Source organism: Cohnella sp. GCM10012308, from assembly GCF_042649185.1.
Classification (GTDB): Bacteria; Bacillota; Bacilli; order Paenibacillales; family Paenibacillaceae; genus Cohnella.
The window spans coordinates 1-57671 of record NZ_JBHRYU010000004.1 but is presented as its reverse complement, the minus strand read 5'-3'; the positions used below and the strand labels follow the sequence as shown (position 1 = coordinate 57671).

The following is a 57671-nucleotide window of genomic DNA, read 5'->3' as shown; positions in this document are numbered from 1 at the left end:
GATGCCCGGCTCCGAGCATCCGTCGATGCGCGCGCATTCCAGCAAGTCGTTAGGGATCGAGTCGCGGATGAACTGGACCATGAAAAACGCGCCGAACGGAAACGCCGCCCACACGAGAATGACCGGCCACAGCGTATTGCCGACGCCGAGGTTGCGCATTTCGATGATATAGCCGATCAGGCCGACCTGCGTCGGGACCATCATCGTCAGGATGACGAACGTCTGCAGCGCCTTCCGCCCGCGGAATTCGAACTTCGCGAGCGCGTAGCCGATGAGCGTGCTCGTCAGCGTCGCCAGGACGACGGATACGACGGACACGATCAGGCTGTTGAGGTAGACGCCCATGAAGTCGGCGGACATGACCGTTTTCAGATTATCCGCGAAGTAATTGCCGGGCAGGATCGGAATGCCTTTGAACAAGTCCTCGTTGTAGTGCGTGCCCATCACGATCATGATGTAGAACGGAAACAAAGACAGCAGCGAGATCGCGACCAGGCAGATCCACATGAGCGATTTCGTTGTTTTTGCCGCGTTCATCGCTTGTCCTCCTTTGGTGCCGTCAGCCTGTAGCTCAAGATAGAGAAGAACACGATAATGATAAACAGCGAGTAGGCGATCGAGGAGGCGTACCCGAAGCGCGTATTGGAAATGAACGATTCGTCCACGAATTTCCAAATGACGGTAAGCGCCGTGTTGTCCGGTCCGCCGACCTGCGCGGAGCCCGACCAGCCGCCGTACAGCAGCTTCGGTTCGTCGAACAGCTGCAGTCCGCCGATGACGGACGTTACGACGAGGAACACGGTGATGTTGCGCAGCAGCGGCATCGTAATCTTGCGAAACGTGTGCAGGCCCGTGGAACCGTCCATTTTGGCCGCCTCGTATACGTCCTGCGGAATGACCGTCATGCCGGCCATGAAGATGATCATGAAGTAGCCGAGATTGCGCCAGATGACCATCAAGGCGATGATCGCGCGCGAGCCCCAGGGATCCTGCAGCCAGTAGAAGCCTTCTTGCAGCCAGCCGAACTTGGTCAACAGCAGGTTGACGAGCCCGGTCTGCCAGTCGAACAGGTAGGAGAAGATGAAGCCGATCGCGACGGGCGTCGTGATGTAAGGCAGCACGTTGATCGTCTGGAAAAGGCGCTTGCCCCGCGTTAACTGGAACGTCCAGTACGCAAGCACGAGGCCGAGGATCAGCGTGAGGGGGATGAACATGAGCATCATGATCAGCGTGTTCCACAGCGACTTGATGAACAAGGGGTCGTTGGTCCACAGCTGAACGTAGTTTTTAAAGCCGATATACGTTTTCTCGCCGATGCCGTTCCAGTCATGCAGGCTCAGCACGAAGGAGTAGAGGACCGGGTACAGTTGAAAAGCCGCATAAGTCAGCACAAACGGCAGCGCGAAAAGATAGGGCCACAAATGTGGCCCCCATCTGCGTTTGCGGGATGCGGCGGAGGTGGCGGCGGCCGGTGCGAGGCTTTGTTCCGCGTTCACGTTCATCCCTCTATTCTGTAGGTTACTTGACGGTCGCGTCCGACGCCTTGTTTTTCGTTTCGGAGATGAATTTCTGCAGCGCGGCGTCAGCGGTGACCGACGTATCCTTCGTCCAGAGCGGATACAGCGCGTTGAACACGCCGTCCACGACCGAGTCGTACTTCGACTGCGGCTCGCCCTTCATGTCGGGCACGATCTTTTCCATAAAGTACTTCGCCAGGTTCTGGCCGCCGAAGAACTCATCATACGGTCCGGGCGTCTCGATCAGATCCTTGTGCGTCTCGTAGAACGACTTGGAGCCGGTCATGTTGCCGAACGTCTTGAAGTTGTAAGCGGAGCCTTCGTCTGACAGGTAGGCGTACTGCACGAACGCCCAGGCGGCTTCCTTGTTTTTGCTGTCCTTGTAAATGCCGACGGCAGTACCGCCGCGGGTGAAGCCGCCCTCCGGCGCCTTGACGAGACCCCAGCGTCCGGAGCCGTCCGGATCGTTGGCCGAGATATGCCACTTCGGACCCCACGGCGCCATCGGGTAGAACATGAACTCTCCCTTGGCCATCGAGGCCGACCAGGCAGGCGTCCATAGCTCGTTCTTGCCGAGGATGCCCGCGTCGCGCATTTCGAACAGGCGGTTCAGCGGTTCCTTGACCTTGGCGGTCAGGTCGACTTCGTTGCCGTTCACGTACGGCGCGAAGTTTTGGCCTTTGAGCGGGATGAAGGCGTCGCCGAGGCCTGGGAGCATGAGCACCTTGCCGCCGCTCTTGTCCTTCAGCTCCTTGCCCTTCGCGATGAAGTCGTCCCAAGTGGAGATCAGCTTCTCCAGCTCGGCGGGATCGTCGGTGCCCCAATATTCCTTGGCGAGGTCGCGGCGGTACGCGAACCCGGCCGGCGTAATCGCCTGATCGACCGCGATAACCTCGCCCTTGCCGTTCGAGATATACGGGATGGTGAAGTCGAGGACCGTACTCTTGTCAAAGTTGTACGGCGCGCCTTCGAGATTGTCCAATACGCCCAGGTCGAAAAGCTTGCCGCGGTAAGCGGATTCGCCGAGGATGACGTCCGGTACGTCCGAGCCGGAGGCGATGCCGCTCTGCAGCTTCTGCAGGTAGTCGTTCGGATTGACGACGGTCACTTCGACCTTGATGTTCGGGTAGGTTTTGTTAAATTCGGCGATCATGCCTTTCTGAAAAGCTTCGTCCCAATCCCACACCTTGACCGTGCCGCTGAGCTGCGTCGGATCGGCGCTTGCGGCGGGTGCGGAGGACGAGGCGCCTGCGCTGCTGGCCGCGGGAGACGAAGCGGAAGGCGATGAGGCGTTATTGTCTTTGCCGTTGCCGCCGCAGGCCGCGAGCGCGCCGGAGAGCAGGAGCAGCGAGAGCGCGCCGGCTGCGCGGCTTTTCGTGAGCAAGTGATTCACTTTGGATAGACCCCCTATAGAACTTCGTTGTAAGTGCTTGCATGAATATCGTAACCCGGGGGAGCCCGTGCGGATAATGCGGGAAACCGGCGATTTTGTATAAAATCCGGAGGTTCGGGGGATAAGGCAGCCAAGCTACGGGCGACACCGCACCTCGTCAGCCCGTCCCGGTCCAGGGCAGCCGGATGCGGGCGAGCGTGCCGCGCCCCGGTTCGCTCTCGACTTCCAGCCGCGCGGCGGCGCCGAAGTGCGAGCGCAGCCGCTCCTGGATGTTGGACAGGCCGATGCCGCGCGTACGCTCGTGTCCGGTACCGCCGCGGGGCAGCCAGCCCGTCGCGGGCAATGTCATGCCGAGGCCGTCGTCCTCCACCTCCAGGCAGAGATCGGGTCCGTCCCTGTAGGCGCGCAGCGCGATCGTGCCGGTGTCCGCGTCGGAGGGGACGATGCCGTGCAAAATCGCGTTTTCTACGAGCGGCTGCAGCGCCATGCGGGGGACGGAGCGGGAGAGCAGCGATTCGTCAACCTCCCAGATCAGGCGGAAGCGGCCGGGATAGCGGGTCTGCTGGATGACCGCGTACTTATCCACGATGCGCTTCTCGTCGGCGAGCGGCGCCCGCACCGCGCCCTCGCCCGTCTTGATCGTATCCTGCAAAATGGCGATGAGCGCCTGGGTCACCTCGGCGGCTTCGGCGCTGCGGCCGGCATGGGACAGGTAAATGACCGTGTTGAGCGCATTGTACAAAAAATGGGGATTGATCTGCGCCATGAGCAGATCGATCTGCATCTGCCGTTTGTCCGCTTCGCTGCGGACCGATGCCTGGATCGTCTCCTTCAGGTCGCCGACCATCCGGTTGAAGCCGCCGCCCAGAATCTCCAACTCGTCCCCGCTGCGGATGTCGACCGTCGTGCCCAGATCGCCCACGGCTACGCGCTTCATCGCGTTCGTCAGGCGGATGAGCGGGCGGGTAAGGCCCACGATGATCGGCAGCATGACGACCGTCGACGCGACGATGCCGCACAGGATGATGAGCACGTAAAAGTAGAAAATGCGGTTGATCTTCTCGAACAGCGCATGCTTGGAGATGAGCGCCGTCTGGCGCCAGCCGTAGTTCATGCCGTCGTCGGCGAGCGCGATGCGGCTGTCGTCTTCGGCATAGTCCGCGTTCGGGCCGAGCGCGCTCGCCATGAATTCGCGGTCCGCCGCCGGCAGCTCCTCGTTCGCCGCGTACAGCAGCGCGCCTTGACCGGAATACAGCTCGATCTGCTCGAAATCCCGCGCGGTCTGAAGGAAGACGTTGGACAGCTCCGAATAGGCGACATCGATGACGAGAAAGCTGTCCGCCGACGAGCTGATGCCGATCGGCCGGTACTTGAGCACGTAGCTGACGACCTGCCGCTGCCCGCTGATGTAGAAAAACGAATGCGGCTCGCTGTAGGCGCTTCGTTCGCGCGACAGCTTGGCGAACCAGTCTTGCTTGAGATAGTCCGCAAAATAGTCTTCGTAGCCGCTGAAGTTGGAATACGTCTCTCCGCCGGGCGGCACGATCAGCACGTTCAGGATAAAGTTGCCGAGGGCGACGAACCGGCCCAGCTTCTCCTGAACCGCTTGCTTGCGGAAGTATTCGGTTTCGATGCTGTCGCCCGGCTGCGCGTAGACCTGGCTCGTGATTTCCTCGTCGGACACGATGTACTCGGCCGTCTTGGCGACCTGCTCCTGAATTTTGCCGAGCTGAAAAGAGATTTGCGCAAGCTTCGTCCGGCTGTCCTTGATCGATTGATCGCGGATGATATTCCGGGCGTAGTCGTAAATAAAGAAGCCGCTCACGGCGAGCGACAACGAGACGACAAGCGCGGCGCTCGCCATGATCTTGGTGCGGATCTTCATGCGCATGTCGCGCTCACCTGCGTTTCTCCGTATATTCGTTCGGATTCATGCCCGTCTGCTTGCGGAATACCTGGCTGAAATATTGGCCGTTGCGGTAGCCGACGCGCTCCGCGATCTCGTAGATCTTGAGCGCGCCGTCCGCGAGCAGCCGCTTGGCCTGCTCCATGCGGATCTCGGTCAGGCGGTCCAGCACGGTATGGCCCGTCTCCTCCTTGAAGACGTGGCGCAGATGATCGCGGCTGATGCCCAGATGGGCGGCCACGGCGTCGGCGCCGATATCCGGATCGGCGTAGTGCCGCTCCAGATAAGCGATAGCCGCGCGAACCTTGCGCGAGCCGGCCGGGGCGCCCGCGGCCGCCTCGAGCGCGGCGATCCGGCCGGCGAACGCGGCCTCGATCGCCGTCAGCGACGTCCAGCCCGCGGCATCCTGCGGCTCGGCCGGATTGGACAGGCCGAGCTGCGCGCGGCTGCGGGCGATCGAAGCGGCGAGCTGACGGCACAGCTCGGTCAAGCCCGGGATGTCCATCGCCGCGCGCGCCTGCGCGAATAAGCCGGGCAGACCGAGCGCAGCCTCCGCGTAGCGGCCCTCTTGCAGCATTCCGCGCACCGAGGCGAGCCCCGCGCTCCAGTCGAAGTGCCCGGCCGAGACCGCAGCCGCCTCGGGCAGCGGCTCGTTCAGCCTGAACAGCTGGCGCGGCCCGTAATAGACGGCGAGTCCGAGCCGCCTGAGGCCCTCGGCGAGCCGGCCGGGCACGGCGCCGCGATCCGCCAGCCCGTAGGCGCTGGCGGCCGATACCGTGCCGCCCGTCAGCCGCTCCAGCGCGGCCGCCGCCTCGGAAGCCCTCGCCTCGGCCGTCTCGCGCAGCCGGCCTTCGCCGCGGGCGCCGGCGTCTCCGTAGAGGAGCACGAAGTACTCCTCCAAGAAGGGGAGCGCCGCCAGCAGGCCGGCGTCGTCCGAGGCGGGCCAGGCGGCCGGCAGCGGCGAAGGCGCCGGCATGCCAGGCGGCAAAAACGGCGGCCTGTCGGGCCGGAGGACGACGAGCTGCCAGCGGTCGAAGCCTTCGCAGCGCCCGTCCGTCGCCGTCCGCCAGCCGGCATCCGACAGCTCCCGTCCGCCGAGCCAGTCGACCAGCAGCCGGTCCCGCCCGCTCCTCAGCGCTCTGCGGGCTTGTACGATCTCTTCGCGCAGGCCGCCGAGCTCGCGGCTGAACGTATCGGCGTCCATCTCGTGCTTCACCCAATAGCTGGCGACGCCGAGCCGGACGGCCTCCTTCGCGTACTCGAACTCCTTGTACGAGGTCAGCAGCACGATTTTCAGCGCCGTGCCTTCCGCAAGCAGCGTCTTGCTGAGCGCCAGGCCGTCTTGACCGGGCATGACGATGTCCATGAGGACGAGGTCGGGGCGATGCTTGCGGGCAAGCTCGGGCACTTGCGCGGGGCGCGTCGCCGTGCAGACGATCTCGTAGCCGAGCGCTTCCCAGGAGACGAGACGCTTCAGATGCTCGATCGCCAGCACTTCGTCGTCCACGATCATGACTTTGACGGGATTCATTCCTGTCGGCTCCTTCCCTGCCCTTCGGGCATCCGAATCGATTAATAGCAGTATCATCCGTTAACGGAGGCCGGTTCGTCAATCGGGTCTATTTGGGCATGCTTCGGGCGAAGCATCCCCAGCCGCTGCAAGACACGCAAAAAAGACGAACGGAGGCGTTCCTCCGTTCGTCTGCGCGATGCTGCATTGCTGCGTTATTTCCTTCTGCCGGAAAAAAGGCGGCGCACGCGCCAGGATGACACGTTGCGAACGTTCGCCGATCGCCTGTATTTACCGGGGCAGCGGATCGCGCGAGGCGAGCAGCGTGAAGCGGAAGCGGGAGCCGGCCCCTTCCTCGCTATGGGCTTCGATCCGGCCGCCCATCAGCTCGACGAGACGCTTGCAGATGGCGAGCCCGAGGCCCGTGCCGCCGTACTTGCGGTTGAAGGCCGGGTGGAGCTGCGAAAACGAATGGAACAGGCGGTCGAGCTTGTCCGCCGGAATGCCGATTCCCGTATCCGCCACCTCGAATTCGAGCATGTCCGCCGCGAGCTCATCGCTCCGCGCGTGACGCAGCCTGACGGTGACGCTGCCCGCCTCGGTGAACTTGATCGCGTTGCCGACGAGATTGACCAGTACCTGCCGGATGCGGGCGGCATCGCCGTCGAAGGTCGCCGGGGTGCCGTCTTCAATGCGCATGTCCAGCGCGATTCCCTTCGCGTCGGCTCTGACCTCGAACAGCTCGCGGACCGACTCGAGCAGCTCGGCGGGGATGACGGTCTCGCATTCGAGATCGAGCTTGCCGGCCTCGATCTTGCTGAAATCCAGAATGTCGTTCAGGATGCGAAGCAGGCTGCGGCTGCTCTTCATGACGATCTCCGCGTACTCGCGCTGCGAATCCGAGAGCGGCGTATCCAGCAGCAGGTCGGTCATGCCCATGATGCCGTTCATCGGGGTCCGCAGCTCATGGCTCATGATCGCGAGAAACTCGGACTTGGCATGGTCCGCGCGCTCGGCGGATTCCTTGGCTTTCAGCACCTCGACTTCGCTCGTGATATCCCGCCACACGACGACGGCGCCCCGGATCTCGCCCCTGTCCGTGATCGGCGTCACGCGATAGTCGGCGAGGAAGCTCGAACCGTCCGTGCGCCAGAAAATATCCTCCCGCGCCGCGCGCGGCTGGCCGTCCCGAATGGTCTGATGGACGGGAGACTTGCCCTCGGCATAGCGGCTGCCGTCCGCGCGGGTATGGTGGACCGACTCCTGGTAAGGGCGGCCTGCGAACAGCTCCGCCTCGCAACCGAGCATGCGGGCGCCGGGCGGATTGAGGAAGATGCCCCGGCCTTCCCGGTCGACGCCGAAGATGCCTTCGGACACCGAGCTCAGGATGAGCGCATGCTCGTAGCTAAGCTTCTCGATCTGCTCCATGTGGCGCTTGCGATCGGTAATATCGGAAGCGATGCCGAATACGCCGACTACGCGGTCGTCTACGAAGATCGGCACGTTCGTGACGGTCAGGTCGAGCAAGGAGCCGTCCTTGTGAAGAACGACGGCTTCGTAGTTGTGCGGCTCGCCCTGCGCGGCCCGGTTGAAGTTGGCTTGCGTGCGCGGCAGGTCCGGCGGGTATACGAGGTGGACGAACGAGCCCGGCATCAGCTCCTCGCGCGTGAACCCGAGCATTTTCTCCAGGCTCGCGTTGAGCGAGGTGAAGTTGCCCTCCAGGTCGAACGAATACACGCCCGACGGATTGTAGTCGAACAGCGATTTGTAGCGCTGCTCGCTCTCCCGGAGCTGCGTTTCCATCAGCCTGCTGTCGGTAATATCCTGCAGCGTACCGAGAAGCCGACTGACTTTTTCGCTGCCGGGCATGCAAATCGTCTTGATCCGTGCATGGATCAGCCTTGTTTCTCCGCCGAGGGTCACGATACGAAAATCCGTTTCATGAAAGCCGCCTTTAAACGCTTCCTGCAGATTCGTTTGGATGCGATTCTTGTCGCCTGGATGCAGGCAGTCGAAAAACGCTTCGAGATCGCTCCGATGCCGGTCGATCCGCGCGTCGAACATACGGTGCATCTCGTCGGAGCAGGAGAATTTGCCGGTGTCGAGATCCCATTCCCACGAGCCGATGCGGGCCAGCCGCTGCGCCTCGGCAAGATTGTCCTCGAACTTCTTGCGGGCCGTGATGTCCCGTCCGATACCGACGATTTTGTCGAATTGGCCGTCAGAGGTCCGCAGAATCTCAAACGCCGTCTCGAACCAGAGATAATGGCCGTCCCGGTGGCGAACCCGGCATTCGAATACGCCGACGTCGCGAAAAGCTTGCGCCTGCAGCTGCTTGACGTCGTCGGGATGGTACAGCGCCGTGTTGTTGCGGCCGATGAGCTCGTCCGGTTCGTAGCCCAATATCGAATGGATGGCCGGCGAAACGTAACGGGTGATGCCGTCGGGCGTAGACACGGTAATCAGGTCTTGCGCATGATCGAGCACGAGCCGCAGGATCGTCTCCTCGGACAGCGTATCCGGCGACGCAGTCGGGAGAATCTCCGTCACCTGGACCGCAATGCCCCGGACGATGCCTGCGCTGTGAACCGGGAACAGGCAAAGGCGGACGCTGACGGCCGATCCGTCCTTGCGCGACAAGGATTCGTTTAATATTAAGCTGGTCAACCTGCCGTCCAACAGAGGCGCAAGAAGCTCAGCGCGCTCGTCGGGTGCACGAACCGCCACTTGCGCATAGGGAATATCCCGCAGCTCTTCTTCGGAATAACCGAGCATTTCGCAAAACGACGGGTTGGCGCCGATCCACACTGCCGCATCGGGGGAGAGGAAAGCCGTGCCGACCGGTGAATGATAATAAAGTTGTTCGTAAGGCAACGATTGGTTCGCGAATACGTGCTCCAACTAAGCTCCTCCTCCCGCTATATACTGAGTTTATCAGGAACTGCGGCGAAGGCCTAGCCGTATCGGAGACATCAAATCAGGCCTCGCGAAACTTCGGGGGATTCGTCGTCCCTCGTCACCGCGGCGAGTCATATGTCGTCTCATTTACCCATATATATAGTATACTGACTGCAATGGACGAAAGTCCGAGCAAGATTAGAGGAGGTTGTGTCCATGGGATTTCTGGATAAAGTCAAATCCGGGCTGAACGATGCGGGCAACAAGGCCAAGGTTCTGGTCGACGTGAATCGCCTCAAGCTTCAGAACAGCTCGAAAAGAAAAGAGATCGAAGAAATACAGCAGCAGATCGGCCAGCTGGTATTCGAGACTGCCGTCGGCCGTCGCGTCGAGGCCGGGATTCATGAGCTGCAGCCCAAGTACGACCGCATTCTCTTGCTCGAGCAGGAGATCCAGGAGAACAAGGCGCAGATTAACGCACTCTCCGACGAAAAGGAATGCGCATGCGGCAAGACGGCCCCGCTTGAGGCTAAATTTTGCTCCTCCTGCGGCAGGACATTCGATGTGACGCCGGGCTTATAAGCGAATAACCGATATAAAAAACCTGGCGATAAGAGAGGCATCCCTTTCTTCGCCAGGCTTTTAAATGGGCTGTTGACCAAAACTAATGAAATTAGTTATATTAAAACTAATGACATTAGTTTTTTGGGAGGCTCTTAAACGATGATGGAAACGATAAAGGCTGCGAACCTGGCGCTCCGGTTTGCCCTTGAGTTGGCGATGCTTGCGGCGTTAGGTTACTGGGGCTTCAAGACGGATCTGGCGCCCGCGTTTAGCTGGATGCTCGGCATCGGCGCTCCGGTTTTGGCCGCCGTCGTCTGGGGCGCATTTCTATCGCCCAAGGCGTCGATCCCTTTGGGCGGCGGCTTGAAGCTGGCGATCGAGCTTGCGGTATTTGTCGTGGCCGCAGCCGCCTTATACGCTGCAGGACGCCAGGCAAGCGCGTCTGCGCTGCTTGCCGTCTGGGCCGTCAACCGCATCCTGATGGCCGTATGGGACCAATAGGCATGGCGTCCTAAGCGGCATCAATTGAATAGCAAAGCGAGTATCAGGACGTCCATGAATTGCCTGGTCGCCTCATGCATCAAATAATGCTTCAGGAGACCTTCTTCCTTAAAGCCCAGTTTTTTCAGCACTTTCAGCGATGCGGCGTTGTCCGGATGCACCTCGGCCTGAATCCGGTGCGGACCGATGAACGTGCAGCTGAAGTCGAGCACGGCGCGCACCGCCTCCGACGCGATGCCGCGGTTCCAGAAGTTCGGCTTCAGATCGTAGCCCAGCGCCAGCGGAAACCGCGGCAGGTCCTCGAAGCTGCCGCGCGTCGGCATCAAGGTCACCGTGCCGATCAGCGGACGGGTTCCCCGCAGCGTCACGCCCCAGGCGACTACGCGCTTGTCCGCATAGCCCTGGCGCCAGCTCTCGATAATCGCCTCGGTGTCCGCTACGGAAGCCGGGCCGTGCCAGTCCTGCAGGTTGTTGACTTGCGGGTCCGTGCACAAGGCATACAGATCATCGGCGTCCTCGGCCGTTACCTGGCGCAGCAGCAAGCGCTCCGTGAGGAGCGGAGGGAATTGCGAATACCAGCTCATGATGTCACTAACCTTCGATTGTCGGATGATGCGGTCATTATAAGCCGCCAGCCTTAAAATAACATGAATGACGCGTCCGGCCTTCCGGCAGCCAAGCATTGCGGCAGCTGTATCCGACGTCTATTGTAAGGAGTAGAAGGGAGGCGGCGCGCCATGCAACGAATAGCGCACGAGAAGGGCCGGCACGGGGAAATGAGCGTCTTCGATACGACGGAGCTGTACGGCGAGCTCGGCAGATTCCGCGTCTTGCAGTTCGCGGACGGCGCCGTTCAAGGAGCGATCGATCTGAGGAATCCTTCGCGTGTCCTGCTGGCCTATCAGCGCGCGCTTATCAACCTCATGGATGCGATCCATCCGCAATTCGGACGGGCATTCGTCATCGGGCACGGGGCGGGGACGATCGCGAGGCATTACGGGAGCGAACGGATCGATACGGCGGAGATCGATGCCACGGTCGTCGAGTGGAGCCGCAACTATTTCGGCTGCAGGCAGGACGGCGTCGCGATCGGCGACGGGCGCGCGCTGCTCTCCGGGACGGAGCCCGGCAGCTTTGACTACATCGTCGTCGATGCTTTTACCGCTGACGGGACGCCGCCGCATCTGGCGACGCTGGAGTTTTACAGCCTGGCGCGGGAGCGGCTGCGGGACGGCGGCGCAATGCTGCTCAATGTCATCGCGCGCGGCAAGGGAGACAAGCGGATCGCTTCGATGCTGGCGACGCTTCAAGCGGTATTTCCTTATGCGGCTGCCATATCGGTGGCCGGTCCCGGCGGAGAAGCGGGGGACAATCTGATTCTGGTGGCTGGCCCTCGGGAGACGGCGTACGTAGACATGCCGCCCGACTGCAAGCCGATCGTCATCGAGCCGGGTTATGTGCGCAGGGATCGCTATTTCTAAAATTTGTGAACGGGATTACAGAATTTCATGCTTCCGTACGGTATGATAAAAGCATTGAACGCCCCCACGATCCGCTATGCCGGCAGACGCGAATACGGAAGATGGGTGCCATACATATTGGAGGCCTCTTCATGAAAACCGTACAAGCCGAATCGGAAATCGCCCGAGAGATCGCGAACGTATTCGCGGAAGCCGCTGCGGGAGCGGACGCATACCCGGAGCCGCTGAGCGCCGCGATTCGCGGGCTCGTCCAACGGGCCGACCCGACGGGCCGGGACCGCAAATCCAACTATATCGCCTTTTTGCTCCCGTCCTGGATCGGCGCGCGGACGGGAGCCGATCCGGCGCTGTGCCGGGATCTGGCGGTAGGCAACGTATACGCGATGCTGCACTTTTTTGTGCTCGACGATATGATGGACGGCAGCGATGCCGGCATGGAGGGCAAGCGGGCCCTTGCGGTCGGCCAGCTGCTGAACGCGCTTTTCATAGCGCGTTACGGCCGGTACTACCCGCCCGAATCTCCGCTTTGGACCTACTACCGGACTTATCTGGGCGAATGGGCGACCGCCGTCTCCGGCGAAGGCTTGCGGCGTGCGGACCCGCGCGATCCTCGCGCGCTCGCGCGCAAGTCGGCCCCGGTGAAGCTTGGCGCCGTCGCGGTCCTGCTGGACGCGGGACTTTCGGAGCAGATTGCCGACATGGAGGCGGCAGTCGAGCTGGCGCTTGCGTCTTTGCAGCTGGCGGACGATTGGGCCGACTGGCGGGAGGATCTGCCGGCAGAGGAACGAAGCAACGCTTTTCTGACGCTGGTCAGACGCGAGAGCCTGGCCATGCCCGAGGATCAGCCCCTGCAGGAACGGCTGGTCCTGCAGGCGATTTACCGCAAAGGGGCGCTGGAGCAGCTGGCCTCCATCGTGCTCGGCCACGGCGAGCGGCTCGCCGCGCTGCCCGGCGCGGCGCCTGGACTGGTCCGATTCCAGCAGGAGATCGTGGCCGGGATTTTGAACGACGTTCAGGCGACCCGGGATACAACGGATAAATTGGCTAGCGGTGGCGGTTTTTCATATTTTTTATCAAAAATGAAAGAATTATAGGGACGAGAAGCCTAATCATATGGTAGGATATGGGTTGATAGGCCCAATCATATGAAAAGGTTGTGAATCGAATGTCCCTCGAATCGCTCAAAGTCCAGGTCATCAAAAAAGCATGGGAAGATCCCGCATTCAAGCAACAACTGCTGGCCGATCCCAAGGCTGCGGTCAAAGAGGCGTTCGGCGTAGACTTGCCGCAAGAAATTCAAGTGACGACCGTCGAAGAGAGCGCTTCGCACTACTATCTGGTCATCCCGCCGAATCCCGAGGACCTCGGCAACGGCGACTCAAACGTCGAAGTTGTTTGGTAAGACGCCTGCCGCAGCGACCGCGGCCTCTTCGCGGGCTGCATCGCTGGCTATCGGGAGCCGAATTAACACTTCGGTTCCCTGCCCCTTGCGGCTTTTAAAATCGATCGTGCCCTTCATCACCTCGATGATGCGGAAGGTCACCATCGTCCCGAGTCCGGTACCTTTGGACTTGGTCGAGAAATAAGGCACGCCGAGCTTGGCGATCTGCGCTTCGTCCATTCCTTCCCCGTTATCCTTGATCCATATGGTCGCTTCGCCGTCTTCCTCATAAGCGTTGATCTCGATATAGCCGTCTTCCTTGAACGCCTCGATGCTGTTCTTCAACAGATTGATAAGCGCCTGCTTGAACTTGGACGAGCTGCCGATTACGGTCAGTCCCGGATCCGCGTTAATGTGCAGCCTGCCGCCGTACATGGCCGCATGCGGAGCGATAATGACTTCGAGCTGCGCCAGCTCCTCCGCCAGATTCAAGGGAGAGACCGTCTCGAGCTCGGGCTTCGCAAAGGTCAGAAAGTCCGTAATGATGCCGGATGCGCGATCCAGCTCGCTCACCGCGATGTTAAAATGCTTTTTGCTCTCGTTGTCTCCCCGCCCAGCCAGCAGCTGCAGGAATCCGCGCGTAACCTGAAGCGGATTGCGGACTTCGTGCGCGACCGATGCGGCGAGATCGCTGATGATTTTCAGCTTCTCCGTGCGCTCCAGCCGATGATTGAACAGCTCCAGGCGCTTGGAGTAGGACAGCAGCATCCGATAATCGGCGGATATGCGTCTGGCCAGGATGATGACGAGCCCTACGATCAGCAGGACGACCCCGATTTTCCACAAGAACAGAATGTAGCTCTTGCCGCTGGCATAATAGAGAACCAGATCCGTAGCCCCCGAGAGCGCCAGCAAGAAAAGGCATGCGGACAAGATAATGGCGTCCGTGTTCTTGCGCATCGCATGGACGACGGACAGCACGGCGATAATGATCAGCTGGACAAGGATCAAGGACCCGAGGATCGGGTTCGTGAGCAGGTAGTACAGATCGTAATATCGCTCGTTCGTCGCCTTGTATGCGATAAACGCCAGAAAACAAAAGGCGGAGAAGCCGGCCTGCCATTTGCGGAATCTCGTAAAAAAGCGGAAGCGGCCGCCTAGCACTTCGTCCACGTAATAGCTGAGCGCGGGAAAGAGCAAGAACATCGACAGATCGAATAGCGATAAAAAGAGATTGGCGTACGATTTATAATAGATATACAGCATCGGCGAATAGACCGATATCAACATGCCGATCGTCAGCGCGATGAGGCAGAGCGAGATCCAGGAGCTCCTTTGCCGGCGGTTCAGATAGCTTGAGCAGATCAGCATGATCAGCGCCAGAAACGAGATCGAGCCCCCGAGCAGCAGGTCCGGCAGCTCTCTGCGGACGTAGCTCTCCTCCAGCGGCGCGAACTCGCCGATCCGGGCGTTCGTGATGAACCCTGCGCGCGTCCCCGTCGTAAGGATCCGCACGTCGATGTTCGACGCCCGGTCGTAAGCGCCGAGCGGCAGCAGCAGCCGGTTCAAGTGAAAGTCGAAGTCGCGCTTCGACTCAAAGAGCAGCGTCCCCTCTCTGAAGGCGGCCAACTCAAGCCCGTACAATCGCCGGACCAGCAAGCCCGGCCGCTGCCAGCCGCTCGTCGGCGGCACTTGCAGACGGATCCATGCGCCCTGGACGCCTTCCGGCAGATCGACCAGCGGCGTGCCCGCCTCCGCTTCGATCCATTGTCCGTCCGCGGGCGGCGAGGCGCCGAGCTGCGCGCCGTCCGGAATCCACATCACTTGCCAATGGTCGATTTTCGCTTCGGGCGCCGCTGCCCAGCTGGTATTCGGCCCTATAATGAACAACGCGGCAATGACGAACGCACACGCCATCGCTGCGATTAAGCGAACCGCTTTCATATTGCACCCCATTTTACCTGTCGCATCGATTTGGTAAGATCTGACGCGGGAAAAATTGCCTGTTACCAACTAAAATTCGACAGCATGGATCAAACTCCTGTATGAAACGCCAATTCGTCGGGCAAAAGTTCATGCGAGGTTGGGCCTTATTGCCTAGGAGCGAAAGCGGCAAAAAACCAGGCGTCCCAATCGATGCTGTCCTCGTAACTGACGCGCTCCCAATGTCTTCTGCCGGCGTTCCGCGGACCGAAGCCGGCGCCGCCCAGCAAGACGCAAAGCCCCGGATAACGGTCGATTGTCTGGCTCAGCCATTCGGAGAGGGACGCGATATGAAGCGGATCGGTAACGGATATCGCGGCCGCCCGTACGTCCTTCAGTTCGATGAGCTGGCCGAGCCCATCATAGGGCGTATCAGGACCCAGGTAAATTACGTCGATGCCTCTTTTTCGCAAGTAAAGACTGAACAGAAGCAAGCCGAGATGGTGATGCTCGCCGGGCGGACAGAAGGCGACCGCGCTGGGCATGCTCGGATCGACCGGCAGCGAACGGAAGATTTGCATGAACCGCTGCAAGATGAGCTGCGAGGCGAAATGCTCTTGGGCAACGGCGATTTTCCCCGCTTCCCAGTCGGTGCCGATGCGGACGAGGAGCGGAGCGAGGATCGCGTGGAACGTTTTTTCGTAGCCGTACAGCGATAGCGCGAGATCGATGTTTTGATGGGCCTCTTCTGTATTAAAAGCGATGAGCGCCGGATAGAGGCGATCCGCGATATGCAGGTCGACTTGGGAAGGTCGCGATTCTGCGGGCGGCGGCAGAAACGGAAGGGACGTACCTTCCGCATCCGGGCCCTCCGTACGCAGCGGCCTGTCTTGTTTTAGCTGCTGCGCGATCTCTCCGATCTTCATCCCTTGATCTTCGATCCGACGCTTGACCCATCTGAGCGTAGCAATGTCGGATTCGCTGTAAAGGCGGTGTCCTCCGGCGCTGCGGAGCGGATTGACGATGCGGTGGCGGGCTTCCCAGGCGCGAAGGGTGACGCCTGGGATGCCGAGCATGTCGGTTACTTTTTGAATGCTGTACACTGTGCGCACCTCCGCCTAGAATTATACATAATTGATACAAAACTTCTTCATTATAGCTTGAAACATGCATTTTGACGTACATCGTGCCAATATTTATTGCTTGTATTGTATAGGTTGTGTACAATTGAAATCAAATAATTAGCGATAATACCTATACATAAAATATACAAATTACCGCGTGAAAAGGATGGTAAAGGACCTCATGGGCGAGCGGGCGCAATACGAGGACAATACGCAGGTGCTGGATGCGGGAGCCGTAATGGGGGCGATGGAGCGTTCCCTGGCGATGATCGAATTCGATATGGAAGGCATGACGCTGTGGGCCAATCGCAAGTTCGCGGACGCGCTGGGCTACGAACAGTCGGAGATGCGCGGACTGCCGCATCGGCGGTTTTGCACGCCTGCGTTTGCGGGTAGCGACGATTACCGGGAATTGTGGTCCAACCTGCGCAAAGGCAAGACTTTTCAGGAAAAAATCCAACGGGTCGCCAAGGACGGAAGTCTTCTGTGGCTCGAAGCGACTTATATGCCGGTGCGGGGGGCGGACGGGGAATACGATGCCGTAATCAAGATTGCCACCGACATTACGTCCCGCGAGCAAGCGGCGATCCGGCACACCGAGGAACTGAATCGCACGGCGCAGGAGCTGTCGAGCCGGGCGGGCGAAGGCATATCGAGGAGCGGAGAGATCGAAGCCGCGATTGACCGGCTGCGCGCGGATTCGATGGACAATTTTGAAAAGCTGCAGCGTCTGGAAAAGCAGACCGCCGCGATACGGGGCATTGTGCGGGTCATTCGCGAGGTGGCCTCGCAAACGCAGCTGCTCTCCCTGAACGCTGCGATCGAGGCGGCGCACGCCGGGGAGTTCGGACGGGGATTCGAAGTCGTCGCTGCGGAGGTGCGCAAGCTCGCGGGCGAGGTCCAGGAAGCCGCCAAAAAAGCAAACGCCGAAGTGGAGGAGGTCGTTTCGAGAATGGCGGAGATCGGCAGCGGGACGAAGCGGTCGCAGTCTTCGATGGAAGAGAGCAGGCGCAGGCTGCAGGACGCGGTCGTTGCCTTCCGAAGGATCGAGGACGCGGCGGGCCGGCTGGAGGAGCAGGCCAAGGCGCTGGATCGCGCTTAAAATGCGCCGATTGTTCTACGCATCGCGTATTTCAAGTATTTCCATTTTGGACGCCGTGATTTAAGATGGAGAAAGACAGGTCCAATGACCCATATCGGAGAAATGGAGTAAAAAGCCGATGAACGCACGCTCTCTGCTTGGTCCGCTCGCCGCCTCGATTCTTCCTTATGTCGCGTTCGTCGTATTGAGCAGGAATCCCGGCTGGGATGGCCTATTCGTGTTGCCTGGCGCGCACTTTTACATCGTGAGTTCGGTCGCGCTGCTGGCGCTGATCGTGGCCGGCTTCGTCGCCGTCGCCGGCAGGCGCGTTCGCAATATCAAGGTCAGCTTTCTTGCGTTGTCTTTTGTCTCGTTAGCCGTGCTCTTCATGGTGCACGGATTGTCTACGCCTAATTTTCTGATAGGCGCCACGCCTTTGCCGAAGATTAGCGCCCCGCTCAGCGTCATTTTCGCCACCGTCTGGCTCTGGCTGTCCTCCTGGCGATCCGACCACCCTCTTATCCGTTTTTTCTCCTGCCGCGAACGGCTTCTTCTTCCGCTGTGGACCGTGCTGCTGGCGCTCGCCGGCTTGATCGGCCTGCTGCGTCCCGAGATTGTCGACTTTATCCGTCTGGACGTTCATCCGCTTAACAGCTCTGCGACGCTGTTCGTTATCGTCGTCAATATCGTCACGGGTTACCGTTATTACCGTTCCTACTTATATTCGCGCTTCCCGCTGGAACTGGCGATCGTTTACAGCACGGCTTGGCTCATCGCGGCTCAGCTCATCATGACGCAAGGAACGGTATGGCGCAGCAGCTGGTGGCTTTACCACTTCCTGTTGCTGGCGGCGATGGTCGTCGTGCTGTTCGGACTCTATCGGCAGTACGCTTCCAGACGTTCGCTCACCGGCGCGATCAAAGGGCTGTTCACGACGGACCCGGTCGAGCGCATCACCAACGCGCTGCAGCCGAGCGTCCGCGCGCTTATGCTGGCCACCGAGAGCAAGGATACGTACACGGCGGGCCACAACTTCCGCGTGACGCTGTACGCGCTTAAGATTGCGGAGCAGCTGCAGCTCCGTCCGGAGCAGCTGCGCGCGCTCGTCGGCGGCACGATCGTGCACGACGTCGGCAAGATCGAGACGCCCGACGCGGTGCTCAACAAGCCCGGGCGGCTGACGCCGGAGGAGCGGACGATCATCGAGGAGCATCCGGTCCGGGGATACGAGATGTGCAGAAATCTCGGATTCATGGAGGAGGAGCTGGGCATCATCCGTTCGCACCACGAAAAGTGGAACGGCGAAGGTTATCCCGACCGCCTGGCCGGCGAAGAGATTCCGAGAATGGCGCGAATCGTAGCGGTCGCGGATGTATACGATGCGCTGACAAGCAACCGCGCTTACCGGCCGGCAATGTCCCACGAGGATGCGATGGCGATCCTGAACGCGAGCAAGGGGACCCACTTCGAGCCCGCCTGCGTCGAGGCCTGGGAGCGGGCCTGCCAGGCCGAGCCGGAGATGATCCGGGAGGGCTCGACGATGTGGGAGCCGGGCTTCGGCAGATCCGCGCTTGCCTGACCGCACGCGCGCTGCCGGAAGAGCAGCGCCGAGGGGGCTTGGGGTTCGCGAGTTTGTCTGCGAAGTCCCCCGCATTCGCATCAGAAGCGGGACAAGTCCAATCCGTAAGCAGCCGCCGGCTTCCGGCGAATCGAGAACGGCGCCGCTCCCGGCTGGGGTGCGGCGCCGTTTGTTTAGAAGTCGAAGTTGTCGGGATCGGGTCCGACCCGCCGGCCGCGGTCCATCGCGGCGATCAGGCGGTGATCCTCCTCCGACAGCGAGAAGCCGAAGACGTCGGCGTTCTCCGCGATCCGATGCGCCCGGGTCGACTTGGGAATCGTCGCGACGCCGAGCTCGAGGTCCCAGCGGAGGATGATCTGCGCGACGGACTTGCCGTGCCGGTGCGCAATCGCGGCCAGCGTCGGATCGTCGAGCAATTCTCCTTGCATGAGCGGAGACCAGGCTTCGATTCGAATGCCGCGCTCGGCGGCGTACGCGCGCAGCTCCGGCTGCTGAAGACGCGGATGCAGTTCGACCTGATCGACCATCGGCACGACGCTTGCGTGCTGCAGCAGGTCCTCCAGATGATGAACATGGAAGTTGCTCACGCCGATCGCTTTGACGCGTCCTTCTGCGTACAGCTTCTCAAGCGCGCGCCAGGCATCCTTGTATTTACCCGCGACGGGCCAATGGATCAGATAAAGATCGAGGTAATCCAGCCCCAGCTTGCGAAGGCTTGTCTCGTAGGCGGTCAGCGTCTCTTCGTATCCGAGGTCCGCGTTCCATACTTTCGACGTGACGAATAACGCCTCGCGGGCAAGTCCCGTCTCGGAGAGCGCTTCGCGAATGCCGGCGCCGACGCTCGTCTCGTTATCGTAGATTGCGGCCGTGTCGATGCTGCGATATCCCTGGCGAATGGCCTCCTTGACGGCGCTCGCCGCTTCGGCACCCTCCGGAACCTTAAATACGCCGAGGCCGAGCCATGGCATGCGAACGTCGTTTGCGAGCGGAAAAGCGCTTTGAAGATTTTGAATAGGAGTATGTGTATTCATGATCTCAGTTTATCCCCTTACTCTTTTTTTGATTAAAGTTAGTTTGAGACTGACGCTGTCTGCGTTCGGAGGTCGTTGCTCGCGCGGGATTCCGCGTTTTCGAGGCGCAGGCTTGCCGCCGTCAGCAGCACCGCGCCGGCGACCATGACGGCGCCGATCCACGGCGTATGCGCGACGCCGAGCCGATCCACGACGATGCCGCCGAGGAAGGCGCCAATCGCGATACCCGCGTTAAAAGCCGCGATGTTGAGCGACGAAGCGAAGTCGACGGCGTTTTTGGCATGTCGTTCCGCCAGCATCACGACGTAGAGCTGGAGCCCGGGCACGTTCATGAAGGCGAGCAGGCCCATGAGCAGGACGAACGCCAGTCCGGCCGCGCGGTAGGGCGCGGCGAAGTTCAGCGCGAGCAGCACGATGGCCTGCAGCGCGAACATGATGAGCAGCGCAGGAACGGGGCGCTTGTTGGCGGCTTTGCCGCCGACGATATTGCCGATCGCGATAGCGATGCCGTAGAAGAGCAGGATCAAGGCGATCGAAGATTCGCCGTATCCGGTTATATCCCGCAGAAGCGGAGACAAATAAGTAAAGACGACGAACGTGCCTCCGTAGCCGAGCGCCGTGATGGAGAAGGCGAGCAGCAGCCGGCGATTGCCCAGCAGCGGGAGCTGGCGGCGCAGCTTGGTCCGGGCGGGTCCCCGGAGCCCGGAAGGGACGAGCGCGAGATTGGCCGCGAGAGCGACGATGCCGACGGCCGCGATCGCGGCGAAGGCAGTCCGCCAGCCGAGATGCTGGCCGAGCAGCGTGCCGAGCGGAACGCCCGTCACGGTCGCGATCGTAAGACCCGAGAACATGGTGGAGATCGCGCTGGCTCTGCGATCCCTTGGCACGAGATCCGCCGCGATCGTCGAGCCGACGGACATGAAGACGCCATGCGCGAAGGCGGACAGCACGCGGGCGGCGAGCAGCAGGACGATGCCGCCGGAAGCGGCGGCGAGCATATTGCCTGCGATAAAAACGACCATGATCCAGAGAAGCAGCGTCTTGCGCGGCACGCCTGCGGCGAGCGAGGTCAGGATCGGCGCTCCGAACATGACGCCCAGTGCGTATAGCGTGACCGTAAGGCCCGCGAGCGATTCGGATATATGAAGATCATCCGCGATGAGGGGCAGCAGCCCGACGCTGATGAATTCGGTCGTGCCGATGGCGAACGCGCTGACCGCGAGCGCGAGCAGCGCGGCCGTGCTTTTGTTGGCGGCTAACGTCATTGGAGCATCACTCCCATAGTAGATATCCCGGCCGGTGAATGCTATTATGGATGAATGTTGCCCGAATGGACAGTACGTACTTTTAAGTGATATAGGTACTAAAAAGTACCCATGGCGGCATGCGGAAGGAGTGACCTCGAAGTGGCTAAAAAGTTCAATATCTCCGTGGAAGCGACACTCGAAGTCATCGGCGGCAAATGGAAGTGCGTCATCCTCTGTCATTTGACGCACGGCAAGAAGCGCACGAGCGAGCTCAAGCGCCTGATGCCTGCCATTACGCAGAAGATGCTCACGCAGCAGCTGCGCGAGCTCGAGGACGACGGCATCGTCAACCGGATCGTATATAACGAAGTCCCTCCCCGCGTCGAGTATGAGCTCAGCGCTTACGGATGGAGCCTGAAGTCGATTCTGGACGCCTTGTGCAACTGGGGCGAGCAGCATATCATCAAGGAATACGGGGACAAATACGCGGTGCTCGAGGATAACGTGCTGAACCGCTAGAAGAGAGGTAAATGCAAATGACCAAGCCATCGATATACGGCTTGACCTACGATAAGCTTGCCGCTTGGCTGGCGGAGCGGGGGTTCAAGAAGTCGCGCGCCGACCGGGCGTGGGAGCAGCTGTACCGCAGCCGTGTCGCGGACTTTGCGCAGATGGCTCCTGTGCTCGAACCCGCCGTGACTTCGCTGCTTGAGGAGAGCTTCGCGCTTCGGACGATGACGGAGCACGTGAAGCAGCAGTCCGCGGACGGAACCGTGAAGTTCCTGTTCCGGCTGGCCGACGGCAACCTCATCGAGACGGTGTTGATGCGGCACAAGTTCGGCTTGTCCGTCTGCGTGACGACGCAGGTCGGGTGCAACATCGGGTGCAGCTTCTGCGCGAGCGGCCTGCTTGCCAAGAGCCGGGATCTGTCCGGGGGCGAGATCGCGGAGCAGATCATGCAGGTCCAGGCACATCTCGATGCCGCAGGCGACGGAGAGCGCGTCAGTCATATCGTCGTGATGGGCATCGGCGAGCCCTTCGACAACTACGACAATATGGCGGATTTTATCCGCGTCATGAAGGATCACAAGGGGCTGGCGATCGGACCGCGCCACATCACCGTGTCCACGAGCGGGCTGGCGAACAAGCTGCGCGAATTCGCGGATTCGGATTTGCAGACGAATCTGGCCGTGTCGCTGCATGCGCCGAACGACGAGCTGCGCACTCGGATTATGAAAATCAATCGTGCCATTCCGATCGCGAAGCTGATGGCTGCGATCGATTATTACCTGGAGCGGACGAACCGGCGGCTCACGCTGGAATATATCTTGCTGCGGGATGTGAACGACCGCAGGGAGCACGCGGAGGAGCTGGCGGACTTGATCGGCGAGGCGAGGCGGGGCCAGGTGAACGTCAACCTCATCCCGTACAATCCGGTGGACGAGCACAGCCAGTACCAGCGCAGCGAGCAAGATGCTGTGCGGGGCTTTTACGACGCGCTCAAAAAGCGCGGCGTGAGCGTGAGCGTGCGGCTGGAGCACGGCGCCGACATCGACGCGGCCTGCGGGCAGCTGCGAAGCAAGCAAATCGCGGCGGCGAACTAACATGCGAAAGGGGCCGGTAGGATACGGCCCCTTTCTTGTTATTTTCGCTCGGCAAGCTGCTGGATGCGCTCATGGGGCAGACCGGCGAGCCTAGCGACCGTAGCTGGGTCAAGACCTTCTTGCAGCATTTGAATAGCAATTTCCTCTTTGGCCGATTCTTTGCCTTGCTTGAGGCCTTTTTCAAGACCTTCCTTAAGACCTTCATCCCTGCCGGTCTCCCAGCCCGTTTCGCGGCCTTCTTCCCATGCGTCCTTCAAGAAGCTGACCCGGTCTCGCTGCGCCTTTTCCCGCGCTTCGTACAGCATGCGGGTCATGTCGTCCTCGCTCAGGTGGGACAGACGTTCTTCGGCATTTCGAATCGTGGGATCCATCTCGATCAACTCCTCCAATTGTTCTGGGGTCGTCCGTTCGTCCAAGAAACGCAGCCAGCGATGCAGCGGATCGTCGCGGCGATACGGCCCGGATCGAAACTTGGGGCATTCGATGAAATGCAGTTCGATCAGGTCGGTGAGCCGATATTGCCTCGCCTTATCTTCATAGAGCTGGAACGAATGATGGAAGTGCGCAAGCGGCAAAAACGAATAGTCCAATATGTTGATGCAGATCGTCTTCTTGAGCTGGCTGTAGTCTTCACCTTCGCGAATGGAGTCCGCCAGCAAGCGTCCCATATAGAACAAGCTGCGCTTTTCCATGTGCCGGTAGCGCCCGACCTGCATTTCGACGTTGATTTGCTCCCGATCGGCGGTCTCACAACGGATATCCAGCACGCCTTCCTTGTCCTCGATGAGCCGTTTGGTGAGCAGCTTGCCGTCCAAAATCGTCAGATCGGCAATCGCCGTCCGGTCCCTTCGGTGCAGGATCGCGTTAAGCAGACCGATGAGCAGCGGCTTGCTGTCCGCCTCTCCGAACAGCCGTTTGAACAAGTAATCGTTTTTCGGGTTCAATCGCTTTTTCATGTCCCATTGCTCCCTTCAGTATACCATAGCCTTTTGCGCGCTTGGAGGACGCCAAAAAGCACGCGCCGCCCGTTACCCCGGTAGAAGGGTGTAACGGCGGCGCGTGCTTCGCGTCCGAATGCAATTGCTTAGAACTATTTTCGCTTGAGCGGGAGGGTTTGTCAATCCGAATGAACTATGCCTGACTCGCGACGACGGGAATCCATACCTCGCAGCGGTAATCCTCCGCGTTCGTATCTCCCCTCAGATACACCTCCAGCTCGGGGGCCGGGGCATGTTCATAACCGCAGGACGGAAACCATTCGCTATAGATCCGTTCCCATAGCCGTTGGATCGAAGGTGTCACGGGACCGACCGAGGTGAATACCGCCCAGGTAGCCTGAGGCACCGTCCATGTGACGTAGCCGTCCGGCGTTTCCGCGCCCGGCGCGCACTCTACCGCGACCAGATAGGTAAGGAGCTCTTCGCCGGGCGGCATCGAGCAGATGCCAAGCAAAGGGCTGCCGGCGCCGATCTCCGCTAATCGGGAGAGTGTCCCGTCAGCCTCGCATTCTCCCCAGTAAGCCGGAATTCTCCGGGTGTTCTCCCCGTTCTCGGTGCCGACCCGGATCATTTTACCGATGACCGCGAAGGCTTCTTTTTTGACAATCCGATAATCCATTTCTTTGTCTCCCTTCAATGACAGATGGAAGGAGATACGCGGGTAGGCCTTAAGCGAGGCGCCTTGGGCCTTGGCCTCCGAGGGCGCGATGCCATGCGCCTTACGGAACGCCTTGGCGAACGACTCCGGCGACTCGTAGCCGTACTTCAGCGACACGTCCAGCACTTTGGCTGCGCCCATCGCGAGCTCCTGTGCCGCCAGCGTCAGCTTGCGCTTGCGCATGTACTCCGCGACCGTCATGCCCGTTAACATGTGGAACATCCGTTGGAAGTGATACGGCGAAGTGCACGCTGCATGCGCGATCTCCGCCATATCGAAGGGCTCCTCGACCATTCGTTCCATCCGGTCCAGCGCGTGCCGCATTCGCTCCAGCCACTCCATGCGTATCCCCTCTCTGATTCCAATTTAACATCCGCGTGCCGGGATCGCCTGTCTTGGCGTGCTTTTCGCGAACAGGCCGGGTTGCCGATTTAAATCGATTCCCGCCGGCGGGACATTAGGGCAAGCGCGCCAGCTCCGATCAACAGGATGGCCACGATGGAGGAGCCGCCCGTCAGCTTGCCAAGGAGGTAGCCGATCGAGAAGATCACGAAGAAGATCAAAGAAAGGAACGTAAGGATGTTGATCGGGATCAACAGCCACTTGTTACGGCCGCCGAACCAGTACAGCTCGAACAGCCCGACGGCAGGGGCGAGAATGAAGCCGGGCCACATCATCGACCAGTTGTCCAGCAGCATCGCGATCTGACAGACGCCGTACACCGTGAGCAGAACGCCGCCGGGGACGAGTAAGCCGACGCCTTTGCCGCCAAGCACCGAGAAATACAGCCAATGAAAGAAAATTCCCAGCGGGAGCACGAACAGCGTCGGCCAGAAATGCGCGAAAATCGAGCCCGTGCCCAGATGCAGATCGCCGCGGAACAGCAGAAAAAGACCCGCCAGAAGCAGGAGAGGACCGAGCAACGAGCCGCGATGGATTTTCATAAGTAATCGCTCCTTATAAGCAAAGCTTGGTTGCTTATAGCTTAACACTAGGAGATCGTCTCTGTCGTCCAACTCGCGCATAGCGTAAGATCGGACCGGAGACGGAGGCGCGGGGCTGGATGTTATGGTAAAAGAAGCGGCGGGTGCGCAGCTCCCTAGGTCAGAGGGTCTGTCCGCTGTCTACGGTGACGAGCTGTCCTGTCATCGCCTCCTGCTCCAGCGCGAAGCGGATGCCGCGAGCGATATCCTGCGGCGATGCGATGGAGGCAAGCAGCGTAGCGGGCGCGAGCTTTTGCATCTGCTCCTCGCGCCCGGCCCACCAGCGCGTGTCGACGGCGCCGGGCAGGATCGCATTGACGCGGATCCGCGGGGCGAGCGCGTGCGCCAGAGACAGCGTGAGACCGTGAACGGCAGCCTTGGAGACGGCGTACGGCAGGGAGGAGCCGAGACCAGTCTTACCTGCGATGCTGCCGACGTTCACGATAGCGCCTCCGCCTCCGCGGATCATCAGAGGCGCTGCCGCCCTGGCGCAGTAGAACATGCCTTTGACGTTAGTGCCCACGAGCTCTTCCCACGCGTCGTCCGTCACCGCCTCCAGGTCTTGCAGCGGAATGTGCCGCGTGACGCTGGCGTTGTTCACGAGCAAATCTACCGATCCGAACGCCCTGTCTGCGGCGTCGAACATTGCTTTAACCTCCGCGTCCGAAGATACGTCCGCCCGCATTGCGATCGCTTGTCCGCCGAATTCCCGGATCGCCTCGACCGTTTCTTCCGCGTCGCTTCGCGAACGCGAATAATTGACGACGACGGCCGTGCCCAGCGCCCCCAGTTCCAGCGACACCGCTCTTCCGATGCCGGTGCCGCCGCCGGTAACGATCGCCGTACGATTTTTCAGATTCATGGCTGTTCCTCCTTCAGTTCTGTTCAGATCTGCTCTCTGATAAGTTTATAAGCCGAGCTGTGTTTCGTATAATTGAATAAAATGAAGATTTTGTTCACGAAAATCGATTGGAGATGCGTCACATGGATCCCAAATCGCTGCGCGCTTTTCACCGGATCGCCTCGCTCGGAAGCTTCCGCCTCGCGGCCGAAGAGCTTAATTACGCCCAGTCCACGGTAACGATGCAAATCCAGCGGTTGGAGGAGGATCTCGGCGTCATCCTGTTCGAGCGTGCCGGAGGGCTTCGGCTGACCGAAGAAGGCAGGCTGCTCAGAGAGCGGAGCCTGCCGATCTTGCAGGACATGGACCGTCTGCGGCGGTCGTTGGCGGAGATGCGCGAGGGGTACGCCGGGGAGGTCAGGCTTGGCGCAACGGAGCCTGCCGTCAGCTGCCGCCTGCCGACGCTGCTGAAGCGCTTCGCGGATCGTTATCCCCAGATTCGAGTCTCCGTCGAGTCATCGAACACGCCGGGCTTGAGCGAGCGGCTGCGCAAAGGGGAGCTCGACCTGGCGCTCTGCGCCTTGCCGGAGCATGCGGAGGGGCTGCACTTCGAGCAGCTATATCGCGAGCCGTTCGCCGCGCTCCTGCCCGCCGGTCACCCATTGGCCTCGCAAGCGGCTGTCCGTCTTGAAGAGCTTGCCGTTCACAGGCTGCTCGTCACGGCATCGAATTGTCCTTATCGCCGCAAGCTTGAGCTTCTGTTGGCCGAAAGTGCGATGCCGCCGGCGGAGACGATGGAAATCGGCAGCATGACCGCTCTCGCTTCCTATGTAGCGATCGGATTTGGCGTCGCCCTAGTTCCGCGCGTGCTGGCGGACGAGCCTCGGGCCGGCGTCACCGCTCGCCCGATCGAGGGGACGGTCGTGGACATGGCGTGCGGCCTGCTCAGCAGAGCCGCCGAGTCGCCGCTGACGCCGGCGGGAGCGAAGCTGTACGCTGCATTGCGGGAAGGACTCGCGGAGTAGGGCGGCGGCGAACCGAACTCTTTTCCAAGTTGAAGTGTATAAGCTGCGATACGCTTGGAAGGGAGGAGAGGGGCGGAATGGAGATCGCTAAAGCGGAAGCGCAGCGGCTCTACGAAGAGAACGCCGTTTATATTTACCGGCTCGTGCTCATGCTGACGAAATCCAGATCGCTGGCGGAAGACATCACCCAAGACGTTTTTATGCAAGCCTTTCGCAAATACGGCAGCTTTGACCCGCAGCGAACCGGCTCGGCGCGGCCGTGGCTGTCCCGCATCGCGATCAATTTGACGCGCAATTCGCTTCGAAAGAGCCGCTGGCTCTTCTTGATAGGTCAACCGCCTGAACGGGCGGACCCGAATTCGATTGAAGCCATCGTCCTGTCGGACGAGCGCGATCGGGAGTTATGGCGCGAGGTATTAGGGCTATCGCTGAAGACGAGGGAGGTTGTGACGCTCCACTTTTATGCGGGGATGACGCTTCAGGAGACGGCCGACTTGCTGGGAATACCGCTCGGGACCTGCAAATCCCGGCTCCATTCGGCGCTGAACAGCCTGAGGGCGCGTTTGCCGAATAAGGATCGTTATTTCGCATACGGGAGCGGGGGTAGCCATGAGTGATGTCTCGAAGTATCGACGGGTGATTGATGAGGCGCTCGCACCGGAAACGCCGGCCACGTCCTTCGACCAGCTCTGGGCGCGGGCGGAGGGCATGACGCGCAGGCCTTTTCGACGCTATTGGCTTATCGCGCTGCCCTTGCTCGCGGCGCTGTTGGCGGGGGCCTGCACTGCCGTCTATCAAAGCGTGACGAACTGGTCTAACACGACAGTTTCATTTAGCGCTAAGAAAGAAGATCTGACAGAGATGTTGACGCCGCTTGAAGCGTTCGACGGTAAGCACATATTAGAGGGGTATCCGTTATTAACGCTGCAGGAGACCAGAAGAATAGCCCCGATTCCGATTCGAATCCCGGTCTTGCCGGCCCGCTGGACAGAGGTGCGCTCCACCGGTTTGAATCCGGGCAATGCCGAATATTGGTCCTTCTTGCTTGATCCCCAAGGCAAGCGCGTCGTCGTAAAACAAGCGTTCGACAACAGCTACACCATGTCCTTGAAGAAAAAGCCGAACCAGACTTTCAGCTCCGGATATCCGTACGGCTCCAAGTTCATTGAGGGCTTCGGCGACGATCTCGCGATTCTGATGAATCTGCAGAAGGGCAGATGGCAGATGATGCTTTATCACAAGGAGGCCACAAAAGAGATCGTGACCTGCATCAGCATCTGGAGCATGGATCCGGACGAGGCGGTCGCGCTCGCTCATTTATATTTGGAGGCGCCTTCGTCTTAATTGCTTTCGCGTCTCCTATAAAAAAACGGCCGATACGGAAAGCTGGGCTCCGCTGTCGGCCGTTCATTTTAATTTGTTTTGAATAGCGCGGATATGACCTCAAACAGCGGCGTCGCCGGCCTCCCGAGCAGCTTTTCCAGATCGCTGCTCTCCACTGCAAGCGTGCCTGCGCGAATCGCTTGCTGGATCGCGGTGACGATCGGCAGCGCGAACTCGGGAACGCCTGCGCTCTTCATCACGCCCGCATAAGTTTCATCGTCAACTTGCTGGAGCGAAACTTCACGCCCGAGCGCCTCGGACAGCACGCAGGCGAGCTCACCATACGTACGCAGCGGTCCGCCCAGCTCGTACACCTTATTCTCGTGCCCTGTGCCGGCGAGCACGGCTGCAGCCGCCTCCGCATAGTCGCTGCGCGCAGCCCAGCCGACTTTGCCATCTCCGGCGGACGTGACGAGCGGGGCGCCCGCGACGATGCCCTGGATCGCGCCGGCCTCGTTTTCGATGTACCAATTGTTGCGCAAAAAGGCGTAGGGGATGCCGGTCGCGCGGATCGCATTTTCCGTATCGCGGTGAACTTCCGCCAGGAACAGCTCGCTCTCTTGGGCATTCGGCGCGCTGGTATAGGCAATGAATCCTACGCCTGCATGGCGTGCCGCCTCCACGGCGTTCGCATGTTGGCGAATACGCGTCTCCGTGTCCCCGTCGGTGGAGACGATCAACAGGCGATCGATGCCGGCGAAGGCTTGCTCAAGCGAAGCAGGATCTTCGAAGTCGCCGCGCCGTACGTCCACGCCTTGCTCACTCAATGCTGCCGCCTTTTGCGGATCGCGAACGCTTACGGCGATTTGCTCCGCGGGAACGCGCCCCAGAAGCGTCTGTACGACAAGGGAGCCGAGATGGCCCGTTGCACCGGTCACTAGCATTTTCATTAGAATTGAACCTCCTGATTGGAATCGTATTGGCTAGCCTCCGCGCTTCGGCTTAAGAAGATACATAGAACGCGAACATTCGTTGTAACCATAATAGCTACAACTCCGGCGTGAGTCAAGACTTCCTGTCAGGCTCGTTTCCTCGGCGTAAGGGCATCTCTGGGCGAGTTTCTTGGAAGAGATGCCTCCCTTTTCATAGACAAAGGCCGGACGACCCGCTATCATTAGGGCATAACTGCATATCCTCGTACCAGGCGCGCGCATGCTGCCATGCCGCTTAATAGGGAAGTCCGGTGAAAATCCGGCGCGGTCCCGCCACTGTAATGCCGAGCGCTCCGAGCGATGCCACTGTTCAACCGAATGGGAAGGCGCAGGAGTCGCGATGAAGCAGAGCCAGGAGACCTGCCTCGATACGAATGTATTCCGTCCGCTTCGCGGAGTGAGCGGCGGGATCGGCTGTGCCAGCCAAGCCGCTATGGAGCGGTTGTGTTGCGGTACGGCGCCGTGCTGCAATTTTGAACCACTCCCGCTGCGGAGTGGTTTTTTTGTTTCGGCGCGGACGAGCCGTACGGGCAAGAGGACTCATCATTATAGGTTGAAAAGGGGAATGACTCATGTTGGGCTTTAAACGCTTCAAATCGCTTACATCGCTCGCACTGTCTGTATCGCTGGCGGTCGCCGGGCTGTCGGCTGTGCTGCCTGCGGGCAAGAGCTACGCCGAGAGCGCTAGCGCCACGACGGTCGCCGCGGTCGCTTCCGTCAACGTCCAGTCGGATATCCAGGCCGCCATTGGTTATGTCAACGCGAACGGCGGGGTTTCCTCGGATTGGCTGGCCCTCAGTTTCGCGCGCGCGGGACAAGCCGTACCTGCCGACTATTCGGCGAAGCTGGCTGCCGGCGTAGAGGCCGAGTGGGCCAAGGCTTCGCCGGATCCGACGGCGCTTGCGCGCTTTGCGCTGGTCGCGAACGCGATCGGACTGGACGCTCGCAGCATCGGCGGCCACGACTTGATCGCGAAGCTTGCGAGCTATTCTTCCTTTGCCAATGTGTACGCCGATATCTTTGTGCTGCTCGCGCTTGATTCGGGCAACTACGAGCTGCCTGCCGGTACCGCGTGGACGCGCGGCGATCTGGTCGCGGCGATCGTCTCCGGCATCGACGGCTCCACGGTCCCCGATCTGTACGGCATGGCGCTCAGCGCCCTGGGCAAGTACAAGGACCGCCCCGAGGTTGCTGCCGCGGCGGACAAGGCTGTCGCGTGGCTGTCCACGAACCTCGCCAACGACAATAGCGAGGCGATCGCGCAAACGATCATCGGTCTTGCCGCCTACGGCATCGATCCGGCGGACGCGAAGTTCGCCAAGAACGGATCGAACCTGATCCAGCGCTTGCTGGCGTTCAAAAATACGGACGGCGGCTTCAAGCACGAGCTGTCCGACACCGCATCGGACAAGGCGTTCGCCACCGAGCAGGCGCTGCGCGCGTTGGCCGCTTACGGGCTGTTCGGCGCATCGCATCGTTCCGTATACGTCAACGCTGCCAGCCAATGGGTTGCGACGGGCGCAGCCGTAGAAGGGCTGAACGGCCCGCTGGCTGCGCTGAGCGCTACGCAAGCGGTATATGCGTGGGACGGGCTGGTCGAGATCGCCGATCGCAACAAGCTGAAGCTTGGCTACACGGAAGATCCGCAATACGGCAAGTTCCTGTCCGCCATCGGAGACGCGGCAGGCGATCAGAGCGTCTACTGGCTGTTCGCTGTCAAGCGCGGTGGCGCTTATGCAACGGTCGATACCTCGCTTGAGAAATTCCGGCTGCAGGCGGGCGACGAGCTGTACCTGTACCTGTCCGGCGCTGACAGCGGCCTCGTGAAATCTGTCACGGCAAAGGCTGCTGCGGGCGGCGCCATTGCGGTGAACGTGCAGTACACCTATTACGACAGCAGCTACAAGGAAGTAACGGGACCGGCGGCTGGCGTACAGGTCGCGATCGGCGGACAGACAGCGACGACCGACGCGAACGGCACGGCGACCTTCAAGGGCTTGTCCGCAGGCGAGCTGGCTTACACCGTGACGGGATACCGTGCCGGCGCCGCGCCGCTCGTGCTTAAGTATTCGGGCACGGTAGCCGTGAACGCAGGCCAGGGAAGCGGCGATTCGTTCGCGGACGCGGCGGATATCTCTTCTTGGGCAAGCGGTGCCGTAAACGAAGCTTACGCGGCCGGCTGGCTTCAAGGCGTAAGCACGACGGAGCTGAAGTTCGCGCCGAAGCAGCAACTGACCCGTGTGCAGTTCGCCGCGCTGATGCTGCGCCTGCTCGGCGAGACGCCGGCTTCCGGCGCCAAGCAGGCGTTCGCGGACGTCGCGCCGGGCGCCTGGTATTTCGATGCGGTCATGACGGCGAAATCCAAGGGATTGATCGGCGGCGTCACGGCAACGTCGTTCAAGCCGAACGACGCAATCTCCCGCCAAGATCTGGCTGTTGTGCTGACCCGCGCCTTCAAGCTGGATGGCTCGGGATCAAAGACCTCATTCTCCGACCAAGGCCAGATCTCCGGCTACGCGCTCGCGTCGGTCCGCGCGGTTTACGACAAGGGCTTGCTGAAGGGCACATCCGGCACCGCGTTCGACCCGAAGGCCAAGGTGACCCGCGAGATGGCGGCCGTCATCGCCTCGAACTTGCTCAAGCAAGGTTTGATTACCAAGTAAACGAAGCATAAGCGCAACAAAATAGACGTCGCAGGCTTTTGCCTGCGACGTCTATTCGCTGTTTGCCTATTCTTCCAGTTGTGCGGCCAGACGTCTTACCTGGTCTACGGGCAATTCGGACAAGCGGCTGACGGTGACGATGTCTGTGCCGGCTTTCAATAAATTAAGCGCGACGGCGACTCTGCCCTGCTCAATGCCCAGTTCCCTGCCTTCCTCCAAGCCCTGCTCCCGCGCATCCTTCAAAAAGCTGATCCGATCCCGGGTTGCTTTTTCCCTGGCCTCGTACAGCAAGCGGGTCATGTCGTCTTCGCTCAGATGGCTCAGCCGTTCCTCGGCCGTCCGAATCGTCGGATCCATGGCGATCAGCTCCTCCAGTTGTTCGTGAGTCGTGCGTTCGTCCAGAAACCTCAGCCAACGATGAAGCGGGTCCGCCATGACGTAAGGCGCCGAGCGAAACTTTGGAAACTCGATAAAATGCAATTCGATCAGGTCCGTCAGGATGAACTGCCGTTCGGTATCCTCATATAGATGAAACGAGCGATGGAAGCCTTCCAGGGGGAGAAAAGAAAAATCCAGCATGTTGATGCAGATCGTTTTTTGAGCTGGCCGTAATCCTCGCCTTCCCGAATCGAATCCGCAAGCAGCCGCCCCATGTAAAACAGGCTTCGCTTCTCCATATGCCGATAGCGGCCCACCTGCATCTCTACGTTGATCTGCTCCCGTTCTGCCGTCTCGCAGCGAATGTCGAGCACGCCTTCTTTGTCTTCGACTAGGCGCTTGGTGATCAGCTTGCCGTCCAGTACGGCAAGGTCCGCAATCGCGTCCCGCTCGCTTCTGCGCAGGACCGCATTAAGCAATCCGATTAGCAGCGGCTTGCTGTCGGCTTCGCCGAACAGACGCTTGAACAAGTAATCGTTTTTCGGATTCAACCGCTTATTCATAACCGTTTTGCCTCCAGTATATCATAATCGAGCGATTCTCCGAACGGCGCAACATGCCCGGAAAACGCAAAAAACGCGCCCTTCGCCGTCCTGTACGAAAACACAGGATCGGCGCAGGACGCGTGCTTCGCGCCTTGAACTGCTTTGGACTTATTTAAAATCATCTTCACCCAGGCCGCTTGCATTGTCAAGAGAGAGCGGGGTGCCTGGCGGCACCTTCCTCTTCCACGGCTTTCGTCTTAATCGTGAACACGAATGCCGCACCTTGGGCTGCGTCTTTTTTCGCATAAATTCGTCCGCCCATCAGCTCCACCAGCGTCTTGCAGATCGACAGTCCGAGTCCCGTCCCGCCGGTCTTGCCGCCCTGCGTTCCTTCGAGCTGGGAGAACGGCTGGAACAGCCTGTGGTACTGCCCTTCCGGGATGCCCGCTCCGGTATCCTCCACGGCGAATTCGAGCTCCAGTTCCGCGTCCTGCCGACGCAGCAGCCGTGCATAGACGCGAACGCCGCCGGCGGAAGTGAACTTGACGGCATTGCCGATCAAGTTGTTGAGCACCTGACGCAGCCGGTTTGGATCCCCGAGCAGCAGCGAAGGAATCGCGGGATCGATCTCCGTCGTAAGCGTCAGCCCTTTCTCGCGGAGCAGCGCGATGAACAGGTCCGCGGTTTCCTTCATGCAGCTTGCCAGGTTAAACGGCGCGAGCTCCAGGTCCATTTTGCCGGACTCGATCTTGGAAAAGTCGAGAATGTGGCTGATGATCGAGAGCAGCGCATTGCCGCTGGTGCGGATAATGTCGACCATGTCGCGGTCCGAAGCGCGTAGCTCCGATTCCATTAGCAGCTCCGACATCGCGATGATGCCGTTGAGCGGCGTTCGCAGCTCGTGGCTCATCGTCGCGAGGAAGCCCGACTTAATCTGGGAGGCCGTCTCCGCCGTTTCCTTCATCAGCGTCAGCTCGCGGTTCGCTACCTCCATCTGCTGCGCCTGCGCTTCCAGCTCGCTCGTTTTCGCCTCGAGCTCCCGCGTTTTGGCGGCCAATTCCTTCGTCTGGCGCTCCAGCTCGAGCCGCGTCAGGTAGAGGCGCACGAAGCCGTCGATCTTGCTCTTCAGCACCTCCGGATGCACGGGCTTCGTCATAAAATCGATCGCGCCGGCCGAATACGCTTGCTTGTAGTTGTCCAGCTCCGACGTCAGCGAGGTGAGGAAGATGATCGGAATATCCTGCGACTTTTTGCGCGTCTTGATGCGCCGGGCCGTTTCGAAGCCGTTCATGTCCGGCATGATTACGTCCATGATGATGAGCGCAAAGTCGTTGTTGAGCAGGCACTTGAGCGCCTCGGAGCCTGACGAAGCGGAGACGAGCTTGTACGGCGAATCGGCAAGAATCGCTTGAATGGACAAGAACTCATCGGGCCGATCGTCGACAAGAAGGATGTGAACGCGATGTCCCATGCTGGCTGTCATTCCTTCCGACGGGTCTATTTGATGAGCCACGCCTTGAGAAGCGTGACGAGCTGAGTCGTATTAATCGGCTTGGCGATATAGTCGGAAGCGCCGGCCCGAAGGCATTTTACGCGGTCGCCTTCCATCGCTCTGGCGGTCAACGCGATGATGACCAAGTTTTCGAACTGCGACATCTGGCGGATGCGCCGCATCGTCTCGTAGCCGTCCATCTCCGGCATCATGATGTCCATGAAAACGAGATCTACGTCCGGGTGTACGCTCAGATGCTGCAGCGCTTCCTTGCCGTTCTGCGCGAAGCTGATCTCCATATTGTAGCCCTCCAGCACGCTGGAGAGCGCATAAATATTGCGCATATCGTCATCCACGAGCAAAATCTTTTTACCTTCGAACGCGGCTTCCGGGTTATGCAGCTTCTCGATGAGGAGCTGCTTGTCCGGCGGCAGGTCCTCATGCTTGCGATGCAAATACAGCGCGGTCTCGTCGTATAGGCGTTCCATCGACTGTACGTTTTTGAGCACGATGCTCTCGGCGTAATGCCGCAGCCGCAGCTCCTCTTCCTTGCTGAGGTCGCGGCCCGTGTAAATGATGACCGGCAGCGTTTGCAGCTTGCGGTTCGTCTTGACCTGCTCCAGCAGCTCGAAGCCGGAGATGTCGGCAAGGCCGAGATCGAGCACCATGCAGTCGAAGTGCTGGGCGTTCAACTGACCAAGCGCATCCTTGCCGGTGGCCGCGGCAGTCACGGATACGTCGGGGTGCGCGATAAAGTCGACCAGACTCCCGCGCAAGGCGGCATTGTCCTCGACGATCAGCAAATTTTTGACCGGACGCCGGATGTACGATTCGATCCGCAGGAACGCGGCTTCAAGCTCCGAGCGGTCGGTCGGCTTTTTCCAGAAGTCCAATGCGCCCATGGAGAGCCCTTGCTTGCTGTCGTCGGCAGTGGAGATGACGTGCACGGGGATATGCCGCAGCTCGGGCCGGCTCTTGAGCCTGCTGATGATCGCCCAGCCGTTGAGGACGGGGAGGTCGGCGTCGACGACGATCGCGTCCGGCTTGTAGGCGTGAGCGAGCGCGAGCCCCTGGTCGCCCTGCAGCGAGACGATCGCCTTGAAGCCGCGCTTGCGCGCAAGCTCGAGCAGGATGGCCGCGAACGACGCTTCTTCCTCGATGATAAGCAGCGTTGTATCTCCCGGCTTCAGGTCGTTTCGGTCGTCATCCATTACGGCATGCTGGAGCAGCTTCGGGTTGGAGATCGAGATGTCCGGCACGAACGATTCATAAAACTCGGCAATGTCTGCGCCGGGGCGCGGCGAAGCCTTGAATTCGACCGGCGTCGGCTCGTGGAATGCCGTCCGCTGCGCCGGTTCCGGGACGGATACAGGCTCGGGCCGGGGCGCCGTTGCAGCGGGTGCTTCCTTATTAAGGGCTGGCGCTGCCCCCCCTGTCTGCTCGGATGTCCGCTCCACTTCAAGCTCGGGAACGGACTTCTCGGCTTGCTCAGACAGGAGCAGGGTAAAGGCGCTTCCTTTGCCGGGTTCCGACGCGGCTTCGATCCGTCCGCCCAGCAGCGAGGCGAGCTGGCGGCAGATGCTGAGACCGAGTCCCGTTCCGCCATACTTGCGGCTGGTCGTGCCGTCTGCCTGCTGGAACGCTTCGAAGATGCTGTCGAGCTTTTCTTTCGGAATGCCGATGCCCGTATCTCTTACCTCGAAGAAAAGATCTTCCGGATTCGCCTCGCTCCGGCCGACCGTCAGCGATACCTGGCCCTTCTCCGTAAACTTGAAGGCATTGGAGAGCAGGTTCGCCAGAATCTGCTGCAGCCGGTGGCTGTCGGTCCGGAAAGAAGCCGGCAGCCTCGAATCGAGGCGCACGCGCAGCTCGAGTCCTTTGCCGCGCGCGACTTGATCGAACGTGCGATATGCATGGTCTACGACATCCTGGACTTGTACCGTCTCGAAGACGGCCGCCATCTTGCCGGCTTCGAGCTTGGCCAGGTCGAGAATCTCGTCGATGAGCCGGAGCAGATCCTTGCCCGCCGAGAAGATCGTGTGGACGTATTCAAGCTGTTTGGGCTGCAGATTGCCCGCCCGGTTCTCCGCGAGAATCTGCGACAGAATCAGGAGGCTATTGAGCGGGGTGCGCAGCTCGTGAGAGACGTTGGCGAGAAATTCGGATTTGTACTGCGCGGCCCTGAAAATCTCTTCGGCCTGCTGCTGGATCTCGTCTTTCTGCCGCGAGGTAAGAACCATCTCCTCCTGCAATTGCTCGTTGGAGACGCGCAGCTCGTCCGCCTGCACCCGGAGCTCCTCAGCCTGATCGACAAGCGAATCCGCCTGCTGTTCGATCTCCTCCTTTTGCCGGGCGAGGGACTCGGCCTGCTGAGCGATCTCTTCCTTCTGCCGTGCGGTTATCAGCACTTCCGTGCGCAGCGTCTCGTTGGCTTCGCTAATCTGCCTAGCCTGCGCATCGAGCTCTTCGGTTTGCGTGCGAAGCTCCTCCGTCTGCGCGGTCAGCTCTTCGGTCTGCGCCAGCAGCTCTTCCGTTTGGGCTACGAGCTCTTCCTTCTGGTGCTGAGTATGGCGCAGCAGTTCGTCGATCCGCGCGATATCGGCGAGCGTGTTGAACAAAACGCCCATATTAGCGGATACCCGGTCGATCAACTGCCGTTCGCGCGGGGAAAAGGCGTGAAGGGAAGCCAGCTCTACGACGCCGACAGTCTCGTCCTCGTAGCGGATCGGCACGAGCGTGAGGTAGGCGGGAGGCGTCTCGCCCAGCCCCGAGCGGATCTTGATATAGTCTGCCGGCAGATCGCTCATGACGATCGGATGCTTTTCCAGCGCGGCCTGGCCGACCAGACCGGCGCCGAGCGGGATAGGCTTGCGGGCTTCCCCCGAATCGTCATAGGCATAACCCGCGGTAAAGTGCAGCGCGTCGTCGCGCTTCACGTACAACGCTCCGCAGTTTGCGCCCAGCGCGCCGGCCAGCTTGCCCATGAAAATGCGGGAAGCTTCCTGTACCTGCACGGAGCCTTGAAGCAGGATCGCCATCTCGGATACGTTGGCGTTGATCCAGATCTCGTTTTCGGCATCTTCGCGAAGCTGTCGTTCCTGCGCTGTCTTATGATGCAGCGACAACGCCAGCTCCCGAAAGCGCCGCGCGAGCTGGCCGAATTCGTCTTCGGCCAAGTCGTCATGCGCGGATGCGTCCGTCTTGCCGGCCGCCATATCGTCCACGATCCGGGAGATGCGCCGCATACCCGTGAAGATGCTCCGATGTACGGTGGAGATCAAGTAGGCGCCGACTGCGAGGCCGAGGGCGCCTAGCGTAATCGATAGCCCCAATATTCGTCCGCTCGTATAGACGGAAGCGATGGCCGTCATGCCCCCGAGAAGGAGCAGAAACGCGAGGCCAAGGCCCCATATCTTCTTGGTGATATTCATAAAGACCGCCTTTGCGTCGGAATGATAGACTGCGTAGATATACTTGATGATATCTGCTGCATACAATTATAACTTTCCTGCCGGCAGATAGATATAGAACATCCCTTGCGGGCGGCTTAAGATTCAGCCCGGACGTCGGAACTGGGCTCTGTAGCTTCGCGGCGTCATGCGCGCAAAGGTTTTGAACACCTTTTCGAAATGCGAAAAATTATCGAATCCGGCCTCTTCGGATACTTCGGTAATTCGCGCGTCCGTCTCCCGGAGCAGCCGCTGCGCCTCCTTGACCCGCGTGATGCCGACGTATTCGGCGATCCCGAAGCCGGTGCACCGTTTAAAAGTACGGCTCAGGTAGCTGGGGCTCAAGTAGAAGCGGCTGCCGAGCTTGTCCAGCGTGATCGGCTCGCGAAAATTCGCGGCGATATACCGTGCGACCTCGGTCATTTTGGCCGCCGTCGGCGAAGACTCCTCTTCGGCGGCTTCGGCCTCCGCTCCGAGGGCGTGCCGGGCCGCGAACAGCAGCACCTCCGCAGCCGCGTGCCGGATCGGCAGCTCGCTGCCTGGCGGGCGATCCTGAATCTCGCGCAGCATGCCGTACAGCAGCTGCTCGATCCGCAGGCGCTCCGGGGCGTCCAGACGCAGCAGGCGGCGGGCGCCAAGGAACGGCGAGCGAAGCAACTCGGCCTCCGCCTCGCCGAACTGCGCGAAGTACCGCTCGTCATAATAGAGCACGACGCGCTCGTGATTGGGCACGCCGGTATCGCTTGTCTTGTGCACCTCGTCTCCGGGGATGATGACAAGGTCTCCGGGCTGAACCTGGTACGCGCGGTCCTTGATGAAATAGAACCGTTCGCCGCCGAGCAGGTAATAAAGCTCGTGCTGACCGTGCATATGGTCGGAGACCATCGAATAATGGCCTTTCCTCCGATTGTATTCTACGTAAAAAGGATCGTGCGGGTCTCCGTAACGAAGCGTGCTGCTCAAGTTCAAGCCAATCGCCTCCCAGAGGACAAAAAATGCGGGTTTTCAAGAATAATAACATAAATTGCGGAGCAAATAAGCACATTTTGCGGTACATTTTCCTCAGAAGATCCTTTAAGACGAGGAGAGATGGCAAAGATGGCAAAAAAGACATACGTACAGGTAGGCGCAGGAGGGAGAGCGGAGTTTTTTTACTCGGCGATCGCCACTGCGTATCGGGAGACGAGCGAACTGATCGCGTTCTGCGACATCAACCAGACCCGCATGGACTACGCGAACAAGCTGCTGACGGAGAAGTACGACTATCCGGCGGTACGTACCTATAAGAGCAACGAATTCGAACGGATGATCGAGACTGAAAAGCCGGACGCCGTCATCGTGACGAGCGTCGACCGGACGCACCATACGTATATTATCCGCGCGCTGGAGCTCGGCTGCGACGTCATTACCGAGAAGCCGATGACGGTCGACGAGGAGAAGTGCCAGGAAATTCTCGACGCGGTCGAACGGACGGGACGGAGCGTGCGCGTGACGTTTAACTACCGCTACGCGCCCCATCATACGAAAGCGCGCGAGCTGATCGCGAGCGGCGTCATCGGCGACGTGACGTCGATCCACTTCGAGTGGCTGCTGAACACGCAGCACGGCGCGGACTATTTCCGCCGCTGGCACAGGGACAAGCGCAACAGCGGCGGCCTGCTCGTGCACAAGTCCACGCATCACTTCGACCTGGTGAACTTCTGGATCGGCTCGCAGCCGGACACGGTGTTCGCAATGGGCGATCTGCTCTTCTACGGCAGGGAGAACGCGGAGAAGCGCGGCGTCACCAAGTTCTACGAGCGCGCGACGGGCAATCCCAATGCCGCCGGCGATCCGTTCGCCCTGCCGCTCGACGGCAATCCGCATCTGAAGGCGATGTACCTCGACGCCGAGCCCGAAGACGGCTATCGCCGCGATCAAAGCGTGTTCGGCGACGGCATCTCGATCGAGGACACGATGAGCGTGCTCGTGAAGTACAAGAACAAAGCGCAGCTGACTTATTCGCTGAACGCCTATCTGCCTTGGGAAGGCTACCAGATCGCGTTTAACGGCACGAAGGGCCGCATCGAGATGAAGATCGTCGAGCAGTCGTACGTGAATTCTGGCGGGGACAAGGCGCTCGAAGGCGCTGTACAGGGCGTCACGATCCTCGTATTCCCGATGTTCGGCGAGCCGTACAAGGCCGAATTCGAGATGGGCGAAGGCGGACACGGAGGCGGAGATCCGGTGCTGCTTAACGACATCTTCGGCGTCCCGGTCGAGGACGAGTTCCATCGCGCGGCGAATCACGTCGACGGCGCGCGCTCGATTTTGACGGGCATCGCGGCCAACCGGTCGATCCGCACCGGACAAGCGGTCAAGGTCGACGAGCTCGTGAAGTTTTATTAAAAGACCGCTTAAAATACAAATCCGCATAAACGACAGGCGCCTCTCCGTCCGGGGAAGCGCCTGTTGCTTATGCGGCTAGGCCGGGCGCCGGGACGAATCCGGGCGGGTTTCTCAGGCCGGTCTAGCCATGCGGCCGATCGTGCAGCTTCCGGTACTGCATCGGCGTCAGCTTGGCCGTTTTTTTGAACGTGCGCTCGAAATGCGTCACGCTCTCGAACCCGCACGCCGCCGCGACGTCGATGATCTTGCGGTTCGTCTCGCGCAGAAGCGTCTGGGCCTCACGCACGCGGACCAAATTCAGATAGCCGACCAGCGTAAAGCCGGTCACCGCCTTGAAGGTTCGGCTAAGGTGAGAGGGGCTCATGTAAAAGCGGGCGGCCAGATCGGGTAAAGTTACGTTATCCGGGTAGCGCGCATTCAAATGCCTGACGACGTCCGCGATTTTGCTGTGGAGCGGATGGGCCGCAGCCTGTCCTTCCTCGCCGCCGGAATCCGGCAGCCGGGAAGCCAGAAGCAGCAGCTCCGCGAGGAGCAGGCGCAGCCCGGTCTCGAAGCCCGGCTGGCGGCCCGCGATCTCGGCGCCCATCCGGTTCAGCAGGGCGAGCACGCCGGCCTGCTCGTAGGACGACAGACGGAAGATGCGCGATCCGCCGCGGAACACGCGGAACAGTTCGTCGTAGTAAGGCAGCCGCTCCATGCCCAGGTAGGCGTCGCTGAAGTTGATGACGACGCGCTCATGCGCGTGCGAGTCCTTCATCGACGATTTGTGCACCTGCTGCTTGTCGATGAATACGAGCGAGCCGGCGGCGACGCGATGCGTTTCTTCTTTAATAAAATAGAGACGCTCGCCCGAGACGAGGTAATAAATCTCATACGTGCGGTGATAGTGGTTCGTCCGCTCGAAGGGGCGGGTGCGGCGTATGCGGTGGTAATAAAAGTCCGATTCTTCGTCGCCGTAGGTCAAGGCGTCCGCCTCGTCGTACATGTGCGCTGCTCCTTTCCGCGTCAAACTGAGCCTAGTTACTCTTTCTGGAGCAAAATAAGTTGATTTTTTATAATATAAGCAAAAATCGCGGAGACTTCCAACCTTTTTTGCGGTAACCTGTGGACAGAAAGCGATTGCATATTACGATACGGAGGTTGAATATCCTGTGAGAGCGTTCATGGACGACCGCTTCCTGCTGAATAACGATACGGCCGCGATGCTTTACGAGCAATTCGCCGCGCCCATGCCGATCATCGACTACCATTGCCATCTGGATCCGAAGGCGATCTACGAAAATAAACCGTTCGCGAACCTGACCGAGGTGTGGCTGTACGGGGATCACTACAAATGGCGGGCGATGCGCGCGAACGGCATCCCTGAGAAGTACGTCACCGGCGGCGATGGCGTCTCCGACTACGACCGGTTTCTGGCCTATGCGAAAACCGTGCCGATGACGATCGGCAATCCGCTGTATCACTGGTCGCATCTCGAGCTGCGCCGCCTGTTCGGCATCGACGAGCTGATCAACGAAAAGAACGCGCCCGTCATTTGGGAAAAAGCGAACGCCAAGATCAACGGCGGCGGCTTCACGCCGCAGGATCTGGTGCGGGGCTCGAACGTCCGCGTCGTCTGCACGACCGACGATCCGGCGGACACGCTCGAATACCACCGCAAGCTGATCGAAGAGGACCGCCACGGCTTCCAGGTGCGCCCGTCGTTCCGTCCGGACAAGGCGCTCGAAATTAACCGGGCGACGTTCCTTCCTTGGCTGGCGCGCCTTCGCGAGGCTTGCGGCTACGAGCTGTCCGACTACGGCCTGCTCTTGAAGGCGCTGGGCGAGCGCGTACAATTTTTCCACGACACCGGCTGCCTGCTGTCCGACCATGCGATCGATACCGTCCTGCATGCGGAGGCTACGCAGGAACAAGCGGCGGCGATCTATGCGAAGGCGCTGCGCGGCGAGGCGGTGTCTCTTCACGAAGAGGCGCAGTACAAGACGTTCACGCTGCTGTTCCTCGGGCGGCAATACGCGGAGCGCGGTTGGACGATGCAGCTGCACATCCATGCGCACCGCAACAACAACACGGCGATGTTCGAGCGCCTCGGCCCGGATACCGGCTTCGACTCGATCAACGCGGGCGCGCTCGCGGGTCCGCTCGTCAAGCTGCTCGACGGGATCGAGAAGCAGGGAGGCCTGCCGCGCACGATCCTTTATTCGCTGAATGCCGGCGACAACGATGTGCTGGCCTCGATTATCGGCAGCTTTCAGGGGGACGGCATTCCCGGCAAGATCCAGCTCGGTTCCGCCTGGTGGTTCAACGATACGATCGACGGCATGCTCGCGCAGCTGAAGTCGCTGGCGAACATGGGGCTGCTGAGCCGGTTCGTCGGCATGCTGACGGATTCCCGCAGCTTCCTGTCGTATCCGCGGCATGAGTATTTTCGCCGGATTCTGTGCAATCTGCTCGGCGAATGGGTCGAGTCGGGCCTCGTGCCGGCCGACACGGAGCTGCTCGGCGAGATCGTCGAGGGCGTCTGCTACCGCAATGCGGAAGCCTACTTCCGATTCGGCGCGGAAGCCGCGCGGATCGAGATCGCGCGCACGGCGAGCGGCATATGAGCGGGGGCGCGGGCGCGGAGCGCGCCGGCATGGCGAACGCAACGGCTGCCGAGGACTTGGCGGCGCCGCCCCGTCTGAGCCGGGCGACGCTGGACGAAACGGCGGGAGCGCGTTACGACTGGATGAAGGCTTATCCGGTCAAGGTGCTGCAGATCGGGGAAGGCAATTTCCTGCGGGGCTTTGCGGATTGGATGATCGACCGGTGCAACCGGCAGGGCCTGTTCGAAGGCAGCGTGGCCGTCTGTCAGCCGCGTCCGTCGGGCGCGGCCAAGCTGGCCGAGCTGCGGGAGCAGGACGGCTTGTATTACCAATGGATTCGCGGTCTGCAGGACGGCCGCCCCGTCGACGAGCTGGACCTGGTGGCGGTGTTCGCGCTGACGGTCGATCCTTACGCGGAGTGGGATCGCTTTCTGGCGCTGGGAGAAGAGCCGGCGCTCGAGATCGTCGTCTCCAACACGACGGAGGCGGGGCTGGTCTACCAGGCGTCCGAATGGCAGCCGGAGCGGCCGATTCTATCGTATCCGGGCAAGCTGACGGCGCTGCTGTACCGGCGGTTCGAGACGTTCGGGGGCGATCCCGCGAAAGGCGTGCTGCTGCTGCCGTGCGAGCTGGTTGAAAATAACGGCGACAAGCTGCAGGAAATCGTGCTGCGGCATGCGGAGGACTGGGGGCTGCCCGAGGCGTTCAAAACGTGGGTCCGCGAGCATAACCGTTTCCTCAACAATCTCGTCGACCGGATCGTGACCGGCTATCCGGCCGAGGAGGCCGAGGCGCGCTTTGCTGCATTGGGCGCCGAAGACCGGCTGCTGAATGCGGCGGAGCCGTATCATCTATGGGCGATCGAGGGCGAGGCGGCGCTGGATGCGCGGCTGCCGCTGGCGAGCGCCGGACTGAACGTGCTGTGGACGGACGACCTGCGGCCGTATCAACTGCGCAAGGTGCGCATCCTGAATGGCGCGCACACGCTGATGGCGAGCGTCGGGCTGCTGAACGGGCTGGAAACGGTCGGCGAGACGGTCGCGCATCCGGCGTACGGCGAATGGATCCGCGACGCGATCATGAACGAGATCGTGCCGTCGGTGCCGCTGCCGGATGCAGACATGCGCCGTTATGCCGGCGAGGTGCTGGAGCGCTTTGCGAATCCGCATGTCCGGCACAAGCTGGCCGACATCGCGCTGAACAGCCTGTCCAAGTTCAAGGTGCGGCTGCTGCCGACGCTTGAAGCTTACGCGGAGCGGACCGGCGGGCTGCCGCCGCGAATCGTGGAGGCGTTCGCCTCGCTGCTGCGGCTGTATCGCGCTCGCGAGACGGGGGACGGCGGGTTTGCGGGCAACCGGCTGGACGGCAAGTCCTTAACGCTGCGTGATGACGCGGCGGCGCTGGCGGACCTGGCCGGGCTATGGGCGCGCCTGGACCAGGGAGAGCTGACTATGGAAGGTCTCGTTGCGGACATTCTCGGCCGTACCGACTGGTGGGGACGGGATCTGGGCGAGATCGAAGGGCTGCGCGCGGCGTTGTCCGGCGCATTGACGAAAATGGAGGCGAACGCATCATGAGCGAGACGGATACGACGCACGCTGCCGCGGCGACCGGAATCAACGGCGCTGCGGCAGCCGGATCGGCAGCGGCCGAGGCGGCTGCGAGCGACACCGTGGTGCTGAATCCGCGCGACCAGGTGGCCATCTCGCTGCGCGACATCCGCGCCGGCGAGACCGTGGACTGGTCGGACGGCGCAGGCGGCGAAGGCGCGGTGCTCGCGCTGCGGGACGTGCCGCGCGGGCACAAGCTGTTGATCCGGCCGGTCGCGGCCGGGCAGCACGTCAACAAGTTCGGTTATTCGATCGGCATCGCGAAGGAAGACATCGCTGTCGGCGACTGGGTGCATACGCATAACCTCAAGACAGGCCTCGGCGCGGTGCTGGACTATACGTACAAGCCGCTCTCAGACGGAGACGGCGCGTTCGCAGCGGATTCCGCATTCGACGATCATCCCGGTGGATCCGGAGCGCCATTCGCATCCCCCGCGGCTTCCTTTCCCGGCGGACAATCTACCTTCAAAGGCTACGTACGCGACGACGGCGAGGTCGGCATCCGCAACGAGATCTGGATCGTGAACACCGTGGGCTGCATCAACAAGACGTGCGAGACGCTCGCCCGTCTTGCGTCGCGTCAGTTCGAAGGGCGCGGCATCGACGGCGTATTCCACTTTCCGCACCCGTACGGCTGCTCCCAGCTCGGCGACGATCTGACCGCCACGCAGAAGCTGCTGGCCGCGCTCGTGCGCCACGGCAACGCGGCCGGCGTGCTCGTGATCGGCCTTGGCTGCGAGAACAATCAGGTCGACGCGTTCAAGAAGGTCATCGGCGACTACAATCCTGAGCGCGTGAAGTTCATGAAGTCGCAGGAGGTCGAAGACGAGCTGGAGGAAGGACTGTCGTTGATCGGCGACCTCGTCGACTACGCGGAGCGCTTCGTCCGGACGGAGGTGCCGCTGTCCAAGCTGCGCATCGGGCTCAAATGCGGGGGCTCCGACGGCTTCTCCGGCATTACAGCCAATCCGCTCGTCGGCCGCGTGGCCGACGCCATCACGTCGGTCGGCGGCACGGCGCTGCTGACCGAGGTGCCGGAGATGTTCGGCGCGGAGACGATCCTCATGGAGCGGGCGGCCGACGAGGCCGTTTTCGAAGACATCGTGAAGCTCGTCAACGACTTCAAGGACTACTTCATCCGCCACGGCCAGGAAATCTACGAGAATCCGTCGCCGGGCAACAAGGACGGCGGCATCACGACACTCGAGGAGAAGTCGCTCGGCTGCACGCAGAAGGGCGGCCACGCGACGGTTACCGACGTGCTGGCGTACGGCGAGCCTTCGCGCAGGCCGGGGCTTAATCTCGTGCAGGCGCCGGGCAACGATCTCGTCTCGGTCACGGCCCTGTCTGCCGCGGGCGCGCATGTCGTGCTGTTCACGACCGGGCGCGGCACGCCGTTCGGCGGACCGGTGCCGACCGTGAAGATCGCCACCAACTCTCAGCTCGCGGCTCGCAAGAAAAACTGGATCGACTTCAACGCGGGCCGTCTGATCGAAGGCATGAGCATGGACGCGCTGCGGGACGAACTGCTCGCGCAGATCGTGGACCTCGCTTCCGGCGAGAAGCAGACAAACAACGAGCGCAACGGGTTCCGCGAGATCGCCATTTTCAAGGACGGGGTCATCCTGTAATATAGCCCCTCGTCCCTGCTGGCCGGACCGTGGATCCGCTATTTGCCCGATAACGCCTACAATACAGATTTGCCGGACGCAGAATTCGCTATTCGCGATGTATCAGGGGACGAAGCCTGACTTCAGTCCAAATAGCGGACTCACGGTCCGCAGCCTTTGCTAAAACGCTAGAAATCGAGGGAATAGCGGACCCATTGTCCATCTCGTTGGCAGATTAGACAGTTGAGGGAGCGCTCCAGTCATTTATTGACACTGGAGCGTTCTTTTCTTTCGTCCTGGCCGTCTCTGTACAGTAAAGTTAAAAATGGACAGTCCCTCAGGCAACAAAATTGAATATTTTACAGTAGGCGCGCCCCGCCCAAGACCGCATACTGGTCGATGAACGCACTTACAGCGCAAAGACCGGCACGACCGGCATGCATGCTTGGAAGGGGAGAGTACCTTGCTTACGAACAATGATCAGGCGCTTCGCGACGTCAAGCTCGCGGACTTGTCCGTCAGGGAGAAAATCGGCCAGACCGTCGTCCTGCTGTCCGGCCGGGCGCAAGAAATCGAAAAGCACGGCAGTTTGGAAGCCTTCTTGGACCGTTACCCGGTTGGCGGCTTTTTCGTCGGCGCCGAGATAATCAAGGATGTCATGACGAGCAACGGCTTCGAGCAGGTAAAAGAAGCAACCGAGCAGTATCGGGCGGCGACCCGCATCCCGCTCATCTTCGCCTCGGATCTGGAAAATGGCTGCGGCAGCATGATTCCCGGCCTCACGAAGCTGCCGTTCCCGATGGCGCTCGGCGCGACGCGCAGCGAGCAGCTCGCTTACGATTACGGCAAGGCGACCGCGCTCGAGGCGGGTCTTGCGGGCGTGAACTGGACGTTCTCCCCGGTCGCCGACCTGAACGTCAACCGCTTCAATCCGATCACGGCGATCCGGGCGATCTCGGACAAGCCTTCCTGGGCGATTCCGCTGCTGAAGGCGGTCGTGCGCGGCATGCAGGATCACGGGCTCGCGGCGACGGCGAAGCACTTCCCGGGCGACGGCGTAGATTACCGCGACCAGCATATGACGACGACGGTCAACTCGCTGACCCGCGAGGCGTGGCTCGCGCAGCACGGCGCGGTGTTCCAGGCGCTGGTCGACGACGGGCTCGCGTCCATCATGACGGGGCATATCTCGCTTCCCGCGTTCCAGTCGCAGACGGCGCTCGGCGGCCGCTACTTGCCTGCGACGCTGTCGGCGGAGCTGAGCGACGGCTTGCTGAAGCGGCAGATGGGGTTCAAGGGCGCTATCGTCAGCGATGCGCTCATCATGGGCGGGTACCTCAAGTGGTACGAGCGCAACGAAGCGTATCTGCACACGCTGAACGCAGGTACGGACATGCTGTTGTGGCCGGAGCTTACTTATTTTGAAAGGGCCGAAAGAGCGCTCGAGACGGGCGAGCTGACGATGGAGCGGCTGGACGATGCAGTGGAGCGCGTGCTGCGGATGAAGCGTCGGTTCGGCGTGCTGGCGGCGGAGGAAGAAGCGCCTGCGATCGCGGAGCGCGGCGAAGCTTCCGCAACGAGCGAGCCTGCTTATGAGTTGAAGGCGACGGAAAGTCCCGCTTGTCAGGCCGACATCGCCGCCTTCGCGGAGCGCACGGCGCAAAGCGTAGCCGAGGGGGCGCTGACGCTTGTCCGCGACGAGGAAGGCCTGCTGCCGCTGGCGTCCGGCGCGGTGCGCAAGGCGCTCATCATCGGCATCAGCCCGTCGACGGCCGACTACGACGACTTGATCACGCTCAAGGAAGCGTTCGAGCGGCGCGGCATCGAGGCCGAACTCATCCGCAACGTCTGGTACGAAGATCTGATCGCGCGCGAGCCCGAGGTCGACCTGATCGTCTATGCGCCGATTCTGCGTCATCATCACCCGATGGGGCCGCTCGCCTTCAGCGCCGAGGAAGCCTCGGCTTGCTGGAGCGCCTTGACCGCCGGCAGAGACAAATCGGTCGTGGCCTCCTTCGGCTCGCCGTACCTCATCGCCGACTACTTTGACATGGCGCCGGTCGCCGTGAACGCCTACAGCAACGTACCGTCTTCCCATGAAGCGTTCGTGCGCGGGCTGTTCGGCGAGATTCCGTTCGCCGGCGTCGCGCCGGTCGACAATCTGTAATCGATACTTCAGCAGCAAAGCCAGCCAAAAGGGATGAAGCAGAGCGATATTTCTGCTTTATCTCTTTTTTTAAGATTAAAAAGTATTAAAGTGGGCGGCCATACGCGGACAATGAAGTGCGCTATCCTCATGTTGGAGCTTTCGAAAGTATGGCGGATTAAAAAGCCTGCATTTGTACATGTATTTTCAGCCGACACGCGACACGTGATGAAATACCTGCGGATATGCAGGAAAATGCAATGCGCAATCCGGAAATCCGGAGGATGGCGTAAAATAACTGCGCTTTCGCATCTATTCTGTTCAAAAGGGTCGACATCGGCATAAAAAGATGTATATTTGCAGGCATTGCGCCGAAAGAACGACGCAGGCGGCGATTGCCCGACCCCGTCGGAGCAACTACTGTATGAGCCAGCGACAGAAATTCCGCGTAACGCCAGTTACAGATATTTGCCAAACTTAATGGACCGTCAGGGCGATCTGCGATCTACCCGGACGGTTTTTCTTAGCATGCTCGCCCTCGTCGGCGGATTCCTCTGAATTTTGAACATTTCCCCCTGATTCGCAGCGGGGCGGAGATGCCGCGATATGTAGTAAAATGAGGCTTAACGGCCGGCTTGGCCGCCGAGCGGCGCTTGCTTGTCCGCGCGCGCCGGCGTTCCTGGTGCCGGTCCTCCCGCGAAGGAGCTTATTCCGATGCGCAAACGGTTCGGATTCGATTTTTACCGCAATATGCGGATACGCAACAAGCTGTCCTTGCTGATCGCGCTCATCGTGGCGCTTTCTTTTTCCGCGACGCTGCTCGTGCAGCAGTACGCGTTCTCCATTTACGACAGCCAGATCTACACCAAATCGTCGCAGGTGCTGAACTTGTCCTCCTCTGCCATCGAGGCTGAGCTCAAGCGGATCCGGCAGATCTCTTACAACGTGACGGCGGATGGTCAGGTCCAATCGCTGCTTAAAAAAATCGCGAATCCGGAAACGAGCAATTACGACCGGCTACTGCTCCGGCGCGATCTCGTCGACCGGCTGCTGAGCTATACTGGCACGGAGCCCTACCTGCTCTCGATCCAACTGTACGACTCGCTCGGTCACGAGAATGCGGCGGGAAACATCAAGGCGCTAAGCGACGCGAAGGTCGCGGACCTGTTAAGCAGATCCGATCAGGCAGAGGGCGAGCAGGTGCTGCTGTACCCGGACGAGAGCGACAGCGCGCTGGTCACGGCGAGGAAGGTGCGGTCGTACGAAGGCACCGACTTCAGCCTCAAGCGGCTCGGCATGCTCGTCATCCGCATCAATATCGAGCGGATCGTGCGCGAGAACGCGCCTGCGGAGGGCGAGTTGCTCATCCGGTCGGGCTCGGATATCGTATACCCGGTGCATCCCGCCTTTGCCGACGTCGGACTGAGCGAGGAGGATAGCCGCTACGGCAGCGGGTATTTCGTCGGCAGCTTCGGCGGGGAACGGTATTTCGTGTCCCATATCGAATCGGGCAATTCGGGCTGGATGTACTTCAACCTAACGCCGTTCAACCAAATTTTCGAGCGAATCATTTTTATCAAAGAGCTCGTCGTGTTCGTGTTCGTCGGTCTCCTCATCGTGGTGATCGCGTGGGGCTTCCGGTTTTCGCGCAGCATGACGCGTCCGATCGACGATCTGATCGCCCGGATGCGGCTCGCCGAGCGGGGCAACTTCGAGGAAGCCAACCTGCTATCGATCGACACGGCCAGCGTGCCGCGCGACGAGGTCGGCCTGTTGCACCGTTCGTTCCGCATTATGATCGAACGCATCAATACGCTGATCACGGAGAACTTCAAGAGCCGGCTGCTGGTAAAAGAGACAGAATTCAGGGCGCTTCAAGCGCAGATCAATCCGCATTTTCTGTACAACACGCTCGAATCGATCAACTGGATGGCCAAGATGAACCGGCAGCCGCAAATTTCGCAGATGGTCGAGGCGCTCGGCTTTCTCCTGCGCAATTCGATCTCGCTCGGCGATCCGCTCATTCCGCTGCGCGAAGAGCTGGGGCTGGTGGAAAGCTACGTAACGATTCAAAAATACCGGTTCGAGGAGCGGCTGGAATTCGAAACGGATATTCCGGAGGCGCTTATGGGGCGCACGATCCCGAAGCTGACGCTCCAGCCGCTGCTCGAGAACGCCGTTAATTATGCAGTGGAGCCTTCGATGACGCCCTGCCGAATCGTGATCCGCGCGCGAGAGTCGGCCTCGGAAGGTCTGCTGCTAACCGTCGAAGATTCCGGGCCCGGGATGGACCCTCGGATGCTGGAGCGGCTCCGCAGCGGGGAAGCCCGCGGCCAGGGCAGAGGCATCGGACTGCTTAACATCGACGAGCGTATCAGGATCGCGTTCGGCGAAGCCTACGGCGTTCGCGTGGAGAGCGAATCGGGGGGCGGCACCCGGGTCACGCTGGCGCTGCCGGCAGAGGACGCGCGAGCCTAAGACGAACCGAACGAAGGGGGACTGACCATGTACAAGGTACTGTTAGTAGACGACGAACGGATTATTTTGGACGGCATCTCAAGCATCGTCGATTGGGCGTCGGCGGGCACCATGCTTGCCGGCACGGCTCGCAACGGCGCAGAGGCGTTCGAGCGCATCGGGGAGCTCGCGCCGGATATCGTCATCACGGACGTCAAGATGCCGGTCATGGACGGTCTGCAGCTGGTGGAAAAAGCGAGCGGTATTTACCCGCATATCCGGTTTATCGTGCTGTCCGGCTTCGGCGAATTCGAATACGCGAGCCGCGCGATGCAATACGGCGTCAAGCATTACTTGCTCAAGCCGACCAACGAGCACAAGATCGCCGGCGCGCTCGCCGAGCTGATCGCGGAGCTTGGCCAGGAGGAGCGGCGCGAAACGTTTTTGCAGCAGATGAAGACGGAGATGGACGCCGTCATGCCGCACGTCAAAGAGCAGTTTTTGAAGGAATTCGTGACGAACAAGACCTTCGGCATCCGGGACTGGGAGCGGTACAGGCAGCTGTTCAAGCTGGACTACGATTACCGGGTGAGGCTGATTTTGTTCCAGCTGCAGCCGCCGTTCGAGTTCGAGCATCTGTTCGCGATTCGGAACATCGCGGGCGACGTGCTCGCGCAGCCGCTGCTCAGCACGACCATCGGCGACCATGTGCTGCTGGTCATCCGGGAAGAGGGGCAGAGGGACGGCGAAGGTGTTGGCGAAGGCGAAGGGCTCCAGCACAAGCTGGGCCGCATCCGCGATATTTTCCAGGACTACTATAAGCTAAAAACGACGGTCGCGCTGAGCGAACCCGACCATATTACCAATGCCCGCGGCTTGTACAGGGAGACGTTGTCCTGCCTGAATTACGGCTTCTATGTCGAAGAGGGCAGCCTGATCACGCGCAAGGATACGCTTCTGCCTAGCCGGGACGACTCGTTCGCGTTCGACGAAGAGCGGTTGTGCATGGCCGTGCGTTCAGGCCATCTCGAGGAGGCGGAGGCCGGGCTGGCCGAGTTTATCGGCGGCTTAAAGGAAGCCCAGCTGGACATCGGCGTCGCCAAGTCGTACGTGCTTCAACAGTTCGTCGCTCTGATCCGGCTGTGCGAGCCGGGCCGAATGGGCGACTATTATCAGCGTATTCCCGCGCTTGTCGAGCTGACTTCGCTCCACGCGATCCAGGCCTTTCTTGAAGAAGCGGCCAAGGAGATCGCAAGGTGGAACTACGAGCAGAACGTGAACAAGCATAGTGCGATCGTGCGCAAGGTGATCGCGATCGTCGAGGAGCAGCTCGGCAATCCGGAGCTGTCGCTGAACTGGGTCGCGCAGGAAATGCTGTACATGAACGCCGACTATCTGGGCAAGCTTTTCAAAAAGGAAACGGGCGAGAAGTTTTCCGCTTTTGTCACCCAGTCCCGTATCAAGCAGGCGATGGCGGACATCGCCGCCGAGCCCGACGTTAAAATATTCGAGCTGGCCGAGCGGTTGGGCTTCGGGGACAATCCGCAGTATTTCAGCCAAATTTTTAAAAAGTACGCAGGCTGCACGCCGTCGGAATATATCAAGAGCCTGGGGTGATGGGCGAGCTTGGGCTTCGGCAGTGGGGATGCGCGCACGAGGATGGCGCATGGTGGAGTTAAGCATGGGGCCGGGACTTATTCTACATCCCGATCGTGCACCGGAATGGTGCATGGCAGAGACTGCGCATTGAGTCGATAAAGCGCTTTCCGAAACTCTGTTTTTTATACAAACACCTCTGTTTTTTGAGTTAAAATCCTCCCGCATAAACGCAATAATAGTAAATGTAAGCACTATCAATTGTTGAATCCATCGATCCTGGGGAGGAACGAAATATGAAGAAATTAACGACGACGCTTATCGCCGCGAGCTTGATGATCGGCCTTGCCGCCTGCGGTTCCGGGAACAACGACGGCAAAGCGAGCGATGCCGCGGCGTCCGGCAGCGCCGGAAGCAGCGCAAGCGCGACGGCCAAGAGCGACGACAAGCCGGTCACGGTGCGCGTAGCCTGGTGGGGCGGGCAAGCGCGTCACGACTATACGCTCAAGGTCATTGATATGTACGAAAAGCTGCATCCGAACGTGACGATCGAGCCTGAATACGCGGCGTTCGACGATTACTGGAAAAAGCTCGCCCCGCAAGCGGCCGCCAACCAGTTGCCCGACGTCATCCAAATGGATATCTCCTACCTCAACCAATACGCGGGCCGCAACCAATTGGCCGATCTGACGCCGTATACCGAGAGCGGCAAGCTCGACGTGAGCTCGGTGGCCGAGACGACGCTCGCCGGCGGCAAAATCGACGGCAAACTGTACGCGATGAACGCAGGCTCCAATGCGCTCACGATGATGGTCGACCCGGCGATGTTAAAGTCGCTTGGCATCGAAGAGCCGGCCGCCGACAAGGGCTGGACCTGGGATGAGTTCGCCGCGCTTGGCGACAAGGCGAAGGCTCAGGGCAAGCTGCTGTTCAGCGACCTGCGTCACGACGTCTTCTTCCCGTTCTATCTGCGCGGCCAGGGCAAGCTGATGTATGCGGCGGACGGCACGAAGCTCGGCTACGACGACGACAAGCTCTTTATCGACTACTACAACAAATATCAAGAATGGTACGACAAAGGCTACACGCTCTCCCTCGACAAGCTGTCGCAGAGCAAGGGAACGCCCGAGGAGGATCTCGTGGCACTCGGCACGGCGCTGTCGTCAAATCAGTGGTCCAACCAGTTCATCGGCATTTCCGCCGCGGCGAAGCGCGATCTCGACCTGCTGCCAGTCCCGGGCTGGGATACGAACAAGGCGCTCTTCCTGAAGCCTAGTATGTACTTCACGGTGGCCAACTCGTCCAAAGTAAAAGACGCCGCCATCGACTTCATCAACTACTTCATCAATGACGTCGAAGCGAACAAGGTGATCCTCGGCGAGCGCGGCGTGCCGGTATCGTCCAAGGTGCAGGAAGCGATCCGTCCGAATCTGACGCCGGAGCAGACCAAAGTATTCGACTACGTCGCTTGGGCCGAGAAGAACAGTAGCGAAATGAATCCGCCGAACCCGGTCGGCGCCGTCGAAGTCGACGCGCTGCTCAAAGCAGAGGTCGAAAAGATTCTCTATAAGCAGACCACCGTCGAAAAGGGCGCCGCGGAGTTCCGCGAGAAAGCGAACGCGATCCTGGCGAAAAACAAATGACGTCGAGCCGTCCGGATATCGGGCGGGCACAGAGCCGGTTCCTCCGCGAGAAATCGCGAGGGGCCGGTTTTTTTACGGCATGTGCGCGTTTAGTTGCCGGATCGCTCAAGCGTGCGCGTAGATCAACAGTTCGCGGACTTACCGTGCCCCAGCCCCCCAAGTGTGAACGTAGATCAACAGTTTGCGGACTAACCGACCTCCGGCCCCCGAAGTATGAACGTAGATCAATTCGGCTTCGCTTACATCTGCCTCGCATGCCCGTCTGTCTAATCTCCACTTGAAGCTCCCAACAGGCCTCCCACTCGCGGGAGGCCTGTTTTTTGAACAAAGACAACGGTTTTTTGCCTTCTGGTTTCCGGCTCAAAATTTATAATTAAAGCATAAGGTATACGCTTACATTCGCGTACGCGACCTAGATTGGAGTGATCGAGATGACAAAGTTCCGCGAAAACAACCATTTGGTCGGATACTTGTTCACCGCGCCCTTTATTATCGGCTTTCTGATCTTTACGATGTTCCCGATGCTGGCATCGCTGTATTATTCGTTCACCGACTACAATCTGTTCGAAGCCCCGAACTGGGTGGGGTTCGACAACTACAAGACGATGTTCTCCGGCGACGATCAATACTGGAAGTCGGTGCGGGTCACGTTCACGTACGTCGTCGCGAGCGTACCGCTGCGGCTGGCGTTCGCGCTGGCGGTGGCGATGCTGCTGAACAAGGCGATCGGCGGCATCGGCCTGTACCGCTCCGCTTATTATCTGCCCTCGCTCATCGGCGGCAGCGTCGCCGTATCGATCATGTGGACGCAAGTGTTCGGCGACAAAGGCCTGCTCAACTCGTTCCTGAACCTGTTCGGCGCCCATGCGACCACGTCCTGGATCGGCTCGCCGGGCACCGCAATCTGGACGCTGATCGCCCTCTCCGTCTGGCAGTTCGGCTCTTCGATGCTCATCTTCCTAGCCGGCCTCAAGAGCATCCCGGCTTCGCTGCACGAAGCCGCGAACGTAGACGGCGCCGGCGCCGTACGCCGCTTCTTCAAGATTACGCTCCCGATGCTGAGCCCGATCATCCTGTTCAACCTGATCATGCAGACGATCTCCGCGTTCATGACCTTCACGCCGGCCTACGTCATCTCCCGCGGCGAAGGCGGCCCGCTCGACAGTACCCTGCTCTACTCGCTGTACCTCTACAAACGCGCCTTTCAATTTACACAGATGGGTTACGCTTCCGCCATGGCCTGGGTCATGCTGCTGACGGTCGGCATCATCGCGCTGATCCTGTTCCAGACGTCCAAGTACTGGGTCCACTACGAGTCGAAGGGAGAGAGCTAAGATGGCGATACCGGCAAAAGCGATGCTGACGAGCAGTCCCGCGCAAACGAGGCTGAAGGCGAATACGAGAAAGAAATGGAAACCGATTTTGTTCCACCTCGTCGTCGGTCTCCTCGCGCTCGTCATGATCTACCCGATTCTGTGGATGATCTCCAGCTCCCTGAAGCCCAACGGCGAGATTTTCTCGCAGGCGTACAACCTGATCCCGAGCCGGATCGCATGGGAGAACTACCGCAGCGGGTGGGCCGGTTTTGCGGGCAATACGTTTACGACTTTCTTTAAAAACTCGCTCATCATTGTAGTCATCTCGACGATCGGCGCGGTCGCTTCTTCGGCGGTCGTCGCTTACGGATTTGCGCGCATCCCGTTCGCCGGCAAGGGCTTCTGGTTCGCCTGCATGATGATGACCATGATGCTGCCGCACGACGTGACGATGATTCCGCAGTACGTCATGTTCTCCAAGATCGGCTGGCTGTCGTCGTTCAAACCGGTCATCGTGCCGCAGTTTTTCGCCGTACCGTTCTTCGTATTTCTCATCATGCAGTTTATCCGCACGATCCCGCACGACCTCGACGAGGCGGCCAAGATGGACGGCTGCAGCAAGTACGGCATCTTTTTCCGCATCGTCCTGCCGCTGATCGTGCCGTCGATCGTCACCGCAGCGATTTTCTCCTTCTATTGGAGATGGGACGACTTCATCAACCCGCTGCTGTACCTCAACAATCCGAAGCTGTACCCGGTGTCGCTGGCGCTCAAAATGTTCCTCGACGGCGATTCGGTCAACAACTGGGGCGGCATGTTCGCGATGGCCACGCTGTCGCTCGTCCCGATCTTTCTCATCTTCTTCGTCTTCCAGCGCTATATCGTGGAAGGCATCAGCACCAGCGGTCTCAAATAATGATTAGCGCACAGGGGGAAACGGACATGCCAGCATTGCAATTCGACGAGGCGGAAGTGCGCGCGGCAATCGATCGTGTGGTCGACCGCACGTTTCGCATGGATTTCAATTGGGATTGGCCGGCGGGCGTCGCTTTCTATGGCGTATGCGAGGCTTATGAGGCGACAGGGAACAAGGCGTATTTGGAAAAGTTAAAGGCGTGGGTCGACGAACAGTTGGAGGATGGCATTCCAAAGTTGACGGTCAACGCGGTCTCGGTGGGTCATTCGCTGCTCACGCTGCACAAGGCGACCGGCGAGCAGCTGTATTTGGACAAGGCGACGGAGATGGCGGAGTTCCTCGCGCACGAGGCGGTGCGCTTCGGAGACGGCATCTTCCAGCACACGGTCAACTCGCACACCTACGACTTTCCGGAGCAGGCATGGGTGGACACGATGTTCATGGCGGGCTACTTCCTGCTGCGGGTCGGCCATCTGCTCGGACGGCAGGACTACATCATGGACGGCATTCGCCAATACCACGGCCACGAGAACTGCCTGCAGGACCCGAAGACGAACCTGTATTACCACGGCTGGGACAATGTCGGAGGGAATCATATGTCCGGCGTTTTCTGGGCGCGGGGCAATGCGTGGGCGGCGCTGACAATGGCGCGCGCGCTCGAGCTCGTCGACGTGCACCATGCGTCGTTTATGATCATCGAGGGCTCGCTGCGCGATCAGCTGAGCGCGCTCGTGCGGCTGCAGGACGAGGAGACGGGGCTGTGGCACACCGTGCTGGACGATCCGTCGTCCTATATAGAGACGTCGGGCTCGGCCGGCATCGCCGCGGCGCTGTTGTCGCGCGGGCGCTTGTACAACAAGTACGTAAACCGGTCCGTGCGCGGCATTCTGGATCGCATCACCGAGGACGGCATGGTCTCGGGCGTATCGGCCGGCACGGCGGTCATGCGCGATGTCCAAGGTTACAAAGACACGTCGGAAAAGCGCATTCAGGGCTGGGGGCAGGGGCTCGCGCTGGTGTTCCTGTCGTCGCTGCTCGCGCGGCAGGAGTGGTAGGGCGGGCGTTGACGAGTCTGAGAAGAGGCGGTCTGCTGAATTAACCGCCGAGGTGGTCAGGACAGCATGGAAAGCTGCATATCTGCAGGTAAATTCCGAGTGCGGCAGCGGATTTATTGAAATAAATGCAAATATCAGGCTGTTGAGAAAGCAGTTTTACGCAGCCAACTGTAGCCTGATCCGACGAATATGTAAATAAATGGTCGACAGTGCGCACCAAAAGCCCGAACCTTTGCAGGAAGAAGTCTTCGCCAGGTGTCTG

The 57671-nt window shown here is 60.3% G+C and carries 45 protein-coding genes, 1 pseudogene and 1 riboswitch (1 of these 47 running past the window's edge); of the genes and pseudogenes, 24 read left to right on the top strand and 22 right to left on the bottom strand.

The features are described 5' to 3' along the window. From ACFOTD_RS07155 to ACFOTD_RS07130, 6 genes are all read right to left on the bottom strand, one after another. Positions 1–537, bottom strand: partial view of a carbohydrate ABC transporter permease gene (locus ACFOTD_RS07155; protein WP_378117166.1) — the 5' portion only. The gene continues 285 nt to the left of window position 1, outside the view; 537 of the gene's 822 nt are visible here — the first part of the coding sequence; the start codon lies at positions 535–537; its stop codon lies beyond the left edge, outside the window. Beyond that, complete coding sequence (locus ACFOTD_RS07150; RefSeq protein ID WP_378117164.1) at positions 534–1496, bottom strand: carbohydrate ABC transporter permease; 963 nt, start codon at positions 1494–1496, stop codon at positions 534–536. Before ACFOTD_RS07150 ends, ACFOTD_RS07155 begins: the two co-directional genes overlap by 4 nt. Before the next feature lie 22 nt (positions 1497–1518). After that, the gene (locus tag ACFOTD_RS07145; RefSeq protein WP_378117162.1) at positions 1519–2910 is read right to left on the bottom strand and encodes an extracellular solute-binding protein; all 1392 of its coding nucleotides are present in this window, start codon (positions 2908–2910) and stop codon (positions 1519–1521) included. Positions 2911–3067: 157 nt separating this feature from the next. Then, positions 3068–4801 carry a sensor histidine kinase gene (locus ACFOTD_RS07140; protein ID WP_378117160.1) on the bottom strand — a complete coding sequence of 578 codons (1734 nt, stop codon included), beginning with the start codon at positions 4799–4801 and terminating at the stop codon, positions 3068–3070. Positions 4802–4808: 7 nt separating this feature from the next. After that, on the bottom strand, positions 4809–6347 hold the full coding sequence (locus tag ACFOTD_RS07135) for a helix-turn-helix domain-containing protein (RefSeq protein WP_378117158.1): 1539 nt from the start codon (positions 6345–6347) through the stop codon (positions 4809–4811). A 270-nt stretch (positions 6348–6617) separates the two neighbouring features. Continuing rightward, positions 6618–9227 carry a PAS domain S-box protein gene (locus ACFOTD_RS07130; protein ID WP_378117156.1) on the bottom strand — a complete coding sequence of 870 codons (2610 nt, stop codon included), beginning with the start codon at positions 9225–9227 and terminating at the stop codon, positions 6618–6620. A 213-nt stretch (positions 9228–9440) separates the two neighbouring features. Here ACFOTD_RS07130 and ACFOTD_RS07125 point away from each other — a divergent pair, with 213 nt between their 5' ends. Both ACFOTD_RS07125 and ACFOTD_RS07120 read left to right on the top strand, forming a co-directional pair. Continuing rightward, positions 9441–9806 carry a zinc ribbon domain-containing protein gene (locus tag ACFOTD_RS07125; RefSeq protein WP_378117154.1) on the top strand — a complete coding sequence of 122 codons (366 nt, stop codon included), beginning with the start codon at positions 9441–9443 and terminating at the stop codon, positions 9804–9806. Positions 9807–9947: 141 nt separating this feature from the next. Then, positions 9948–10289, top strand: a complete 342-nt coding sequence (locus ACFOTD_RS07120) for a YrdB family protein (protein ID WP_378117152.1) — start codon at positions 9948–9950, stop codon at positions 10287–10289. Positions 10290–10309: 20 nt separating this feature from the next. Here the strand turns inward: ACFOTD_RS07120 and ACFOTD_RS07115 are convergent, their stop codons facing one another. Then, positions 10310–10873 carry a GNAT family N-acetyltransferase gene (locus tag ACFOTD_RS07115; protein WP_378117150.1) on the bottom strand — a complete coding sequence of 188 codons (564 nt, stop codon included), beginning with the start codon at positions 10871–10873 and terminating at the stop codon, positions 10310–10312. Between the two features lie 153 nt (positions 10874–11026). Here ACFOTD_RS07115 and ACFOTD_RS07110 point away from each other — a divergent pair, with 153 nt between their 5' ends. From ACFOTD_RS07110 to ACFOTD_RS07100, 3 genes are all read left to right on the top strand, one after another. Next, positions 11027–11770 carry a spermidine synthase gene (locus ACFOTD_RS07110; RefSeq protein ID WP_378117148.1) on the top strand — a complete coding sequence of 248 codons (744 nt, stop codon included), beginning with the start codon at positions 11027–11029 and terminating at the stop codon, positions 11768–11770. Between the two features lie 131 nt (positions 11771–11901). Beyond that, positions 11902–12864 carry a hypothetical protein gene (locus ACFOTD_RS07105; protein WP_378117146.1) on the top strand — a complete coding sequence of 321 codons (963 nt, stop codon included), beginning with the start codon at positions 11902–11904 and terminating at the stop codon, positions 12862–12864. A 71-nt stretch (positions 12865–12935) separates the two neighbouring features. Continuing rightward, on the top strand, positions 12936–13172 hold the full coding sequence (locus tag ACFOTD_RS07100) for an NHLP leader peptide family RiPP precursor (RefSeq protein WP_378117144.1): 237 nt from the start codon (positions 12936–12938) through the stop codon (positions 13170–13172). Here ACFOTD_RS07100 and ACFOTD_RS07095 read toward each other — a convergent pair. Then, positions 13149–15095, bottom strand: coding sequence for an ATP-binding protein (locus ACFOTD_RS07095; RefSeq protein WP_378117142.1), 1947 nt, complete (start codon positions 15093–15095; stop codon positions 13149–13151). The genes ACFOTD_RS07100 and ACFOTD_RS07095 overlap by 24 nt on opposite strands. Positions 15096–15241: 146 nt before the next feature. Continuing rightward, complete coding sequence (locus tag ACFOTD_RS07090) at positions 15242–16177, bottom strand: MerR family transcriptional regulator (protein WP_378117140.1); 936 nt, start codon at positions 16175–16177, stop codon at positions 15242–15244. 202 nt (positions 16178–16379) lie between these two features. On the opposite strand from ACFOTD_RS07090, the gene ACFOTD_RS07085 reads away from it, so the two are divergent. Both ACFOTD_RS07085 and ACFOTD_RS07080 read left to right on the top strand, forming a co-directional pair. Continuing rightward, positions 16380–17300, top strand: coding sequence for a methyl-accepting chemotaxis protein (locus ACFOTD_RS07085; protein ID WP_378117138.1), 921 nt, complete (start codon positions 16380–16382; stop codon positions 17298–17300). 118 nt (positions 17301–17418) lie between these two features. Next, positions 17419–18858: an HD-GYP domain-containing protein gene (locus ACFOTD_RS07080; RefSeq protein WP_378117136.1), complete on the top strand. Its 1440-nt coding sequence runs from the start codon at positions 17419–17421 to the stop codon at positions 18856–18858. Between the two features lie 173 nt (positions 18859–19031). On the opposite strand, the gene ACFOTD_RS07075 is transcribed toward ACFOTD_RS07080, so the two are convergent. Together ACFOTD_RS07075 and ACFOTD_RS07070 are read right to left on the bottom strand one after the other, a co-directional pair. After that, a complete protein-coding gene (locus ACFOTD_RS07075) occupies positions 19032–19889 on the bottom strand; it encodes an aldo/keto reductase (protein ID WP_378117134.1) in 858 nt (285 codons plus the stop codon). 38 nt (positions 19890–19927) lie between these two features. Then, the gene (locus ACFOTD_RS07070; protein ID WP_378117132.1) at positions 19928–21154 is read right to left on the bottom strand and encodes an MFS transporter; all 1227 of its coding nucleotides are present in this window, start codon (positions 21152–21154) and stop codon (positions 19928–19930) included. A gap of 111 nt (positions 21155–21265) precedes the next feature. On the opposite strand from ACFOTD_RS07070, the gene ACFOTD_RS07065 reads away from it, so the two are divergent. Together ACFOTD_RS07065 and rlmN are read left to right on the top strand one after the other, a co-directional pair. Continuing rightward, complete coding sequence (locus ACFOTD_RS07065) at positions 21266–21655, top strand: winged helix-turn-helix transcriptional regulator (protein WP_378117130.1); 390 nt, start codon at positions 21266–21268, stop codon at positions 21653–21655. Between the two features lie 17 nt (positions 21656–21672). Beyond that, entirely contained in the window at positions 21673–22740 is a 1068-nt protein-coding gene (gene rlmN / locus ACFOTD_RS07060) for a dual-specificity RNA methyltransferase RlmN (protein ID WP_378117128.1), read from the top strand. 38 nt (positions 22741–22778) lie between these two features. Here rlmN and ACFOTD_RS07055 read toward each other — a convergent pair whose 3' ends face one another. The 4 genes from ACFOTD_RS07055 to ACFOTD_RS07040 all read right to left on the bottom strand — a co-directional run bounded on the left by ACFOTD_RS07055 (position 22779) and on the right by ACFOTD_RS07040 (position 26241). After that, positions 22779–23696, bottom strand: coding sequence for an Rpn family recombination-promoting nuclease/putative transposase (locus ACFOTD_RS07055; protein WP_378117126.1), 918 nt, complete (start codon positions 23694–23696; stop codon positions 22779–22781). Positions 23697–23871: 175 nt separating this feature from the next. Continuing rightward, a complete protein-coding gene (locus ACFOTD_RS07050) occupies positions 23872–24738 on the bottom strand; it encodes an AraC family transcriptional regulator (protein WP_378117124.1) in 867 nt (288 codons plus the stop codon). Positions 24739–24827: 89 nt separating this feature from the next. Then, entirely contained in the window at positions 24828–25334 is a 507-nt protein-coding gene (locus ACFOTD_RS07045; RefSeq protein WP_378117566.1) for a hypothetical protein, read from the bottom strand. Positions 25335–25500: 166 nt separating this feature from the next. After that, positions 25501–26241 carry an SDR family NAD(P)-dependent oxidoreductase gene (locus tag ACFOTD_RS07040; protein ID WP_378117122.1) on the bottom strand — a complete coding sequence of 247 codons (741 nt, stop codon included), beginning with the start codon at positions 26239–26241 and terminating at the stop codon, positions 25501–25503. A gap of 122 nt (positions 26242–26363) precedes the next feature. Between ACFOTD_RS07040 and ACFOTD_RS07035 the strand changes: the two genes are divergently transcribed. From ACFOTD_RS07035 to ACFOTD_RS07025, 3 genes are all read left to right on the top strand, one after another. Then, positions 26364–27245 carry a LysR family transcriptional regulator gene (locus tag ACFOTD_RS07035; protein ID WP_378117120.1) on the top strand — a complete coding sequence of 294 codons (882 nt, stop codon included), beginning with the start codon at positions 26364–26366 and terminating at the stop codon, positions 27243–27245. A 77-nt stretch (positions 27246–27322) separates the two neighbouring features. Next, the gene (locus ACFOTD_RS07030; protein ID WP_378117118.1) at positions 27323–27862 is read left to right on the top strand and encodes an RNA polymerase sigma factor; all 540 of its coding nucleotides are present in this window, start codon (positions 27323–27325) and stop codon (positions 27860–27862) included. After that, entirely contained in the window at positions 27855–28589 is a 735-nt protein-coding gene (locus ACFOTD_RS07025) for a hypothetical protein (RefSeq protein ID WP_378117116.1), read from the top strand. The genes ACFOTD_RS07030 and ACFOTD_RS07025 overlap by 8 nt, the downstream gene beginning before the upstream one ends. 68 nt (positions 28590–28657) lie before the next feature. Here ACFOTD_RS07025 and ACFOTD_RS07020 read toward each other — a convergent pair whose 3' ends face one another. After that, positions 28658–29518 carry an SDR family oxidoreductase gene (locus ACFOTD_RS07020; RefSeq protein ID WP_378117114.1) on the bottom strand — a complete coding sequence of 287 codons (861 nt, stop codon included), beginning with the start codon at positions 29516–29518 and terminating at the stop codon, positions 28658–28660. A 236-nt stretch (positions 29519–29754) separates the two neighbouring features. Beyond that, positions 29755–29942: riboswitch (cobalamin riboswitch) on the top strand. A 190-nt stretch (positions 29943–30132) separates the two neighbouring features. Here ACFOTD_RS07020 and ACFOTD_RS07015 point away from each other — a divergent pair. Then, positions 30133–32223 (top strand): S-layer homology domain-containing protein, encoded by a 2091-nt coding sequence (locus tag ACFOTD_RS07015; protein ID WP_378117112.1) that lies wholly within the window; start codon positions 30133–30135, stop codon positions 32221–32223. A gap of 66 nt (positions 32224–32289) precedes the next feature. On the opposite strand, the pseudogene ACFOTD_RS07010 reads toward ACFOTD_RS07015, so the two are convergent. The 4 genes and pseudogenes from ACFOTD_RS07010 to ACFOTD_RS06995 all read right to left on the bottom strand — a co-directional run bounded on the left by ACFOTD_RS07010 (position 32290) and on the right by ACFOTD_RS06995 (position 39056). Further along, positions 32290–33164: pseudogene (locus ACFOTD_RS07010) on the bottom strand (Rpn family recombination-promoting nuclease/putative transposase). Between the two features lie 187 nt (positions 33165–33351). Next, positions 33352–34617, bottom strand: coding sequence for an ATP-binding protein (locus ACFOTD_RS07005; protein ID WP_378117110.1), 1266 nt, complete (start codon positions 34615–34617; stop codon positions 33352–33354). Between the two features lie 26 nt (positions 34618–34643). Further along, the gene (locus ACFOTD_RS07000; RefSeq protein WP_378117108.1) at positions 34644–38069 is read right to left on the bottom strand and encodes a response regulator; all 3426 of its coding nucleotides are present in this window, start codon (positions 38067–38069) and stop codon (positions 34644–34646) included. A 123-nt stretch (positions 38070–38192) separates the two neighbouring features. Next, positions 38193–39056 (bottom strand): AraC family transcriptional regulator, encoded by an 864-nt coding sequence (locus ACFOTD_RS06995; RefSeq protein ID WP_378117106.1) that lies wholly within the window; start codon positions 39054–39056, stop codon positions 38193–38195. Between the two features lie 129 nt (positions 39057–39185). On the opposite strand from ACFOTD_RS06995, the gene ACFOTD_RS06990 reads away from it, so the two are divergent. After that, positions 39186–40475 (top strand): Gfo/Idh/MocA family protein, encoded by a 1290-nt coding sequence (locus ACFOTD_RS06990; protein ID WP_378117104.1) that lies wholly within the window; start codon positions 39186–39188, stop codon positions 40473–40475. A 121-nt stretch (positions 40476–40596) separates the two neighbouring features. Here ACFOTD_RS06990 and ACFOTD_RS06985 read toward each other — a convergent pair whose 3' ends face one another. Continuing rightward, positions 40597–41460, bottom strand: coding sequence for a helix-turn-helix domain-containing protein (locus tag ACFOTD_RS06985; protein ID WP_378117102.1), 864 nt, complete (start codon positions 41458–41460; stop codon positions 40597–40599). A gap of 166 nt (positions 41461–41626) precedes the next feature. Between ACFOTD_RS06985 and uxaC the strand changes: the two genes are divergently transcribed. The 10 genes from uxaC (at position 41627) to ACFOTD_RS06935 (ending at position 57409) form a co-directional block, all read left to right on the top strand. Continuing rightward, entirely contained in the window at positions 41627–43081 is a 1455-nt protein-coding gene (uxaC, locus tag ACFOTD_RS06980; protein ID WP_378117100.1) for a glucuronate isomerase, read from the top strand. Continuing rightward, on the top strand, positions 43078–44637 hold the full coding sequence (locus ACFOTD_RS06975) for a tagaturonate reductase (protein WP_378117099.1): 1560 nt from the start codon (positions 43078–43080) through the stop codon (positions 44635–44637). The genes uxaC and ACFOTD_RS06975 overlap by 4 nt, the downstream gene beginning before the upstream one ends. Further along, positions 44634–46301, top strand: a complete 1668-nt coding sequence (locus tag ACFOTD_RS06970) for a UxaA family hydrolase (protein ID WP_378117097.1) — start codon at positions 44634–44636, stop codon at positions 46299–46301. The genes ACFOTD_RS06975 and ACFOTD_RS06970 overlap by 4 nt, the downstream gene beginning before the upstream one ends. Positions 46302–46743: 442 nt before the next feature. Continuing rightward, positions 46744–48447, top strand: a complete 1704-nt coding sequence (locus ACFOTD_RS06965; protein ID WP_378117095.1) for a glycoside hydrolase family 3 protein — start codon at positions 46744–46746, stop codon at positions 48445–48447. 693 nt (positions 48448–49140) lie between these two features. Further along, positions 49141–50904: a sensor histidine kinase gene (locus ACFOTD_RS06960; protein WP_378117093.1), complete on the top strand. Its 1764-nt coding sequence runs from the start codon at positions 49141–49143 to the stop codon at positions 50902–50904. A 27-nt stretch (positions 50905–50931) separates the two neighbouring features. After that, the gene (locus ACFOTD_RS06955) at positions 50932–52500 is read left to right on the top strand and encodes a response regulator (protein ID WP_378117091.1); all 1569 of its coding nucleotides are present in this window, start codon (positions 50932–50934) and stop codon (positions 52498–52500) included. A gap of 275 nt (positions 52501–52775) precedes the next feature. Further along, a complete protein-coding gene (locus ACFOTD_RS06950; protein ID WP_378117090.1) occupies positions 52776–54122 on the top strand; it encodes an ABC transporter substrate-binding protein in 1347 nt (448 codons plus the stop codon). 431 nt (positions 54123–54553) lie between these two features. Then, positions 54554–55456: a carbohydrate ABC transporter permease gene (locus tag ACFOTD_RS06945; protein ID WP_378117088.1), complete on the top strand. Its 903-nt coding sequence runs from the start codon at positions 54554–54556 to the stop codon at positions 55454–55456. Positions 55457–55478: 22 nt separating this feature from the next. Then, positions 55479–56354, top strand: coding sequence for a carbohydrate ABC transporter permease (locus tag ACFOTD_RS06940; protein WP_378117564.1), 876 nt, complete (start codon positions 55479–55481; stop codon positions 56352–56354). A 26-nt stretch (positions 56355–56380) separates the two neighbouring features. Further along, the gene (locus ACFOTD_RS06935) at positions 56381–57409 is read left to right on the top strand and encodes a glycoside hydrolase family 88/105 protein (RefSeq protein WP_378117086.1); all 1029 of its coding nucleotides are present in this window, start codon (positions 56381–56383) and stop codon (positions 57407–57409) included. Positions 57410–57449: 40 nt separating this feature from the next. Here the strand turns inward: ACFOTD_RS06935 and ACFOTD_RS06930 are convergent. Continuing rightward, the coding region (locus ACFOTD_RS06930) for a hypothetical protein (protein ID WP_378117085.1) at positions 57450–57671 on the bottom strand (222 nt) is incomplete at its 5' end.

Coding starts and splice junctions, on each gene's coding strand:
- ACFOTD_RS06975 (WP_378117099.1), top strand. CDS start 43,078: ATGAGCGGGGGCGCGGGCGCGGAGCGCGCCGGCATGGCGAACGCAACG.
- ACFOTD_RS07135 (WP_378117158.1), bottom strand. CDS start 6,347: ATGAATCCCGTCAAAGTCATGATCGTGGACGACGAAGTGCTGGCGATC.
- ACFOTD_RS07030 (WP_378117118.1), top strand. CDS start 27,323: ATGGAGATCGCTAAAGCGGAAGCGCAGCGGCTCTACGAAGAGAACGCC.
- ACFOTD_RS07025 (WP_378117116.1), top strand. CDS start 27,855: ATGAGTGATGTCTCGAAGTATCGACGGGTGATTGATGAGGCGCTCGCA.
- ACFOTD_RS06955 (WP_378117091.1), top strand. CDS start 50,932: ATGTACAAGGTACTGTTAGTAGACGACGAACGGATTATTTTGGACGGC.
- ACFOTD_RS06960 (WP_378117093.1), top strand. CDS start 49,141: ATGCGCAAACGGTTCGGATTCGATTTTTACCGCAATATGCGGATACGC.
- ACFOTD_RS06985 (WP_378117102.1), bottom strand. CDS start 41,460: ATGTACGACGAGGCGGACGCCTTGACCTACGGCGACGAAGAATCGGAC.
- ACFOTD_RS07085 (WP_378117138.1), top strand. CDS start 16,380: ATGGGCGAGCGGGCGCAATACGAGGACAATACGCAGGTGCTGGATGCG.
- ACFOTD_RS07015 (WP_378117112.1), top strand. CDS start 30,133: ATGTTGGGCTTTAAACGCTTCAAATCGCTTACATCGCTCGCACTGTCT.
- ACFOTD_RS07080 (WP_378117136.1), top strand. CDS start 17,419: ATGAACGCACGCTCTCTGCTTGGTCCGCTCGCCGCCTCGATTCTTCCT.
- ACFOTD_RS07120 (WP_378117152.1), top strand. CDS start 9,948: ATGATGGAAACGATAAAGGCTGCGAACCTGGCGCTCCGGTTTGCCCTT.
- ACFOTD_RS07035 (WP_378117120.1), top strand. CDS start 26,364: ATGGATCCCAAATCGCTGCGCGCTTTTCACCGGATCGCCTCGCTCGGA.
- ACFOTD_RS07105 (WP_378117146.1), top strand. CDS start 11,902: ATGAAAACCGTACAAGCCGAATCGGAAATCGCCCGAGAGATCGCGAAC.
- ACFOTD_RS07040 (WP_378117122.1), bottom strand. CDS start 26,241: ATGAATCTGAAAAATCGTACGGCGATCGTTACCGGCGGCGGCACCGGC.
- ACFOTD_RS07000 (WP_378117108.1), bottom strand. CDS start 38,069: ATGAATATCACCAAGAAGATATGGGGCCTTGGCCTCGCGTTTCTGCTC.
- ACFOTD_RS06970 (WP_378117097.1), top strand. CDS start 44,634: ATGAGCGAGACGGATACGACGCACGCTGCCGCGGCGACCGGAATCAAC.
- ACFOTD_RS07095 (WP_378117142.1), bottom strand. CDS start 15,095: ATGAAAGCGGTTCGCTTAATCGCAGCGATGGCGTGTGCGTTCGTCATT.
- ACFOTD_RS07065 (WP_378117130.1), top strand. CDS start 21,266: ATGGCGGCATGCGGAAGGAGTGACCTCGAAGTGGCTAAAAAGTTCAAT.
- rlmN (WP_378117128.1), top strand. CDS start 21,673: ATGACCAAGCCATCGATATACGGCTTGACCTACGATAAGCTTGCCGCT.
- ACFOTD_RS07050 (WP_378117124.1), bottom strand. CDS start 24,738: ATGGAGTGGCTGGAGCGAATGCGGCACGCGCTGGACCGGATGGAACGA.
- ACFOTD_RS06990 (WP_378117104.1), top strand. CDS start 39,186: ATGGCAAAAAAGACATACGTACAGGTAGGCGCAGGAGGGAGAGCGGAG.
- ACFOTD_RS07140 (WP_378117160.1), bottom strand. CDS start 4,801: ATGCGCATGAAGATCCGCACCAAGATCATGGCGAGCGCCGCGCTTGTC.
- ACFOTD_RS06940 (WP_378117564.1), top strand. CDS start 55,479: ATGCTGACGAGCAGTCCCGCGCAAACGAGGCTGAAGGCGAATACGAGA.
- ACFOTD_RS06935 (WP_378117086.1), top strand. CDS start 56,381: ATGCCAGCATTGCAATTCGACGAGGCGGAAGTGCGCGCGGCAATCGAT.
- ACFOTD_RS06945 (WP_378117088.1), top strand. CDS start 54,554: ATGACAAAGTTCCGCGAAAACAACCATTTGGTCGGATACTTGTTCACC.
- ACFOTD_RS07005 (WP_378117110.1), bottom strand. CDS start 34,617: ATGGGACATCGCGTTCACATCCTTCTTGTCGACGATCGGCCCGATGAG.
- ACFOTD_RS07100 (WP_378117144.1), top strand. CDS start 12,936: ATGTCCCTCGAATCGCTCAAAGTCCAGGTCATCAAAAAAGCATGGGAA.
- ACFOTD_RS07055 (WP_378117126.1), bottom strand. CDS start 23,696: ATGAAAAAGCGATTGAACCCGAAAAACGATTACTTGTTCAAACGGCTG.
- ACFOTD_RS07115 (WP_378117150.1), bottom strand. CDS start 10,873: ATGAGCTGGTATTCGCAATTCCCTCCGCTCCTCACGGAGCGCTTGCTG.
- ACFOTD_RS07125 (WP_378117154.1), top strand. CDS start 9,441: ATGGGATTTCTGGATAAAGTCAAATCCGGGCTGAACGATGCGGGCAAC.
- ACFOTD_RS07020 (WP_378117114.1), bottom strand. CDS start 29,518: ATGAAAATGCTAGTGACCGGTGCAACGGGCCATCTCGGCTCCCTTGTC.
- ACFOTD_RS06950 (WP_378117090.1), top strand. CDS start 52,776: ATGAAGAAATTAACGACGACGCTTATCGCCGCGAGCTTGATGATCGGC.
- ACFOTD_RS07110 (WP_378117148.1), top strand. CDS start 11,027: ATGCAACGAATAGCGCACGAGAAGGGCCGGCACGGGGAAATGAGCGTC.
- ACFOTD_RS07070 (WP_378117132.1), bottom strand. CDS start 21,154: ATGACGTTAGCCGCCAACAAAAGCACGGCCGCGCTGCTCGCGCTCGCG.
- ACFOTD_RS07075 (WP_378117134.1), bottom strand. CDS start 19,889: ATGAATACACATACTCCTATTCAAAATCTTCAAAGCGCTTTTCCGCTC.